Below are 57671 nucleotides of genomic sequence, written 5' to 3'. Positions count from 1 at the left end.
TAGTCACCGGCCTTGGTCTTATCTCACCTGTTGGTAATTCGGTTGATGTAGCTTGGTCAAATTTGCTTGCGGGCAAATCTGGCATTGCTACTATCACCAAGTTTGACCACACTCCGCTTAGCGTTCATTTCGCTGGAGAGGTGAAAGATTTCAATGTCGAAGAATATGTATCTGCCAAAGAGGCGCGCCATATGGATACCTTTATCCATTACGGCATTGCTGCTGGTACGCAAGCCATTCGCGACAGTGGTTTAGAGATTACCGAACAAAACGCTGAACGCGTTGGTGTTATGGTTGGCTCCGGTATCGGTGGCTTGCCAATGATTGAGGAAACGGGCGCTGAGTTATTGGCTCGTGGTCCTCGCCGTATCTCACCTTTCTTTGTTCCAGGCTCCATCATCAATATGATTTCTGGCCACCTCAGTATTTTGTTTGGTCTCAAAGGTCCAAACGTTGCTGCGGTAACAGCCTGTACAACGGGTTTACATAGTATTGGATTGGCTGCCCGATTAATTCAGTACGGTGATGCTGATGTCATGGTTGCTGGCGGTGCTGAATCTACTATCTCAGCATTAGGGGTTGGCGGTTTTGCTTCTGCAAGAGCGCTGTCTACTCGTAATGATGATCCTGCAACTGCATCACGCCCATGGGATAAAGACCGCGATGGTTTTGTTCTGGGCGAAGGCGCGGGTGTAGTTGTGATTGAGGAGTACGAGCACGCTAAAGCCCGTGGCGCAAAAATCTATTGCGAATTGTTAGGCTTCGGTATGAGTGGTGATGCTTATCACATGACTGCGCCAAATATGGATGGCCCACGTCGTTGCATGGTGAACGCAATGCGCGATGCCAAACTCAATCCAGATCAAATTCAGTATTTAAATGCTCACGGAACTTCTACGCCTTTGGGCGATAAGAATGAAACTGAAGCGATTAAGGCAGCTTTAGGCGATCACGCTAAAAAGACTTTAATTAACTCTACCAAGTCGATGACCGGTCACCTTTTGGGTGGTGCTGGTGGCTTGGAGTCTGTTTTCACGATTTTGGCTCTTCATAACCAAAAATCGCCACCTACTATCAATATCTTCAATCAAGATCCTGAGTGTGACTTGGACTACTGCGCCAATACCGCTAGAGATGTGAAGATTGACCATGCAGTCAAAAACAACTTTGGTTTTGGGGGTACTAACGGTACCTTGATTTTTGGCAAACTGACCTAATATTCTTAATATCTTCATTGTTGGTTTTCACCAAGTAGGTCTATAGCATTATGAAAAAGTACTTAATTGCGCTCTTGGCTATCTTTGGTCTAGGGCAGGTCGCGTTTATTCCATCTGCCATCGCGCAAAATCCCCGAGTCACGATTCCTGACTTTGCAGATTTGGTTGAGCGCGCTAGTCCGGCTGTTGTAAATATTCGCACTACTGAAAAAGTAGTGGTGCAGCAAGCACAAGGCGGCATTCCTGGGATGCCTGAAGATCAAGCGGAATTCTTCCGCCGTTTCTTTGGTGTACCTATTCCTGGAATTCCAAATAGTCCCAAGCAAGCACAACCCAATCCAGGTAAGCCACAAGAGGCCGATCGCGGCGTAGGCTCTGGTTTCATTATTGAATCCAATGGATTAATTTTGACCAACGCTCACGTTGTTGAAGGCGCCACAACGATCTATGTCACTCTGACTGATAAGCGTGAGTTCAAAGCAAAGTTACTCGGCATGGATAAGCGTACTGATGTTGCAGTTGTAAAAATTGAAGCGCGTGATTTGCCAAAGCTACCTTTAGGTGATTCATCTAGGGTGCGTGTAGGCGAGTGGGTATTGGCGATTGGCTCCCCATTTGGCCTTGAGAATACGGTGACAGCAGGGATTGTGTCGGCAAAGAGTCGTGATACGGGTGACTACTTACCTTTTATTCAGACTGACGTTGCGGTGAATCCTGGAAATTCTGGTGGCCCACTTTTAAATACTGCTGGTCAAGTGATTGGCATCAACTCACAAATCTTTAGTCGCTCTGGCGGCTATATGGGCATCTCCTTTGCGATTCCAATTGATGAGGCAATGCGTGTTGCGGATCAATTACGCACTAATGGCAAGATGACCCGGGGTCGCATTGGTGTTGCTTTGGGTGAGATGACTAAAGAAGTGGCTGAGAGTTTAGGTTTGGGTAAACCTCGTGGCGCTTATGTTCGTAATGTGGAGCCAGGTGGACCAGCAGCGGCTGGTGGTATTGAAGCAGGCGATGTGATCCTCAGCTTTAATGGTCGCGATATTTCTAAATCAACCGACTTACCAAGAGTAGTAGGTGAAACGAAGCCAGGTACTTCAGCACCCTTGCAAGTTTGGCGTAAGGGTGGAGTCCGTGATTTAACGGTTACCGTAACAGATACTGAATCCGGTCAAGTTGCCAACAAGAGGCCTGATACACCTGCAGCCAGCGGCAATGGTGCGAACACCCTCGGAGTTGTTGTGAGTGAGTTATCGGACGCTAAAAAGAAGGATTTAAATATCAAGGGCGGGGTTGAAGTAACTGGCTTAGGTGATGGTCCTTTGGCAAAAGCGGGAATCCGGCCGGGCGACGTCATTATTCGGGTTGCGGATGCCGATATTACGAGTGTTAAGCAATTTGAGGCTCTAGCCAAGGGTTTGGACGTCAATAAGGCCGTTCCGGTCTTTATACGCCGTGCTGACAGCACTTTAGTGGTACCTGTAAGACCTAAATAACCCCTTTTTTGGGCCAAAAAATGGGGTTTAGCGCCTTTTAGGCGCCACCCATTACAATCACTTTAAGACGACTTTTTGCAGCGCATCATCGTGGTGCGTTCTGACAAGGCGTTTTTTGAATGACCTATTAAGACGCTATGGATTTAATCCGCAATTTTTCTATCATCGCCCATATCGATCACGGCAAATCGACGCTTGCCGATCGCATTATTCAACTCTGCGGCGGTCTCTCCGATCGCGAAATGGAAGCCCAAGTTCTTGACTCAATGGATATTGAGCGTGAGCGCGGCATTACCATTAAGGCGCAAACAGCAGCTTTAAATTACAAAGCAAAAGACGGCAAGATTTACAACATCAACCTGATTGATACCCCGGGACACGTTGACTTCTCTTATGAAGTCAGTCGCTCTTTGTCTGCCTGTGAGGGCGCGTTGTTAGTTGTAGATGCCAGTCAGGGTGTTGAGGCGCAAACGGTTGCCAACTGTTATATGGCGCTGGAGTTGGGTGTTGAGGTGGTACCAGTGCTTAACAAGATTGACTTACCCCAAGCTGATCCTGAGCGCGCTAAAAAAGAAATTGAAGACGTCATTGGTATTGACGCTTCTGAGGCAATCACTTGTTCAGCCAAAACAGGCTTGGGCGTGGCAGATGTCATCGAGGAAATGATTGCTCGGGTACCTCCGCCAAAGGGTAACGCAACAGATCCATTGCAAGCCTTAATTATTGATTCCTGGTTTGATAACTATGTAGGTGTTGTCATGTTGGTGCGCGTTGTAAATGGCACCTTAAAGCCAAAAGAAAAAATCACCTTAATGGCCAATGGTTCAAGCCATTTAGTCGAGCATGTCGGCGTGTTTAGCCCCAAGTCAGTAGATCGTCCAGAGCTATCTGCTGGTCAAGTGGGCTTTGTGATTGCCGGCATTAAGGAATTAAAAGCCGCCAAGGTTGGCGACACAGTTACACATACTCCTGGTCAGCAAGGGCGAGTTCCTGCGGCTGAGCCGCTACCAGGCTTTAAAGAAGTGAAGCCCCAAGTTTTTGCTGGTTTATATCCAGTAGAGGCGAGCGAATACGATCAGTTGCGCGAGTCCCTTGAAAAGCTCAAGTTAAATGACGCCTCACTTTTGTATGAGCCTGAGGTTTCGCAGGCTCTCGGTTTTGGATTCCGCTGCGGTTTCTTAGGTTTGTTGCACATGGAGATTGTGCAAGAGCGTTTAGAACGTCAGTACGGCATGAATCTCATCACCACCGCTCCAACGGTGGTGTATCAAGTGGAGCAATCTGACGGCACGCTCATGATGGTGGATAACCCATCGAAGATGCCTGAGGCTAGCAAAATCAATACCATTCTTGAGCCAATTGTGACAGTCAACCTATACATGCCGCAAGAGTATGTGGGAGCGATGATTACCTTGTGTGTTGGCAAGCGCGGTATTCAGATGGATATGAATTACTTAGGTCGTCAGGTCAAGCTCACTTATGAGTTGCCGATGGCTGAAATTGTTTTGGACTTCTTTGACAAAATGAAATCGATCTCACGTGGTTATGCCTCGATGGATTACGAGTTCAAAGAATATCGCCCAGCAGATGTAGTGAAGGTCGACATTCTCATTAATAGTGAGCGGGTGGATGCTCTCTCTGTGATCGTTCACCGCAGTAATAGTCAACATCGCGGTCGCGAAGTGGTTGCTAAGATGCGTGGCATTATTCCCCGTCAAATGTTCGATGTGGCTATTCAGGCGGCGATTGGTAGCAATATCGTTGCGCGTGAAAACGTGAAAGCTTTACGTAAAAACGTATTGGCTAAGTGCTACGGTGGTGACATCTCGCGTAAGCGTAAGTTATTAGAGAAGCAAAAAGAAGGTAAGAAGCGTATGAAGCAAGTAGGTAACGTGGAAATTCCACAAGAAGCCTTCTTGGCAATTCTGCAGGTGGAGGATTAATGAACTTTGCTCTAGTCCTTTTCATCCTGGTGATTGTTTCTGGAATCGCTTGGGTTGCTGACAAATTACACTTTGCCCCACAAAGACGTTTGGCAGGTATTGACCGTATGCCTTTGTGGCTGGAATACACCGCAGGTTTCTTCCCGGTGATTTGTGCGGTATTTGTTTTGCGCTCCTTTATCGCCGAGCCTTTTAAGATCCCTTCTGGCTCAATGATCCCTACATTACAAATCGGCGACTTCATTTTGGTAAATAAATTTACCTATGGAATTCGTTTGCCGGTGCTCAATCAAAAAGTAGTTGACTTGGGTTCGCCTAAGCGTGGTGATGTGGTGGTATTTCGCTACCCACGTGACGAGTCGGTTGACTACATCAAGCGCGTAGTGGCATTGCCAGGTGATGAAATCACTTATGAAAATAAGCGCCTGATTATTAATGGGCAGCCCTTGCAATATAGTGGCGGTGAGCCTTATCTCGATCCTGAGAATATGCGCTATGCCAAGCGTTTCACAGAAACCTTCCCGGCAGATTTGGGTGGTAATCGTCATGACATCCTTAATGATCCAGATCGTCCGGCTACCGTATTTCCGACTGAGCGTTTTCCAGGTTCTGAATTCTGCCAGTATCAACAGTCTGGTGTGACTTGCAAGGTGCCCCCAGGGCATTACTTTGCGATGGGCGATAACCGTGACAACAGCGCAGACTCACGTTACTGGGGCTTTGTGCCGGATAAAAACATTGTCGGTAAGGCCTTCTTTGTTTGGTTGAACCTAGGTAATCTTGGCCGTATTGGCGGATTCGAGTAAATGGTATGAATGCGCGCGCCGTTATCGAAACTGGACCGCTGCAAGAGCGCCTTGGCTATACCTTCAAGAAGCCAGAGCTACTAAATCAAGCGCTAACTCACCGGAGTCATAGCAAGAAAAATAACGAGCGCTTAGAATTCCTGGGTGACTCTATTTTGAATTGCGTTGTTGCTGAAATGCTCTATGAACGCTATTCAGACTTAGATGAGGGCGATCTCTCTCGCGTACGAGCAAATTTAGTAAAGCAACAGGCTTTATATGAGATTGCCCAAACTTTATCCCTATCTGATTACTTGCGCTTAGGCGAAGGCGAGTTAAAGAGTGGTGGCTTCCGCCGTCCCTCAATCCTTGCTGATACCTTAGAAGCAGTCACTGGCGCTATCTTTATGGATGGCGGTTTTGAAGCAGCTAAGGCAAGCTTACGTAAGCTGTATTCCATTATCTTGGCAAACGTAGATCCTAAAACCTTGGGTAAAGACGATAAGACTTTATTGCAAGAGTGTCTACAAGGTTATCAACTGCCGTTGCCTACCTATAACGTTACCGGCACCACTGGTGCTGCGCATAACCAGCAGTTCGAGGTTGAATGCTTAATCCCTAGTCATAAGGTGGCTGTAAAAGGCGAGGGCGCTTCACGTCGTGCTGCTGAGCAAGCGGCGGCGAAGTTGGCTTTGATTGCAATGTTAAAAGCTTTGCCACAAGAATCTCGTAAACCCAAGAAGACTCGGTCGGCCAAGAAGAAGGCGGCCAAAAAAGAAGTGACCGAAGAGCAATTCAATCTTAAGCTGAAGGGCTAATCGTGTTTAGATGCGGCACCATCGCCATTGTTGGGCGTCCTAATATGGGTAAATCAACCCTTCTGAATGCATTAGTTGGTCAGAAGATCAGTATTACCTCTCGCAAGGCGCAAACTACGCGTCATCGTATTTTGGGTATTCAGAATCGCGAAGAAGCGCAGTTCATTTTTATCGATACACCTGGTTTTCAGACACGTTTAATGAATACATTAAACAAAGCACTCAATCGCACTGTCACTACCGCCTTGCAAGACGTCAACGTCGCTTGTTTTGTAGTGGAGGCTGGTTACTTTGGTGAAGACGATAAGAAGGTATTGAAGTTGCTGCCGGATAACTTACCAGTTGTTCTGGTCTTAAATAAGCTGGACTTGTTTAATAGCCGCTTTCAGACTCCATCAGAGCGTGACCAAGCCTTGCTGAGCTTCATTAAAGACATGGCTCGCCCTTGGTGCGAACTAGGTGGGCATGAAGATCAGAAGTGTGAGTTTGCTGAGATCGTGCCGATGAGCGCCAAGAGTCCAGGTGATATTGAAAGATTATTGGATGTCCTTGAGGGTTATCTGCCTGAGGCCGAAGCTGTTTATGATGGTGACACTATTACCGATCGCAGTGAGCGCTTCTTGGCCGCTGAAATTTTGCGTGAAAAAGTCTTCCGTTTCACCGGTGAAGAGTTGCCTTACACCAGCACAGTGGTGATTGATCAATTCAAGATGGATGGCAAGATGCGTCGCATTGCGGCAACTATTCTGGTTGATCGCGATAGCCATAAAGCCATGATCATTGGTCAAAAGGGTGAGCGTCTCAAGAAGATTTCTACAGATGCCCGCATCGATATGGAAAAGCTCTTTGACGGCAAAGTCTTTCTAGAGACCTGGGTCAAGGTTAAGCGCGGCTGGGCAGATGATCGAGCTGAATTGCGGGCTCAAGGTCTGGAATAAATTTCATGGCCTCGATTCGCATTGCTGACGAGCCTGCTTTTGTATTGCATAGCATTCCTTATAAAGAGACCAGCTTAATACTGGATGTCTTTACCCGGCAATATGGCCGTATGGCTTTGATTGCTAAGGGCGCTAAGCGTCCACACTCAACACTAAGACCGGTATTGCAGCGCTTCCAGCCGCTCCTCGTTTCTTGGAGTGGTAAATCAGAGCTGCGCACCTTAACCAAGTCAGAGTGGGTAGGCGGCATGCCTTCTTTGGTTGGCGATGCCTTGCTCTGCGGCTTTTATCTCAATGAATTGCTTGTCAAATTCTTGGCGCGTGAAGATGATTACGAAAAACTCTACGATCGCTATGCCCAGACCATAAATGCTTTATCGAATCTAGAGTTTGAATCCAAGGGTTTAGAAGAGATTCTGCGACCATTTGAGTTATCGCTCTTGCAGGAGACGGGTTATGCTGCTGCTTTGGATCATTGCGTCGAAACTAATGAGGTACCCCTGGCTCAAGAGCAATACGTCTATCAACCGGAGCGGGGTGTTCGCCCAGTTCAAGTGGATGATCCAGGGCATTGGCCGGTTCTCACTGGTAAATCTCTTTTAGCGATTGCGGCGGGGGATTTCTCTGATCCCGAGACATTGTCTGAGAGTAAGCAATTGATGCGCTTTCTGCTTGGCCTGCATTTACAGGATCAAGTCTTAACGACTCGCCAAATTTTGATTGATTTGAAGAAAATCTAGTAATCTACACAGATGAGTAGCCCCCAAACCCTTGAGCTGGGTATCAATATCGATCACGTTGCCACTTTGCGTAATGCACGTGGCACGGTCTATCCCGACCCATTGAGGGCTGCAGCCTTGGCCGAAGAAGCAGGCGCAGATCTTATTACCCTGCATTTAAGAGAAGATCGGCGACATATTAAAGATGCCGACTTACTGGCGCTACGCCCACTAATTAAAACCCGCATGAATTTAGAGTGTGCAGTGACACCCGAAATGATTGATATCGCATGCAAGGTTAAACCACACGATGTGTGCCTAGTTCCGGAGAAGCGTGAGGAAGTTACGACAGAGGGTGGCTTAGATGTCTTAGGACATTTTGATGTTGTTAAGGCGGCAACAAAGAAATTAATTGATGCTGGCATTCGGGTATCTCTATTTATTGATCCAGAAGAAAAACAAATCCAAGCAGCTAAAGAAGTTGGTGCAACCGTAGTGGAATTGCATACCGGTCGTTACGCTGATCTATCTGGTGCTGATCAAGCAAAAGAATTAGAGCGCATTCGTAAGGCCGCGATATTTGGAAAAAGTCTCGGTTTGAGGGTGAATGCGGGTCATGGCTTACATGAAGGTAATGTCAAACCAGTAGCTGCCATTACTGAATTATCTGAACTCAATATTGGCCATGCGATTGTTGCTGAAGCCTTATTTAAAGGTTGGCAAAAAGCAATCATCGACATGAAAGCCTTGATGAATCAGGGTCGGGAAAACTCTTAAGAGTTAATAAAAAACTATTCACATCAATATGATCATCGGCATCGGCACAGACATTCTGCAGATTGAGCGCTTACAGGCGGCTTACGATCGCACTAATGGCCGTCTAGCTGAAAAAATTCTGGGACCAGATGAGATGTTGGTATTTAAACATCGCCTTGCCAGAAACCATAAGCGCGGTATTGCATTCTTGGCTACGCGTTTTGCGGCAAAAGAAGCTTTCTCAAAAGCGATTGGACTTGGCATGAGAATGCCAATGACTTGGCGTTCACTTCAAACCTTAAATGAGCCTAGCGGCAAACCAATCACTTCTTACTTGGGAGCTTTGGCGCAATTTATGCAGGAAAAAAATTGGGAAGCTCACGTCACTGTAAGTGATGAGCGGGATATGGCAATTGCACATGTCATCGTTACTCAAAAGTAAATAAAAAATAAAGTTGAAATAGAGGAAGAAATGAGCAAGTCAACAATGGCCCCTGGCCCAGTCACTTTAGATGTAGTTGGCCTGGAATTAAATGCGGAAGATCGCCGCCGCATCTTGCATCCACTGACTGGTGGCGTCATTTTATTTGGCAGAAACTTTGCCAATCGTCAGCAACTCACCAAATTGACCGCTGCCATTAAGAAGCTACGTCCCGATGTCCTAATATCAATTGATCATGAGGGTGGTCGAGTGCAGCGCGCTAAGACCGACGGCTTTACCCATCTACCAGCAATGCGCAAATTGGGTGATTTGTGGAGCGCTAAAAATAAATCAACTCACGCCGCAGAATCTGCTGCTATCGCAATGGCTGCAGCAACAGCTTGTGGATATGTGCTTGCTGCTGAGTTACGTGCTTGTGGTGTTGACTTCAGTTTTACCCCTGTACTGGATTTAGATTTTGGTCGCAGCGGTGTGATTGGAGATCGATCTTTTAGTCGCGATCCACAAATAGTCTTTGCTTTATCGAAGAGCTTGAATGAAGGTTTGCGTCTCGCAGGAATGGCCAACTGTGGCAAACACTTTCCAGGACATGGCTGGGCTGAGGCGGATTCGCATGTAGCCATTCCGGTGGATGAACGTTCTTTAAAAGAAATCTTGAATGATGATGCTAAGCCTTATGAGTGGTTGGATTTGAGCTTGGCTTCAGTCATGCCGGCACATGTGATTTATCCAAAGGTGGATAAGAATCCGGCGGGATTTTCGAAGGTTTGGCTCCACTCCATTCTGCGTCAAGAATTGGGCTTTGAAGGGGTGATCTTCAGTGATGACCTATCTATGGAGGGCGCAAGTGTCGCTGGATCGGTGGTGAAGGGTGCGGAAATGGCCCTAGATGCTGGTTGCGATGCAGTATTAATCTGTAATCGACCAGACCTTGCAGACCAGCTTTTAAGTAAGTTAAAGGTATCAAAAGCGAAGCAGGAAGAGTCAAAAGTGCGGTTAAATAAGCTAATGCCGACTGCGCTTGAATTAAGTTGGGAAGAATTACAAAATGAAGCCGAGTACCAGCATGCCAAAGGGTTGCTAGAGCAGTTGAACTTAATTTAAGAATAATTATTTAAGGGGCTCAATATGAAGAAAAATTTATTTGCATTGTCTTTATTAGCAACATCTACCCTTGTGTTTAGTGCTGGAGATGTGCATTGGGGTTACCAAGGAAAAGACGGACCTGATAACTGGGGGAATCTCAATCAAGAGTTCGCCACTTGTAAGTTAGGTCAACAACAAGCGCCAATTGATATTCCTACAAAGTCTGCCGCTAAAGCAACTGCGCCAATTAAGATTAATTACAAAGCTTCCTCTGGCGAGATTATCAATAATGGGCACACGATTCAGGTAGCACTACCTGATGCTGGTGGCGCCAATCTCTCAGGTGTTGATTACCAATTTTTGCAGATGCACTTCCATAGTCCTGGCGAAGAGAAGGTGGATGGTCAATCCTATCCATTTAATGCCCATATAGTTCATAAGAGTGCCGATGGTAAGTTGGCAGTTATTGGCGTCTTCTTTAAAGAGGGCGCTGAGAATGCCGCCCTGAAAGATGTCTTCGCTCAGATGCCTAGTAAAGAGGGCAAGGCAGCCCTGAAAGGTAAGTTGGATCCAGTTGGTCTGCTGCCAAAATCCCTTGCCTACTATAGCTATGCAGGGTCTTTAACAACCCCGCCATGCAGTGAGGGCGTCACCTTTTACATTCTGAAGAGTCCAATGGAAATGTCTAAAGCACAGTTGGAGCAGTTTAAGAAGCTCTATCCAATGAACGCGCGCCCCACATTCCCGCTAAATGGTCGAAAAGTAACTGAAACTAACTAATGTAGGTTGGTTAATTGAGTTGCTCGTAGAGATTTGGCAATAAAAAAGCCCGGCATGCCGGGCTTTTTAACATCTGTAACTTGCTAATTAGTTAGCGCGGCTACGGTATTCGCCGGTGCGAGTATCGATCTCGATCTTGTCGCCAGTGTTGCAGAACAATGGAACTTGTAATTCATAGCCAGTTGCCAGTTTTGCGTTTTTCAATACCTTGCCTGAGCTGGTATCACCTTTAACTGCTGGCTCTGTGTAAATGATTTCACGAACCAATGAGTTAGGCATTGCTACTGAGAGTGCTTTACCTTCGTAGAACACCACTTCGCATGGCATGCTTTCTTCGAGGTAGTTCAATGCATCACCCATGAACTCGGCTTCCACTTCATACTGGTTGTATTCAGTATCCATAAATACATACATTGGATCTGCGAAATAAGAATAAGTACATTCTTTCTTATCGAGAATCACAACATCAAACTTGTCATCCGCTTTGTAAACGCCTTCGTTCGGCGCGCCAGTTAACAAATTCTTAAATTTCATTTTCACAACAGAGGAGTTGCGGCCAGAGCGGCTATATTCGGCCTTTAAAACGACCTGGGCATCAGTACCAATCATGACTACGTTACCAACGCGGAGTTCTTGTGCTGTTTTCATCTTGCTATTCCTGGGAGCAGAGCTAATTTTCTGCGGTTTTTATCAAAAACAAGATTGTAACCGCCCGCAAGCCTTTATTGCTTGGGATCAGGCGACAAAGCGGATTAAACGTGCTGGCAAGCCACCATCCGCTTGTTTTTTAAGTAAATGGGCGCGCCAACGCTTGGCATGCGCATTCCATCTGTTTAAGTCGCCAAACCATGTGCTAGGCATTGCCCAGGTCATGGCGGCTATCGCAGCTAACCTCATCTCTTGGCTAGCCTCTTCCAGGTAGAGGTCCAGAAAAGCCGCTAATTTCACCTCATGGGCACGATCTTCTTGTGGATAGATATGCCAAATGAATGGTTTTCCCGCAAGCTGAGCGCGTACAAAAGAGTCTTCTCCTCGCACAATATTGAAGTCGCATTGCGACAGTACCCAGTCATATTCATCTTGAGATACAAAAGGCATCGAGAGCAACTGGAGATTATTGGGCAGGGAGATCGGTTGCTCCCCATAAAGACTGAGTTGCTCAGCATGGCCATGGGCAAGTAAGACATCAATCTCTTCACCAAGACGACCTAAGTCATCTAACCATTTTTTCAGGGGGGCGCCGGGGTAGCAAAAAACACTGATTCTTTTTGCGCCAGCACGCAACTTGGACCATATAGCCTGCAGATCACCAGGAATATTTTTTGCAACAAGATGACCTTCTGCTGGAATGGGGCCCAGCAATAGTCCGCCTACTTCATCCTGAAAGCCGGGGAAGAAAAAATATTTCGGAATGCCGTGTGATTGAGGTGACGCTTTCCCATGAAAATCGATCACCCAGGGCTCAGCGCTCAAGTATTCCAAGTTAATGATGATGGGTTTAACGGGTGCAATGAAGATGCCTGCTAAGTAGCGTTCTGGCAATTCACAGCCAAAGGACTCAATGACAACATCGGGTATTTGCACTGGATGACGAGCATTAGTATGGCTAGCCTCCCATGGCTGCATATCAATTTTTTGCTTAATGGACGGATCCACTCCTGATGCGAGTAAATTAAGGGTTGGCAGGTCATCGCAAAAAATGCGGACCTCTTGCCCATGAATGCTTGATAAGCTTCGGGCTAGACGCCAGCAAACACCGGCATCACCATAGTTATCGACGATTTGGCAGAAAATATCCCAACGCATGAGTAATTCGCTTTTCGAAACCCTTCAGCAGGATGTTAAACGGCTACCCGGATTGCCGGGGGTATATCGCTTTTTTGATGAAGCGGGACATATTCTGTATGTAGGCAAAGCTCGCAACCTCAAAAAGCGTGTCTCTAGTTATTTTCAGCGCACCCAGTTGTCACCGCGTATTGAACTGATGGTGGGCAAAATTGCCCGCTATGAGACAACGGTAACACGGACTGAAACTGAAGCCCTCATTCTAGAGAACAATCTCATTAAAGAGTTGGCCCCACCATTCAACATTCTCTTCCGTGATGATAAGTCCTATCCCTATGTGATGTTAACGGGGCACCAGTTTCCAAGATTGGCCTCATATCGCGGCAAGGTGGATAAGCGTAATCATTACTTTGGCCCATTTCCTAATAGTTGGGCAGTGCGCAATAGCGTGCAGATTCTTCAAAAAGTATTCCGACTAAGAACTTGTGAAGATTCTGTTTTCAAGAATCGCAGTCGTCCTTGCCTATTGCATCAGATTCATCGCTGTAGCGCTCCTTGTGTTGGGCGCCTCAGCGCCCTGCAGTACGGGCAAGATGTTGCTCAAGCTACCCGATTTTTAAAGGGCGATCACAGTCGAGTGTTATCCGAGCTTGAAAAAGAAATGCACAAGCATAGCGAAGCAATGGAGTTTGAGATGGCTGCGGTATTGCGCGATCGCATTGCAGACTTATCTAGTGTGCTGCAACAGCAAGCAATGGATACCGTTGCCGAAGGTGAGGGTGATGTAGATGTTATTGCAGTAGCGCAAATGGAGGGTATGGTTTGCGTGAACTTAGCAATGATTCGTGGTGGGCGTCACCTAGGCGATAGAGCCTATTTCCCCAAAGGTTTGCGCTCCAACTCCGGTGAGCTGCCATCCCCAGCAGAAATACTGGAAGCCTTTATTACTCAGCATTATTTGGAAGAGCATGCGGATGACACTGCTGCGAATTTAATTCCACCAGTACTCGTTCTAAATCATGCCCTTCAATCGGCAAGTGATGACCTGACTCAATTAAATGAATCTCCCCCAGAAGATTTGCACGAGCTATTGAATGCACAAGCTGGCAGAAAAATTACCTTCTTGCATCAACCTCAAGGTCAGAGACGCCACTGGCTTGGGATGGCAGAAGGTAATGCCAAAATTGCTTTGACCAAGCGTTTGGTTGAGACGGGCGGGCAGTTAGCTAGGGCGCGTGCATTGGCGGATATCTTAAGTCTCGAATTGGAAAGTCTTGAGCAGTTGCGCATTGAATGTTTTGATATTAGCCATACTTCTGGTGAAGCAACCCAAGCATCTTGTGTGGTGTACAGCAAGAATGCCATGCAGTCGAGCGAATATCGACGCTTCAATATCAACGACATCACACCAGGCGATGATTACGCAGCAATGCGCCAGGTCTTGCAGAGACGCTATGCCAACTTTCAAGAATTGCCTGTAGAAAAGATTCCTCAAGTGATTTTGATTGATGGCGGTAAAGGCCAGGTAGAAATGGCGCGTCAGGTACTTTCCGAATTTGGAATGGATATCGGTTTGATTGTGGGTGTTGCTAAGGGTGAAGGTCGTAAGGTTGGACTGGAAACACTTATTTTTGCGGATGGACGTAAGCCTTTGGAGTTGGGTATTGATAGTGCGGCCTTGCTATTAGTAGCCCAGATACGAGATGAGGCGCACCGCTTCGCCATTACCGGCATGCGTGCTAAACGGGCTAAGGCTAGGACAATCTCCCGTCTAGAGGAGATTGAGGGCATTGGTGCCAAGCGTCGTCAAAAGTTATTGGCTCGCTTTGGGGGCTTAAAAGGCGTCGCCAATGCCAGCATTGAAGAGATTGCTAGCGTAGAGGGCGTATCTGTAACGCTCGCTGAGCAGATATATCGTCAGCTTCACTAGGAGCATTGACCGTTCTTGGTTTATGCTTATCGAATGCCTTTTAATTTACCAATCGCCCTAACCTGGTTGCGTGTTGCAGCCATTCCGTTGTTGGTAGCCATTTTTTATCTTCCCAATTCCTGGCTCACTCCGTTTGATAAGAATCTGATTGCAGCAATCATCTTTATCTCTGCTGCCATTACCGATTGGTTAGATGGTTTCTTGGCCCGCCGCTTAAAACAAGAATCTGCATTTGGTCAGTTCTTGGATCCTGTGGCAGACAAGCTGATTGTTGCTGCCGCATTATTGGTTTTGTTGAACATGGATCGCGTCCAAGTTTGGGTTGCACTCATTATTATTGGTCGTGAAATCACAATCTCCGCTCTAAGAGAGTGGATGGCTTTATTGGGAGCCGGGAAAAGTGTGGCAGTTCATATGGTTGGTAAGCTCAAAACGACTGCTCAGCTGGTCGCCATTCCCTTTTTATTGCTTAATGACACCTTATTTGGCTGGTTGAATTGTGCGCAATTAGGTACTTGGTTGATTTGGATTGCCTCTTTTTTAACGCTTTGGTCGATGTTCTATTACATGAAAAAGGCCTTACCTCAGCTCGCTGGAAAAATAGATTAAGCGTTGCAAAGCCCAGCCAGTTAGGCCTTTCTGGGCAAATCTATTCCCTTGCTTCTGAGGTTTTACAAGTAATAATGCTTTCTTCGCGATTGTTTGTTAAACTATCGCCCTGTTATGCGGGAATAGCTCAGCTGGTAGAGCGATACCTTGCCAAGGTATAGGTCGGGAGTTCGAACCTCCTTTCCCGCTCCAAGTTCGATGGGAAGCCCTCAAAAGCTTCCCATTTTTGATTCAAGAGTATGGCGCGTTGGCCGAGTGGTTAGGCAGGAGCCTGCAAAGCTTCGTACGGGGGTTCGATTCCCTCACGCGCCTCCAGTAATTTGTCTTGACGAATTAGGTGCATCACCTAAAATACTTTTAACTATCGTAAGTAAAAAGCGTCAACTACTTTAATCAAATAAAAAACAGATGATTACATTTCAAACTCTCAAAGTCAGCGCCCTCGCATTATTTTTGGCAGCGCTCTTAGGTGCATGCGCTAGTTCAGGAGATTCCCCTACCGGCACAGCGGAAGAGATTCAGGAAGTGCAATCACAACTTTTGGGTGATATGCCTTTGCCGCAAGGTGCGCGTCTGTCTGGTGGCGATTCCATCATCATTGGCCGTGGCAATGAGTGGGTTGGTAGAGCGGTTGTGAATGCGCTGCAAGGCGCAACGGATGTCTATGCATTTTTCCAGTCAGAATATCCAAAGGGCGGCTGGACTACTGTTACTGCTGTAAAAGCAAAGACGAGTATTTTAGTTTTCACTAAAGGCGACAGAACTGCTACCGTTGAAATCGTTGATGGATCTCTCGGCGGTCCTAAGTCAGTCATCATCGTGACGTCTTCACCAAAGAATGCAAACGTAGTTGCTCCAACTCGTAAGTAACTTGACCGAGTAAAGTAGTAAATAAAAAAGGCCTCTTGTAAGAGGCCTTTTGCTTGAGTGGCTCTAGTCTAGAGCCCTTCAGCCCTAATCAAGCCAACCGCTTGACCTTCAATGGCAAAGTTGGGTTGACGATCATCCACCAAAATGTTTTTGAAGTCTGGGTTCTCTGCTTGCAGTTCGATGACCATGCCGCTCGCAGTTTTCTTTTGCTGCCAACGCTTCACTGTCACTTCATCATCAAGACGAGCTACAACGATGTCACCATTGCGAACTTCAGTCGTCTTTCTGACGGCTAAATAATCACCATCTAGAATGCCGGCATCGCGCATGCTCATGCCTTTTACTTTTAATAAGTAATCAGCACCTTTACTAAATAAATTTGGATCAACTGGAACATGCTTTTCAATATGTTCCACAGCCATGATTGGGGATCCAGCGGCAACACGACCAATTAATGGCAATGTGAGTTGTTGTAATGCGCCTGACGGTAAAGAAAGCTGGCGATATTTATTGCTATTGTGTGATTGATTAAATCGTTGCGGAATCCGAATGCCGCGTGAAGTGCCAGGCGTTAATTCGATATAACCTTTTTTGGCAAGTGCGCGCAAATGTTCTTCGGCAGCGTTGGCAGAAGCAAATCCAAGTTGAGTAGCTATCTCTGCACGAGTTGGCGGTAGACCGCTCTCGTCGATGGCTTTAGTAATCAACTCCAAAATCTCATTCTGGCGTGGAGTGAGCTTGGGGAGGGCAGTCAGCTCCTCCGGAAAATCGACTGTGTTTATGTCCATACTGGGATTGTATACAGCAGTATTTGATAGATCAAGCTATTTAAAGGAGATAATGGGGTATGAGCTCTCAACAAAATACTCCTGAAACTTCACCCCATATTTTGGTGTTGGGTATGGGTGGCACGATTGCTGGTTTGGCGCCGAGCCCGGCTGATAAGCCCATGCAATATGAAGCTGGCCAGGTCGAAGTTGCCTCTTTGCTTTCCCATATTCAGTCCGCTATTCCTGAAGGCGTTAGCTTGGTTTCAAGGCAGGTTGCCAATATCAATAGCCGTAATCTGACAGAGCCCTTGTTAACAACATTGGGTGAAACCGTGAGGGAGGCCCTTGCTAATACCTTGGTTAAAGGCGTAGTGGTCACTCACGGAACTGACACGATTGAAGAAACGGGCGTCTTTTTACAGTTGACTTGTGGAAAATATGCTCAAAATTTAGGCAAAAGAGTCATTTTGACGGGGGCCATGTTGCCAGCAAATGCCCCTAAGGCGGATGGCCCATCCAATTTACTGGACGCTATTCGTTGGGCTTCTACCCCAATAGATAACTGCCCAGGCGGTGTTTATGCCGTCATGGATGGTAGGGGCTGTTTGGCGATGGATCTGGCAAAACGCCACGGTAGCGCCCTTAATGCACCCATCCAGGCCTCTCCCAGTAGCTCGGTTGGGCTAATTAACCCATCCTGGCTGTCAGGCGTGAAGGCGGTTCAGGCCCTTTGGAATGAAGATTTGCCAATTCCTAAAGAGGGTGAGTGGCCTTGGGTAGAGATATTAACTAGTCATGCAGGTGCTCGCTCAGAAACGATTACCCATTGGCTGAACTCCAAAGTAAAAGGCTTGGTCCTTGCGGGTTCTGGCATGGGGGGCTTTCATGATGCTTGGAGGGAGTCCCTTGGTGCCGCGGTAAAGCATGGAATTGCTCTGGTGAGAACTACCAGAACCGGCGCGGGTGAAACCTTGCCCGATTTGCCTGAAAAGGACATTGGTGGGTGTTTGGCATCGGGCAGTCTTACTGCTCCTAGGGCAAGAATTGCACTCCAGCTAGCGCTGAATGCCGAAAAACAGGCCCAAGTAGCCGGTAAATCCCTGACTTGGCAGGATTTTTTTGCTAGAATAGCGGTCTTGCCTGTAATCCGGTAAGTGCTGAAAAGCAGCTGTAAAAGTGTTGTAAGCAGTACCTACAATTTGTTACTACCTTGTCACACTGGCGCTGAGTTCACAACCATCAGAACTTAGCAAGACGCCCAGGTGACTCAATCCTTAAGGAGTGTTAGATGCGTCATTATGAAATCGTCTTTATCGTCCATCCGGACCAAAGCGAGCAAGTGCCAGCGATGATCGATCGTTACAAAGCTACATTAGCAGCTGCGGGCGGCAAAATTCATCGCATGGAAGACTGGGGTCGTCGTCAGATGGCTTACATGATCGACAAGCTTGCTAAAGCCCATTACGTTTGCATGAATATTGAGTGCGACCAGAAAACTCTGGAAGAGCTCGAGCATGCGTTCAAATTTAACGATGCTGTTTTGCGTCACCTCATCATCAAGACTAAGAAAGCTGAAACAGAGCCTTCCATCATGATGAAAGAAGTGCAACGTGAAGAAGCGCGTAAATCTGCTCAAGCCGACGCTCCTGTAGCGACAGCCTAAGTTAGAAATTTGAAGAGGAATACACAGACTAGAAAACGTATCAGAGTGACGGAGCGGCGTTGAATCATTTCACCCTCACTGCAATCTTGGTATCTAAAGACGCGATTCGATTTACACCAGCAGGAATACCGGTGATGCATTGCCAGCTAGAACATAGTGGCCAAGCAAACGAGGTAGGAGTGGCAAGGAAAATTCAGATGAACGTTGAAGCCATCACAATCGGTCCCATACAAAAGGACTTAGAGCGAATGGATTTAGGAGCTGAGGCAGTGTTTGAGGGATTCTTAGCACCCAAGACTCTACGTAATCAAAGACTTGTTTTCCACATTACCAATATTCAATTGAAAAATTAAAGAGGAAATCATCATGGCGTTTGGAAAGAAACCCGATTTCAAAAAGAAACCAGCTCAGAACCCATTGTTCAAGCGTAAGCGTTATTGCCGTTTCACTGTTGCTGGCGTAGAACAGATTGATTACAAAGATGTAGATACATTGAAGGACTTCATTGGCGAGAACGCCAAGATCACTCCTGCTCGTTTGACAGGCACAAAAGCAAAGTATCAGCGTCAGTTAGACACTGCTATCAAGCGTGCTCGTTACTTGGCTTTATTGCCATTCTCCGATCAACATAAGAAATAATTGGGAGCCCTCAATGCAAATCATTCTTTTAGAAAAAGTAACAAACCTGGGCAACCTCGGCGACGTAGTTCGCGTTAAAGACGGTTTCGCTCGTAACTTTTTAATCCCACAACGTAAAGCTCGTCGTGCAACTGAAGCAGCGATTGCTGACTTTGCAGTTCGCCGTGCTGAGTTGGAAAAATTAGCTGCTGAGAAATTAGCTGCCGCTGAAGTGGTTGGCGCAAAGCTTAAGGACCTGGTTCTCGAAATCGGTCAAAAAGCGGGTGTTGACGGTCGTTTGTTTGGTTCTGTAACCAATCATGACATCGCTGATGCTTTGAAAGCTAAAGGCTTCACAATTGAGAAGTCTTCAGTTCGCATGCCTACTGGTCCATTGAAAATGGTTGGTGATCACCCTGTAGCGGTTGCTGTTCATACCGACGTAGTTACAGATATCACTATTCGTGTAGTTGGCGAGCAAGCCTAAGTTTTAGAACTGTAAATAAGCCACATGGCTGAATCCCGTTCACGTTCCGTTACGCTGAATCCCGGCATGATGGGTTTTGGGGATGCAGTCGTGCAGGCTTTAAAAGTCCCGCCGCATTCTGTAGAAGCCGAGCAATCTTTGCTCGGCGGTCTACTGATCGATAACTCCTCTTGGGATAACCTGGGTGGAGTATTAAACGATAAAGATTTCTATCGCCCCGAACATGCTTTGATCTACAAAGCAATTGCCCGTTTGGTTGGCGACAATCATCCCGCTGACGTCATTACTGTTCATGATGCAATTAAATCTGAGCAGGGTGGTGATTTGGTTGGTATTGATTACTTAAATTCATTAGCGCAAAACACTCCCAGTGCAGCGAACATTAAGGGCTATGCCGATATTGTTCGTGACCGCAGTATTTTGCGTCGCTTGATTGAAGTTTCAGACAGCATTGTCAATTCTGCATTCGTTCCTGAAGGCCGTACTGTCAGAACCTTGTTGGATGAGGCTGAGTCACGCATTCTTCAGATTGGTGAAGAAGGCAGTCGCAAAGCTGATTACCTTGAGATTGAACCTTTGCTGAAGGCTGTTGTTGCCCGCATTGATGAGCTCTATAACCGCCAAGGCGGTAGCGACATTACCGGTATTGCCACAGGCTTTATTGATTTAGATAAGCAAACTAGTGGTCTGCAAAAAGGTGACTTGGTCATTGTTGCCGGAAGACCCTCAATGGGAAAGACCGCATTCGCATTAAATATTGCCGAGAACGTTGCGTTGGCTGAAGGTTTGCCTGTTGTGGTGTTCTCGATGGAGATGTCAGGCGAACAATTGGCTGCCCGTTTGCTGGGGTCAGTAGGGCGCGTAGACCAAGGTCGTATGCGTACCGGTAAGTTACAAGATGATGAGTGGCCACGTGTCACTGATGCAATTGCTCGCTTAAGCAATACCCAAATTTTGATTGACGAGACTGGTTCTTTATCAAGCTTAGAGTTACGCGCACGCGCGCGTCGTATCGCCAGAAACTTTGGCGGTACCCTTGGCTTAGTAGTAATTGATTACTTGCAGTTGATGAGTGGCTCTGGTTCTGAAAACCGTGCAACCGAGATTTCTGAAATCTCACGCTCACTCAAATCACTTGCAAAAGAATTGCAGTGCCCTGTAGTGGCGCTCTCTCAGTTAAACCGTGGTCTTGAGCAACGCCCTAATAAGCGTCCGATCATGTCAGATCTTCGTGAATCTGGTGCTATTGAACAAGATGCTGACTTAATCATGTTCATCTATCGTGATGAGGTATATCACCCAGACACCACTACTGATAAAGGCATGGCAGAGATCATCATTGGTAAGCAGCGTAATGGTCCGATTGGAACTGTACGTCTAAGCTGGCAAGGCCCGTATACCAAGTTTGATAACTTGGCGGTGGGATCTATTGGTTACTCTTCTGGTGGATATGAGCCGTTCTAAGCTAAGAAGAATAAAAAATAAAATAAACTGAAAACATAAGCAGATAAAGAAAAAGCCTCACACTGTGAGGCTTTTTTAATGCGGAAAATTTATCGGATAAAAACAGATTAAATAACTAATCTTATTTGCCACCTTCACATTTCTTGATAGAGGCTGCTTTAGCTGCACCATACAGTGGCTTACCATCTTTGCTAATTGCTTTAGCTTCACAATCGTTCGGCTTGGCATCACCCATGCACTTCTTAATGGAAGCATCTTTAGCTGCGCCATACAGCGGCTTTCCTTCTTTGCTCACTGCCTTGGCTTCACAGGCTGCTTGATCAGCAAAAGCGTAAGTAGGAAGCGCAAAGCTCAGGGCAATACTTAAAGCGATGATGATTTTTTTCATGCTCATTCTCCAGGTGGGTGATTAGGTTCAAGCTTACTTTAATCCTGTAAACCATTATTGATGATTATGTAAGTTGGAAGTATTAGCCCTAAGGTTAATAGATATTAACTACTTGGGTAATTATCATTAACCCTATTAATATCAGTGGCTTAGCCACTTCTTTTATATCTAAATCCGCTAGAGCAAGCCCAATGAAAAGCATGATTCCGTTTCGCAGCCTACTAAGTTTTGGAGTTGCTTACATGCTCCTAGGTTTCTCATCATTCTCGATCGCGGCAGGTAGCTGTGATAACTACACTCCGGATATAAACGGAACTGTAGTGACGTGTACTGGAGTCGGCAGCACATCAGCAGGCGTTATTTCGACTCAGTCAAATACAACAGTGGGCAATAGCGTTACTGTAAACATTAACTCTGGTACTTCATTAATCATCAATGGCTCTACAGTGGGCATTGGTAGTGCAGCCACAGTAGTTAATGATGGAAATTTAAATACCAGTGCATTTTATTTTGGCTATGGTATTTCATCAGGAGTTAACGGAAGATCTCAGGCAGGTGGCAGCAGCATTACTAACAACGGCAATGTTTACACGGGTGGTACGAGCGCATCAGGCATTTACATCAGTGCAACTAATGCTGGTTCTGCGGCCAATACGATCATCAATACTGGCTCCATCACAACAGCGGGCTCTGGTGCAAATGGTATTCAGGTTGTTAATGGTGGAGCAATCACTGCCATTAATAATTCGGGAGTGATTTCTGCTCAAGGGGCCAATTCAAATGGAATTCAAGTAACGGGTGCAGCAAATATCACTAACTCAGGAACCATCTGTCCATCAACGGTGGTTGGTAGTAATTGCGTTGCAAGCGGTGCGGGTAGTGGCAACGGTATTCAAATTGATAACAATGCCAATGCCAATCGCACTACTATCACCAACACTTCATCTGGATTAATCGGCGCACCTACAACTGCTAATTATGCAATTTATAGCGCCCAACAGCCCGGAGTGGATGTATACAACTACGGAAAAATTACCGCTGCAAGTGCTACCGCTACTGCGATTAATTTTGCCGGTTCGACCACAGGTGGCTCCAACAACACAGTTACTATATATAGCGGTTCAACACTATTGGGTGGCATTAGTTTTAATAAAGGCAATACTCAGGAAACCTTGAGCTTTAACGGGCTTTCAAATACAAACTTTAATAATGCCGTAACTGGTCTGAATGTTATCAATGCCACTAACGGTTCTAATGTGGTGATGAACAGCACTTCAGGTTATGAATTAGCAGCTGGAAAGATTGCGGTTGACGGCACTTCTAGTTTGGCTATCTCCGGGGTGATTCAGGATCAAACTAGCCCAAGCACTGCTGCTTCGAGTATTGAGAAAAGTGGAGCTGGAACTTTAGTGTTATCTGGCGCCAATGCTTACACGGGTGGCACAGCGTTGAATGCGGGAACTATTGCAGTTACTAACAATGCAGCCCTAGGCGCTGGTGCTTTAACAATGGCAGACGGCACAAGCTTGCAGGCAAACTCTTCAGTAAGTCTTGCTAATAGCGTTGCTTTATCTGGTGCGAGCACTATCAACACCAATGGAAACAATATGGGTCTGTCTGGGAGTATGACTGGATCTGGTGGATTTACTAAAACAGGTACCGGCACATTAACCCTCTCCGGTACTAATGCCTATAGCGGCGGAACAACCGTCTCAGCAGGTACGTTGGCTGGTAATACCTCGAGCATTCAAGGTAATGTAATTAATAACGCAATAGTGAATTTCAGTCAGTCCACTAATGGCACATATGCTGGCGTGATGAGCGGATCAGGTAGCCTAGTTAAAGATGGTTCTGGCACCGTAACCATTTCTAAGGTCAATACTTATACCGGTGATACAAACATTAATGCAGGTGGTCTGATACTAACTGGTTCGACCACATCAAATACTTCTATTGCTGCTGGCGCTAACTTGCAAGGCAGTGGCGTCATAAATGGCAATGTATCTAACTCGGGAACAATTGCCCCATCATTTACTGGCACCGCAACCAATCTCACAGTCAATGGAAACTACGTTGGCAATAATGGCGCCTTCGTTGGTGGTGTGTATGCTCCAGTTGCTTCGCCTGTTGCCGATACGCTGACTGTCGCTGGCAACGCCACCGGCTCTACTGGGCTCGCTATTACCGATAAGGGCGGCCTTGGTAATCGCACGACTGGCAATGGCATTCCTGTGGTGATTGTGAATGGAACTTCTGCATCCAATGCATTTGCATTAACTCAGCGTGTTGCAGCTGGTGCTTATGAATACCAGTTATATAAAGGCGGTGCGTCTGGGGCGGGTAATTCTTGGTACCTTTCTACTCAAGCGCCAACTCCAGCATCCACGCCTGGCTCCGGTGGCTCAACGCCATCCCCTGTTACTCCAGTCGTTCCTGTCGCCCCAGTCATCACTCCAGCAGCTGGTGAGCGTATAGAAGTTGCTGTTTATCCCGCCATACCCTCATTAGTGCAGTTGTATGCGCAGACAGCGGTTGATACATTGGATCAACGCCGTGGAGATCTTAATTTGGTTGATCCGCAGGGTGGCACCAAGAAGAGCTCTAACGATTGGGCTCGTATTATTGGTAAGACAGGTATATCAACTCCATCTTCAGCGAATGATGGCCCGAAGATGAGCTTTAATGCTTATGCTTTGCAGTTGGGTGTAGATGTGTATCAGAATGAAGAGCAGAGTGGATCAAGATCTTATGTTGGCCCTTATGTAACGATTGGTAGCGCTAATGCCAATACTTCTAGTCAGACTGGTGGGATCTCTACCGGTAGCATTAATGGCATGCAGGCTTACTCTCTAGGCTTATACGGAACTCACTTTGCTGCTAATGGCCTGTATGTTGATGCTCTTGCACAAGGCACTCGCTACCTCAATGCGGGAGCCAGTTCTGTACAAGGTGCGCAGCTCAGAACACAAGGATCTGGCTTTACTGGATCCCTTGAGGGTGGCGGTCGCTGGAACTTCGATAAGTTCTTAATTTCTCCGCAAGCGCAAATCGTATATGACGCCATTGGCTTAAATAATGCAACCGATGCTTATGGTCAAGTAAACTTTAACAAGAGTGAAATGACTCGTGGCCGCTTAGGTTTATTGGCAGGTCACAAGGATGTTGTTGGTAGCACCCCCATCTTTGCGTATTTGCGCGCTAGCTATTGGAGCATCTTTAATGCAGGCACAAGCACTACTATGGCTTCACTATATGGCGTTAACCCAATCACTTTTCAGTCTCAAGCCAACTCACGCTGGATGACTGTAGATGCCGAGTTAAATGCTCGCATCACAAAGGATACCAATTTGTTCTTGAACTTAGCGGTGGATAATTCTTTAATGGGAACTTACCAGGCTTACTCTGGCAGGATTGGTCTGCAGACTCGTTTCTAAAGCAAGTTTGATTTAAGTTTTGTGTGTTTACTGGGGCACCATACGACGTGCTTCAGTAAACTTCGCCGCCCAATAGGGTGCTGTAATGTAATCTAGGCGCACGGTTCCTCCGGCACTGGGGGCATGTACAAATCTCCCTTGCCCAACATAGATTCCAGCGTGTGAATACTTTTCACCGGTAGTGTTGAAGAACACTAAATCACCTGGGGCTGGAGGCTGACCTTCAATGCTTCTGCCTTTGGTGCTCATGAGCTCAATAGTGCGCGGCAACTTAACTCCAGCCGCTTTGTTGTAGACGTACACAATCAGTCCACTGCAATCAAAGCCACCCTTTGGGGTATTCCCACCATAGCGATAAGGCACATCTACTAGGCCTACTGCTGCAATGGAAATATCTTCAGTGCCGACACTAGTATCTTGTTTGAATTGAGAAACTTTTGCAGAGTTTGATTTACCGCTGAATGTGCTGCATCCGCTTAGGATGAGTAAGCTACAAATAAAAATGCCGCACCCCAAGAGAGTGCGGCATGAGGAGGGTTGCTTAGAGTGCGTCAGCAGCATGATCCGCAAGACGTGAACGCTCACCGCGAGCCAATGTCACGTGACCACCGTGACGCCAGCCTTTGAAGCGATCGACCACATAAGTCAATCCAGAAGAACCTTCTGTTAAGTAAGGTGTATCAATCTGGGCGATATTACCTAAGCAAATAATTTTGGTTCCAGGACCTGCACGGGTCACCAAAGTTTTCATTTGTTTAGGGGTGAGGTTTTGCGCCTCATCGATGATCACAAATTTGCTCACAAAAGTTCTGCCGCGCATAAAGTTCATGCTCTTGACTTTAATGCGTGAGCGAATCAACTCTTGAGTGGCGGCTCGACCCCATTCACCAGCGCCACCATCTTCATTGCGCTGTAGCACTTCAAGGTTATCGTCAAATGCACCCATCCAAGGCTGCATTTTTTCTTCTTCGGTGCCTGGCAGGAAGCCAATGTCTTCGCCAACTGGTACCGTGGCGCGAGTAATGATGATTTCGTTATACCGCTTACTGTCTAGAACCTGTTCAAGACCGGCGGCCAATGCCAGCAAAGTTTTGCCGGTACCAGCTTGTCCCAATAGGGTCACAAAATCAACATCTGGGTTCATGAGCAGATTCATAGCAAAGTTCTGCTCGCGGTTACGCGCAGTCACACTCCAAACATTGTTCTTTTGATGAGAGAAGTCTCTGAGTGTTTGTAAGAGAGCAGTTTTGCCATTAATTTCTCTAACCTGTGCGTAGAAGGGTGTAGAGCCATCTGGATTTTCTTGATAGACAAACTGATTGACCAACATGCTTTGCACGGATGGTCCGGTCACTCGATAGAACATCGTACCGGATTTAGAATCAGCCCAGCTTTCCATATCCTTGCCATGCTTGGGCCAAAAATCTGCTGGCAATGACATCACGCCGGCGTACATCAGATCACGATCTTCTAAAACCTGGTCGTTGAAATAATCTTCCGCCGGTAAGCCAAGTGCACGCGCCTTGATCCGCATATTGATATCTTTCGATACCAACACCACTTCTTGACCCTTACGAGTTTTTTGTAGCTCACTGACTACCGCCAAAATCATGTTGTCACCCTTACCTTCGGGTAAGCCTTCAGGCAATGCTTGAGTGGAGAATTTGGTTTGGAAGAAAAGGCGGCCAGTCACATCTTGGTTGCCTAGCTTATTTAGGGGAATGCCTTCGTCAAGAGTGCCGCTAGTACCAGCAATGAGCTGGTCCAGGGATCTGCTGACAGTGCGAGCGTTGCGAGCTACCTCGGTCATGCCTTTTTTGTGATTGTCCAGCTCTTCAAGAGTGGTCATCGGCAGGTATAGATCGTGTTCGGAGAAGCGGAACAAAGAGCTTGGATCATGCATTAATACGTTGGTATCGAGCACAAACAAACTAGGGGGTCCAGTGCGAATAATCCGTTTTGGTTTTGCTGGCGCGGCTGCCTTGTTCTCATTGCGTTCATTGTGCTGATTATGAACAGGGCGATGATCCGCTTTAATTTTTTCGAGAGCTACTTCTGCTGCAGATAAATCTTCTTCCGCATCATTAGTCCAATCAACAGCTTCCACTACCACTGGTTTTGCTTGAGCAGGACGTTTCTTTAAGTCGGGGGTATCTTTGCGACTGAGTTTCACTTGATCAGCAATTTGAGTGGGGATTGGGGGCAGTGGCATGGACTCTCCTAAAAGAAAAAACCGCCAAGCGGAGTGCGTTGACGGTTTATTACGAAACTAGTTGCAGCAGTACTTGAAAAACGAAGGGGGTTACTCCCCGCGCCTGATCTGAGATATTCAGGTTTCTGATTCAAACGGATTGTCAGACTTTCCCGTCGTTTACGGTGCATATGAATCACTTTACCCCAAATTTTGGGGTTTGCAAGCACCTTAGATCAAATTATTGTAAAAATTATTTAGTGGCTTGAGCAGCTTGTAATACCTCTGTCACATGACCCGGAACTTTCAGGCCACGCCATTCTTTTGCCAGATTGCCGGAGGAGTCAAACAAGAAGGTGCTACGCTCGACACCACGTACTTGCTTGCCATACATGTTCTTCATCTTCATGACGCCAAAGATCTGACAAAGGGTTTCCTCTGTGTCAGCAACCAGTTCAAAAGGCAGCTCTAGTTTGCTCCGGAAATTGTCATGTGACTTGAGGCTATCTCGGGATACACCTACCACCAGAGTATTGGCTTTAGTGAATGCTTCAATGTTATCTCTGAACTCGCCTGACTCAGCCGTGCATCCCGGAGTCATATCTTTTGGGTAAAAATAAAGAACCAATTTTTTCCCTTTTGCAGACGCAGGTGAAAATGTCAATCCAGAGGTTGCTGGAATTGCGAACTGTGGCATAGGTTGACCGATGGCTACTGTCATGATGATCCTTCGTTGGTTGTTATCTCTGAGACCTAGTTATTTTGAATGATTAAGTCGCCACTTCTATTGGGTATTTCGCCCCAGGTCAGTGGTAATACGGCTATTTTATCGAGTTGCTTGGTGGCTTCCCAGGATTTGTGAAGCTCTCCCATGGTAACTAGGTCATGGCCTTGATTGAGCCATCCCACTAGTAGTTGCTCAAACGCGGGCAATAGCTTTTGACCTTCCAATTCAGCGTGCAGCGTGAAGACTTGGTCGTTTGGATTGCTTTGGGTGATCTCTAGTAACTTTTTGACTGCACCAAATTCATCTGCCCCATCAATACCAATAAGTTCATCAAAAGTGGGAAGTGTAGTTGGGTACTGAACATGCTTGGCTTTGCCTGATGGTAGTGCAAGACGATAGGGCATGAGATTGGGCTCAGCTCTGCCATCAGAAGAATAAGCAATCCCCCATTGATCGAGTTGCTCAAAGGCTGCTTCGTTCATTTGCCAACCAGCGGCGCCATAAGTTGCTGGCGCATGACCAAAGATTTCTAAAAATCGATCCCAACTTTTTTGCATCATGGCTTTAGTCCATGAGGCATCTTGATTGCGCACTGCATCTTGCCAGGCAACGTGATCCCAAGTATGAATGCCTGTCTCATGACCTGCTTTATCAATGGCGCGCATTTCTGCGGCAGCTTTTTTACCAATATCCGGTCCAGGAATAAGAACGCCATATAGCAAGGTCTTAATTCCATAGTGCTCTACAACAGAGGTGCGGCTAACTTTTTTCAGAAAGCCAGGACGGAAGACACGCTTTAAGGCCCAGCCGGTATGGTCAGGACCAAGGCTAAATAAGAAAGTGGCTTTAAGGCCAAAACGCTCCAAAGTGCGAGCTAGATTGGGTACGCCTTCTTTAGTCCCGCGTAAGGTATCAACATCAACCTTGAGAGCAATCTTAGCCATGTACCTTTGAATTTACCTTCGCTTATTCTTTGTCAACGAGGTGACGTGCTTTTTCTACGTCTTCACGATATGCTTCAAAAATATTCTTGAGCGCATCGGACATCGTAGTGGTTGGCTTCCAACCCAATTCGCTCATCGTGTTATCAATTGCAGGAACGCGATTTTGAACGTCTTGATAGCCTTCACCATAGTAAGCGCCAGAAGTGGTTTCGACAATCTTCACTTCATTAGCATTCTTTGCATACTCAGAAATACTGCGAGCGATTTCCAACATCTGATTGGCAAGTTCGCGAATAGAGTGATTATTCTTTGGGTTACCGATGTTGTAGATCTTGCCGTTGGCAACACCATCTTTGTTATCGATGATGCGCATTAAAGCATCGATGCCATCGTCAATATAAGTAAAGGCGCGTTTCTGGGCGCCACCGTCAACAACGTTGATAGATTCGCCGCGAACGATATGACCTAAGAACTGAGTCACAACGCGGGATGAGCCTTCTTTTGGTGTGTAGATGCTATCTAGACCAGGACCAATCCAGTTAAATGGGCGGAAGAGTGTAAAGCGCAAGCCTTCCATGCCGTAGCCCCAAATGACGCGGTCCATCAACTGTTTGGAGCAAGCGTAGATCCAGCGTGGCTTATTGATTGGTCCATAAACCATATTGGATTTAGCAGGATCGAATTCACCATCCTCACACATTCCATACACTTCAGAAGTCGATGGGAATACCAAATGCTTTTTGTATTTGACGGCAGAGCGCACGATTGGAAGATTGGCTTCGAAATCGAGCTCAAAAACTTTGAGTGGCTGCTGAACATAGGTTGCCGGCGTTGCAATGGCCACTAAAGGCAAGATAACATCGCATTTGCGAATGTGATATTCGACCCACTCTTTATTGATCGTGATGTCACCTTCAAAGAAGTGCATGCGCGGATGATTAACTAAGTCACCAAGACGATCGTTTTGCATATCCATGCCGTAGACATCCCAATCGGTTGTCTCGAGAATGCGCTTGGAAAGGTGGTGACCAATAAAGCCGTTAACACCAAGAATGAGTACTTTTTTCATCTCTACTGCCTCGTTTTAATCTAATTTATTTGCTTGCTGGAAACCATTCCAATACTTCAACTACTTGATGGTCGCCACAAATGCCGAATACCCGATTATCAACCACTTGGATGCCGCAAACCCCAAGATTGAGCTTGCTCGGAAATGGCCCTTTAAGGCTGGTGCGAGCCAGAATCATAGTCTTGCCCTCATAGGCAGTAAAAGCGCCTGGATAAGGGGGTGCAACAGCCCTAACTAGGTCGTGGACCTGTTTGGCAGTCTGATTCCAGTGAATTTGACCATCCGCAGGCTTTCTGCCGCCAAAATAACTACCTTTTTGGAGCTCATTCGCCCTCCGGGGAACAATTCCTTTTAAAAGACTTGGTAAGGCCTGATCAATTACGCTCACCGCAGCCTGACTTACCTTGCTAAATACATCGGTAGCAGTCTCATCTGGGTCGATGCTGACGGCTACTTGCCCAACAATATCCCCGGCATCTGGTTTTGCTTCCATGACGTGCAAAGTTGCACCAGTCTCTGTTTCACCATGCAGAATGGCCCAATTCACTGGAGCACGTCCACGGTACTTTGGAAGTAGTGAGCCATGCATATTGAGTGCGGCAATTTTGGCGCACGCCAAAATCTGCTCTGGAATCATGTGGCGATAGTAGAAAGAAAAAATGTAATCTGGGGCTATCGCTTGGAACTTTGGAAGCAATGCGTCTAACTCATTAGCGCTGGGCGTGATGTAAGAAATTTTCTTTTCTTGGCAGAGCTTTTCAACGCTCCCAAACCAGACATTTTCATTGGGGTCGTCTTGATGAGTTACTACTAGATCAACTTGTATGCCCGCATTGAGAAGTGCACTGAGGCAGTTGACGCCAACATCGTGATAAGCAAAGACGACTGCGTGCAATTATTTTTTCTCTAAAACAGTTTGCACTACATAGCGTGGGCGCTTGCGAATCTGTTGATAGATGCGGCCAATGTATTCACCCAAAAGTCCGAGCCCAAAGAGCATCACGCCAATCAGGAAGAAGGTCAGGGCAAAGAGGGTGAATACCCCCTCAACCTCAGCGCCTAGAACAAAGCGGCGAACCAGTAGGTAGACAAACAAGCTGCCAGCAGCAAGGGATAGCAGCATGCCAAGTATTGAAAAAATCTGCAACGGCATGACTGAGAATCCGGTAACCAAGTCAAAGTTTAGGCGAATGAGTTGGTACAAACTGTATTTGGATTCACCGGCAAAACGCTCTTCGTGTTTGACGGTAATTTCTACTGGGTTTGCGGAAAAGGTATATGCCAGTGCTGGGATAAAAGTATTGCTTTCATCGCATTGACGCACTAGATCAACAATGCGGCGACTATAGCCACGCAACATACAACCTTGATCGGTCATCGTGATGCGCGTTATGTTTTCACGCAAACGATTCATAGCGCGCGAGGCAAATTTTCTGAAGAAGCTATCTCGACGATCAGCGCGAATAGTGCCAACGTAGTCATGACCTTTTAATAGCTGCTCAGTTAAAGCATCAATTTCTTCGGGAGGATTTTGTAGGTCTGCATCCAAAGTAATGATGTGTTCGCCTTTGGCGTATTCAAAGCCAGCCATGATGGCCATATGCTGACCAAAGTTGCTATGAAATAAAACTGCACGGGTCACATCAGGGCGCAATTCCACTTGCTTGGAAAGGATGCCGGCGGAACGATCTTTACTGCCGTCGTTAACGAATACGATCTCGTAGGCGATCTTTCGTTTAGCAGCCAGGGCATCCAATGCCGGATAAAGGCGATCAAATAGGGCCTTTAATCCGTCCTCCTCGTTGTAAACGGGAATAACAATGCTGAGTGTTGGGTTGGCAACTAAATTTGCAGTCATGCTGCAATTTTGCCTGATTCTTTGGGTTTAACCCAGGAACGCTAGTTTTTGCGGTATTTCAGCAAAATTCCGACCAATCCACTGGCTATACGGCCAACATCTTCATCCGCCATTGCAGGAAATAAGGGAAGAGTCAGAATGGATCGACCAATACGTTCAGCAATCGGAGTATCTGAAGTTTTGTAGCCCTGGTTTTTATAGAGCGTGAACCCAGTAATTGCAGGGTAATGAACACCAGTGCCAATACCAAGATCTTTTAATTCCGTCATCACTTGGGCGCGATCCGTATTGAGCTGCTCAAGTGGCAGAACAACTTGAAACATATGCCAATTACTATCGGTAAAGTTCTCTACCGGAAGTTCTAATTGCAAACTTTCTAATCCGGCCGATTTCAATTCGGCGCGAAGGGCATCAAAGTATTGGCGCGCAAGTGCAGCACGACGTGTTTGATAAAAAGGAAGTTGCTTCAGCTGCTCAAGACCGATGGCTGCATTGACATCTGTCAAATTATCTTTGCCACCCAAGACATCAACATCCATACCATCCATCCCTTGGCGGGTCAGTCCCTGGAGGCGGAATTTCTCAGCAAGTTTTGCTTCGTCTAGATTATTGAGAACAAGGCAGCCACCCTCAACCGTGGTGAGGTTCTTATTAGCCTGAAAGCTATAGCTGACCAGGTCACCAAAGCTACCAATCTTCTTACCCTGCCACTGTGAGCCAAAGGCTTGTGCAGCGTCCTCAATCACGCGAAGCTGATGTTGTTTGGCTAGCGTGTAGAGCTGATCCATATCCACTGGAAGACCAGCTAAATAAACTGGCATGAGCGCGCGTGTTTTGGGTGTGATTGCAGCAGCTACTTTATTTAGATCAATGTTGCGTGTAACGGGATCAATATCCACAAATATTGGTTTTGCACCAACACTCAAAATCACATTAGACGTTGCTACCCAAGAAATTGGCGTGGTAATCACTTCATCACCATCACCAATTCCTGCAACTTGTAGAGCAATCTTCATGGTTGCTGTGCCATTAGCAAAGCAGCGCACAGGACGACCGCCAAAATAGTTGCTTAAGGTAGCTTCAAACTCTGCCAACTTGGGGCCTGATGTCACCCAACCTGAACGCAATACCTCTGAAACAGCGTCAATAGTTTCTTGATTGAAGCTCGGGCGCGTAAAAGGGATGAATGCGGAATTAGACTCTGACATAGGCTTCTATATTACTGCGTCACGTTCAATGCATCGGGATGTTTCACAATGACTCTACGTGAGTCTCGATCCACTTCCTGCATTGGAAAGTGTTGGGCCCTGAGTGCATCAAATTGCTCCGGAACCATGAGAGCATAAGCTGTTTGATCTTCTTGCCAGCGGGTAATAAAAGCCTCCAGGGTCGGCATCCACAGATCTGGCTCTTGATTGACGCCAAACTCGAGCTCATCAGGCGATTCCACCATGATCATTGTCCTACCTAGGTAGAAGGGTACGGTGTGATCTAAAAGACGAACTGAATAGAAGTTCACTTTTTCCGGGATAGAGGTTTTGACTCGTTCTACTAGATCGATGCCAGAGACTGCGCGACCTAGAGTTTCGTGACCTGTTCCTGCGATGATGGCGCACAGAAAAAATCCAAAGGCAAAACTAACAATACTTTGAAGGCCATTACGTTTGCTTTGCCATGTTGCATAGGCGCTAAAACCAACAAGTGCTACCAATGCAGCAATTACCCAATAGGTGTACTGCGCATAAGCTTCAATCTCATCCGGTCTTGCTTGTTTACCAATAGCATTTAAAAAGAAGAATCCAACACATCCCAGAAGTGCAAAACCAAGTGCCTGTAATTTCCATGGCAATGCCATAGTGTTGGTGTGCCCCAGTAAGCGATCTAAACGGTTGCCAATAATTAATGCAAGTGCTGGGAAAACGGGAATGATGTAACCCGGTAGTTTGGAATGTGACACGCTAAAGAATGCAAAGATCACAGCAAACCAACAGGCCAATAACCAGCTTGCAGAAAATTCCCGACGGCGCTCGCTCCATGCCTGCGCAATAGCACCAGGGACCTGAAGAAACCAGGGGAGCAAGCCGATAAGAAGTAGCGGCACAAAGTAGTAAATGGGGCCGGTTCTGCTGTGATCATCTTGTGTGAAGCGCTGTAGATGCTCGTGAATAAAGAAGAACTCTAGAAACTCAGGATTGCGTTGTGCCACCAATACAAACCAAGGCGCAGTGATAGCTAGGAACAAAATAGTTCCACTAAATAAACGCAAGCGACTCCAAATTTTCCAGTCCCATGTACTGATCGAGTAGGCAATGAAAACCATTGCAGGAATGGCGGCACCAATAACTCCTTTGGATAGTGTTGCTAGCGCCATAAAAATCCAGCAAGCCCACATCCAGTTGCGACAACTATTTTTATTATGAGAAGTTTGCGCGATTAATAAGCTACACAAGGCTGCAACTAAAAATGAGGACAAGCCCATGTCGAGCGAGTTGAAGTGCCCACTGATAATCCACATCGGGCTGGAGGCAAGAACAACAGCAGCTAACCATCCTGCTCTCGCGTTAAAAATTCGGGCACCAGTAAATCCGACTAAAAGTATCGTCAAGAAACCTGTTAGTGCCGTCCAAAGACGCGCTTGCCAATCGCCAATACCAAACACTTGAAATGCTGCTGCAGTTGCCCAAGCTTGAAGGGGTGGTTTTTCAAAGTACTTATAGCCGTTGTAGCGCGGGGTAATCCAGTCACCTGTGACCAGCATCTCTCGGGCTATTTCTGCATAGCGGCCTTCGTCGGATGGAATAAGGTGGCGGTAATTGAGGGTACCAAACCACAGCAAGGCATAAATTATGACCAACAACAAAATCTTGCCCGGATGAAGGGCGGATGACTGCCGGATTTGGCCAAATTGCATTAAATCGGCTCCACAATCAAGGCCAGGACCACTTGACGTCCTTCGCCAACAAGGATGTTGTATGTCCTGCAGGCAGCTTGGGAGTCCATTATTTCAAAGCCAATTTTGGCCTCAATCAAGGATTTGAGGAGTTCTGGCTTGGGAAAGCGCTGGCGACTACCAGTCCCGATGAGGATTAATTCTGGTTTTAAATCAACCATTTGCGCGAAATGACTGGCTTCTAGGCTATCAAATGTTTGCGCAGACCAGTTGGAGATGGCGCCGTCCGAGCTGAGCAAGACCGCATGGGCGTAAGGGATCTTATTGATCTCTACGTAGCCATCGCCATAGCCAGTGATCGTATTCGCTCCTGAATGGGGGTCAGATTGAAGCTTCAAGTGGACTCTCTGTCATAATTATGTGGATTATAGCTAGCTGTTTTTTCTCATATTTCAAGAACTTACCCTTACATTTATTGTGAAACCGATCCTAAAGTCCCAAAAGCTCGATAACGTTTGTTATGACATACGTGGGCCGGTGCTTGAGCTTGCTCAGCGCATGGAGGAAGAGGGCCACAAAATCATCAAATTAAACATCGGAAACGTAGGGGTTTTCGGTTTTGATCCACCTGAAGAGATTCAGTTGGACATGATTCGCAATTTAAGCAATGCGTCAGCTTATTCTGATTCCAAAGGAATCTTTGCCGCTCGCAAAGCCATCATGCAGTACTGCCAAGAAAAGGGCATTCAAGGCGTGACATTGGATGATGTTTATACCGGTAACGGTGTATCTGAGCTCATCGTGCTGTCGATGAATGCGTTATTGAATGACGGTGATGAGGTTTTGGTTCCAACACCGGATTACCCGCTTTGGACTGCTGCGGTCAGTTTGTCGAGTGGTACACCGGTGCACTATCTTTGCGATGAATCCAAAGAGTGGGCACCAGACTTAAACGACCTACGTAAAAAAATTACCCCTCGCACTAAAGCGATTGTGGTGATTAATCCAAATAATCCTACTGGTGCGATTTACTCTAAAGAAGTGTTGCTTGAGTTGACGCAGATTGCTCGCGAGCATGGTTTGATTTTGTTCGCGGATGAGATTTACGACAAGATGCTGTACGACGGCGAGAAGCATCTTTCATTAGCTTCTTTATCTACAGATGTAGTCATCATTACATTTAATGGTCTTTCTAAGAATTACCGCTCCTGCGGCTACCGCGCCGGCTGGATGGTGGTTTCAGGCGATAAAGAGATGGTTCGAGACTATATCGAAGGCCTCAATATGTTGGCCTCGATGCGCTTGTGTGCCAACGTTCCAGGTCAGTATGCGATTCAAACTGCATTGGGTGGTTACCAAAGTATTAATGACTTAGTGGGTGAAGGCGGTCGCCTCGCAAAGCAACGTGATCTTGCATGGAAATTGATAACTGATATTCCGGGCGTTACTTGCGTCAAACCAAAATCCGCTTTGTATTTATTCCCAAAGCTAGACCCTGAGGTTTATCCAATTGAAGATGATCAGCAATTTGTTGCTGATCTGTTAAAAGAAGAAAAAGTATTGTTAGTGCAGGGCTCTGGTTTCAACTGGGGAAAACCTGATCACTTCCGCGTAGTGTTCTTGCCTCACGAAGATGTGCTCAAGGAAGCTATTAGCCGCCTTGCACGTTTTCTGGAGCGTTATCGTAATAAGCACAGCCGTAAGGCTTCTTCAACTGCAGCAAAGGCATCATGAAACCGATTCAAGTAGGTCTGTTAGGTATTGGCACTGTTGGTGGTGGCGTATTCACTGTTCTCGAGCGCAACCAAGATGAAATTACTCGTCGTGCTGGGCGCGGCATTCGCATAAATACGGTCGCTGATTTAAATGTAGATCGTGCCAAAGAATTGGTTAAGGACCGCGCACAAGTAGTGAGTGATGCCCGTGCTGTGATTAATAACCCAGAGATCGATATCGTTGTTGAGCTCATTGGCGGTTACGGTATTGCTAAAGACTTGGTTCTTGAAGCCATCGCCGCTGGCAAGCATGTTGTTACAGCTAATAAAGCATTGATCGCTGTTCACGGTAACGAGATCTTTAAGGCGGCACACGCTAAAGGCGTAATGGTTGCCTTTGAAGCTGCCGTTGCAGGCGGTATCCCCATTATTAAAGCCTTGCGTGAAGGCTTAACGGCCAACCGTATCGAATGGATTGCCGGCATCATTAACGGCACAACAAATTTCATTTTGTCAGAGATGCGCGACAAGGGCTTGGATTTCGCAACTGTGCTTAAAGAGGCGCAGCGTTTAGGTTACGCAGAAGCGGATCCTACTTTTGATATTGAAGGTATTGATGCTGCGCATAAAGCGACCATCATGAGCGCAATTGCATTTGGTATTCCAATGCAGTTTGAAAAAGCGCATATCGAAGGTATTACTAAACTAGATGCAATAGATATTAAATACGCAGAGCAATTGGGCTATCGCATTAAGTTACTTGGTATTGCCAAGAAGACTTCAACAGGTGTTGAGTTGCGCGTGCATCCAACATTGATTCCTTCCAAGCGTTTGATTGCAAACGTTGAAGGCGCCATGAATGCCGTGCAAGTATTTGGCGATGCCGTAGGAACAACTTTGTATTACGGCAAAGGTGCAGGCTCTGAGCCAACTGCTTCCGCAGTGATCGCCGACTTGGTGGATATCACCCGTTTGATTAGTGCTGACGCTGAACATCGTGTTCCTTATTTAGCCTTCCAGCCAGATGCTGTGCATGACACGCCAGTACTCCCTATTGGCGAGATCACTACTAGTTACTATCTGCGCTTGCGTGTAGCTGATCAGGCTGGTGTATTGGCTGATATCACTAAAATTTTGGCATCGCATGGCGTTTCTATTGATGCGCTCTTGCAAAAAGAAGCCGATGAAGGCGAGAGTCAAACTGATTTAGTGGCCTTAACTCACGAGACCAAAGAAAAGAACATGCTTGCCGCGATTAAAGAGATTCAGAATCTCAAGACGGTTGCTGGCGAAGTAGTGAAGATCCGTTTAGAAAATCTGTCTTAAGTAAAACTCAGCAAAACACATGCGTTACCAATCTACTCGTGGCAATAGTCCACAACAATCCTTCTTAGAAATTTTATTAGGGGGATTGGCGCCTGATGGCGGCTTGTATTTACCTACTCAATACCCACAAGTCACTGCAGCGCAACTAGATTCATGGCGCAGTTTGTCATACGCTGATCTTGCTTATGAAGTCTTGAGTCTGTACTCCGACGATATTCCCGAAGCAGATTTACGTGCACTCTTGCGCAAAACCTATACAGAGCAGGTGTATTGCAATGGTCGCCCTCAAGACAATGCTAAAGACATTACCCCGATACATTGGCTGGGTGAAGAGCATGGCACTCGCATTGGTCTATTGAGTCTTTCAAATGGCCCAACGTTGGCTTTTAAAGATATGGCCATGCAATTGCTGGGCAATCTTTTTGAGTACGCCTTAAAGAAAAAAGGTCAGCAGCTCAATATTTTGGGCGCCACCTCTGGTGATACAGGTAGCGCAGCTGAGTACGCAATGCGCGGCAAAGAGGGTGTGAAGGTGTTTATGCTCTCACCACGCGGGAAGATGAGCGCCTTTCAGTCTGCGCAAATGTATTCCTTGCAAGACCCTAATATTTTTAACTTAGCAGTAGCTGGCGTTTTTGATGATTGCCAAGATATCGTTAAGGCGGTGAGTAATGATCATGCCTTCAAAGCGAAGAACAAAATCGGCACCGTGAACTCCATTAACTGGGGTCGTGTGGTAGCTCAAGTGGTGTATTACTTCCAAGGTTATCTCCTAGCTACCAAGTCCAGCTCCGAGAAGGTGTCATTCACAGTGCCGTCTGGCAACTTTGGCAATATCTGCGCAGGTCATATTGCTCGCATGATGGGTTTGCCTATTGAGCATTTGATAGCCGCAACAAACGAGAATGATGTGCTGGATGAGTTCTTCCGCACCGGCGTATATCGTGCACGCAAGTCTGCTGAGACGCTTCATACATCGAGCCCATCCATGGATATCTCCAAAGCGAGTAACTTTGAGCGATTTGTATTTGATTTCATGGGTCAAGACGGTAAAGCCACTGCAGCCATGTTTAAGCAAGTAGATGAAGCTGGTGGATTTGACATCTCAAAAGACACGGTCTTTAAAGAGCTGGTTAAGTATGGTTTCCAATCTGGTCGTAGCACGCACGAGAATCGCCTAGAAACCATTCGTGATATTGATCAACGCTATGGCGTCATGATTGATACACATACTGCTGATGGTGTGAAGGTTGCTCGTGAGCACTTGCAAACTGGCATTCCGATGATTGTTCTCGAGACAGCCTTGCCAATTAAGTTTGAAGAAACTATTGAAATTGCTTTAGGTCGCCCTGCTGAATGCCCACCAGCATTTAAAGATATCAAATCAAAGCCGCAGCGCGTTGAAAATATCGATGCGGATGTTAACCAAGTTAAAGACTTCATCACAACACATCTGGGTTAATTTTTAACCGAGAAAATTGCAGCAATAAAGAGCCATCCTATGACTAAGCCACCGATGTTGACTGCGCAGCAGGCATTAGATCATTTGCTTTCTCATGCCCAAACTGTTGGTGAGAGTGAGAAGATAGCCATGCAGGCTGCTTTAGGTCGTGTACTTGCTGAAAACGTCAATAGTCTAGTGGATGTACCTCCACTAGATAACACCTCGATGGATGGTTATGCAGTTAGCGCGGCTGATACCAAAAATCCTGGAAGCACCCTGAAAATTGCGCAACGTATTCCGGCTGGCTCGATGGGGACTCAGTTAGAGGCTGGCACAGCTGCTCGAATCTTCACGGGCGCCCCTGTACCTCCTGGTGCAGATGCGGTGGTGATGCAGGAGGATTGCTCGATAGAAGCTCAAGTTGATCAAGTAACCATCAACATGGCTCCGACATTAGGCCAGTGGATTCGTCGCAGAGGCGAGGATTTAACTGCTGGTAAAACTTGTTTGACCGCCGGAACATTCTTGCGCCCACAGGAGTTAGGTGTAGCTGCTTCAGCTGGCTTGACTCATTTAAATGTGAAGCGTCGCGTTAAGGTGGCTGCATTTTTCACGGGCGATGAGTTGGCTCTTCCGGGTGAGCCCCTAAAGCCGGGCGGCATTTACAACTCGAATCGAGATACCTTATTAGCCTGCCTCAAGTCTTTAGGTTGTGATGCAACTGATTTGGGGATCGTCCCAGACCGTTTAGATGCAACACGTGCAGCATTGCGTAAAGCCAGCAAAGATCATGATTTGATTATTACCTCCGGTGGTGTTTCTGTCGGAGAAGAAGATCACATCAAGCCTGCGGTTACTGCTGAAGGAAGATTAGACTTATGGCAGATCGCTATTAAGCCCGGTAAGCCGCTGGCTTTTGGTGCGGTACGTAAATCAGATGATCCTAAAGATGGCAAAGCCTGGTTCATTGGTCTACCCGGCAACCCTGTATCCAGCTTTGTTACCTTCTTATTATTCGTGCGTCCTTTTATTCTGAAATTACAGGGCCGCGAAGCTAAGCAGCCCCAGTCTTATTTCATGCGTGCAGATTTTGATTGGTTAAAAGCAGATCGCCGCAATGAATTTTTGCGCGTCAAAACGAATGAGCAAGGAGGTCTAGATTTATTTCCCAATCAAAGCTCTGGCGTACTCACTAGTGCCTCTTGGGGTGATGGTTTGGTAGATTGCCCGCCAAACCAGCCTATTAAGGCTGGAGATTTGGTGAAGTACATCCCCTTTGATGCGCTCCTCAAATAATCGGTTTACGATTACTTCATGAAACTCGAATTACGATTCTTTGCCTCATTGCGTGAAGCACTTGGTGTCTCGCAAGAGACCGTCACTATTCCGGATAACGTAAAAACGATTGCCGATCTCAGGGCGCACCTCATTGAACGTGGTAATCCATGGGCTGAAGTCTTGGCGGCTGGCAAACTATTACGCTGCGCCTTAAATCAACATATGGTTAATGCGAATACTTCATTGCAAGATGGTGCTGAAGTGGCTTTCTTCCCGCCGGTTACTGGGGGCTAATGTGCCGATCAAGATCCAGGAAAATGATTTTGATCTAAGCGCGGAGATAGCAATGCTGCGCAAAGGCGACCCACGTGTGGGTGCTGTAGTGACGTTTTTGGGTACTGTGCGTGATATGAATGACGGCAGCCAAGTAAAAGGCATGACACTTGAGCATTACCCTGGCATGACTGAAAAAGCACTCCAAGAAATTCTGGATCAAGCCAAAGCACGATGGGATATATATCAGACATTGGTGATTCATCGTGTTGGGCCTTTATTGCCTGAAGATCAAATCGTATTAGTGGCGGTCACCAGTGCGCATCGCGGTGAGGCCTTCTCTGCTTGCGAATTCATCATGGACTACCTTAAAACTGCGGCGCCATTTTGGAAAAAAGAAGATACCCCAGAAGGGGCTCGCTGGGTTGATGCCCGCGTGGTTGATGAGGAAGCGCTATCTAAATGGACAAAGTTATGAAAAATACCGTGACCAGAAAACTCTTATTTTGCATGTCGATTCTTTCTGCGTTAGGTTTGTCTGGTTGCGGTGTGGGCGATAGCGTACAAGCGCAATCAACCCCAGCTACTTTGGCAACAAAAGATCTTTCTGCTTTTGTGGATACGTATTGGTATGTGCCAACTGATTATTTATTGGCCTATGCATATAACTCTTCTGGAAATCCAAAAACAACTGCTGTAAATGATCAAACAGTTTGGCACTTTACCTCTGTAAATCAAGGGTTTTTATTGGGCTGCTCTTTTGCTAGCACTAACAATGGCGCTACTTGGTCTGCATCAACGATTGTGGGGTCCGTAACGGCTAATAATTCAGTGTCTATTGGTTTCTATGGATCATCCCTAACTGTCGGCTCTGGGCAGTTGACTACATCTAGCGGTCAACCTGCATTTTTGATGCAGATGTCAACTGGTAACGGAACGGCTGGTCTTACGCATTGGGCTTATATGCTACCCATAACCTCATCCAATCAAGCTTGGTCTAGTTTGCCGGGTACAGCTGGAGTTAGTGTTTCAACGGCAACAGCTTCTGGTTGTTAGATCAGAATCAGCCTAATCTATATAAACAATTTCCTATTTAAATAGATCAACTACCCCCAGGGGCGGTTTTTGTTTTTATTGGTGCATCAAGTAGTATCAAAATAAGCGCTGATGCACCATCTTAGGGAATTCCTTAGTAATTACCCGCCAATTTAGATCAAAATGCATGTACAAAAGTATTTAGAAATTTTGATTAAACAATAAACCGGAGATTCGCATGACTTCAGCTGTAATGGGCGCGGAAAGCGCTAGTAAGAATCCTCTAAAGTCGAAGTGGGTTCAATTGGCTTTAGGCGTAATTTGTATGATGTCTATATCCAGTCCTCAATATGTTTGGGCTTTATTTACCAAGCCAATCATGGGGCAACTTGGCGTTACTTTGACAGAGCTACAGATAACATTTTCGATCTTGATTGTGTTGCAGACTTTCTTCTCACCGTTTCAGGGTTACTTAGTCGATAAATTTGGCCCTCGCCTTTTGTTATCCATTGGTACCATTCTGACGGGTGCAAGCTGGGTTCTTTCAGCTAACCTGACTACCGTATCTAATCTTTACCTCACCTACGGTGTTTTAGGCGGATTAGGCACCGGTATTGTTTACATCGGCGTTGTTGGCTTGATGGTTCGTTGGTTCCCAAACAATCGTGGATTTGCAGTAGGTATGGTTGCTGCTGGTTACGGTATCGGCGCATTGCTGACTACTTTCCCAATTTCCACTAGCTTGACTGAGACCGGTATTCAGGGCACGCTGACATTCTTTGGTTACATCATCGGCGCTGTTGGTTTATTGGCTGCACAAGGTATTCGTGTTCCTCATGCTGATCGCGCGCAAACAGCCGATCAAATAGAAGCTGCTTCATCAGGGGTCGCACCAAAGACAATGTTAAAGACACCAGTATTTTGGTTAATGTTTTTGATGATGTCCATGATGTCTACATCGGGATTGATGGTGATCTCTCAAATGGGCGCATTCGCAAAAGACTTTGGCATTACATCTGCCATGGTTTTTGGGATGGCCGCCTTGCCTTTAGCTTTAACAATTGATCGCGTAACTAATGGTTTAACTCGACCAATATTTGGTTGGGTATCCGATCGCATTGGACGTGAATATACGATGACCATTGCCTTCGGTTTAGAAGCGGTTGCTATGTTTGCTTGGGTAATGACACGTTCAGATCCTGTCATGTTCGTACTACTCTCAGGTATTGTGTTCTTCGGTTGGGGTGAGATTTTCTCTTTATTCCCATCTACTTTGACCGATACTTTTGGTCAAAAGCATGCAACTACAAACTATGGTTTCTTGTATATGGCTCAAGGCGTTGGCTCCATTATCGGCGCTCCAGTTGCAGCCTATATTCATGGTGTAACTGAAAGCTGGATTCCTGTATTTGCCATCATGATCGTCTTGGATGCTACTGCGGCTATCCTAGCGTTCTTCGTACTGCGCCCAATGCGTGCTAAGTACATGAAGACACTTGCTGCATAAGTTGTAAAAAATTGCATACAAAAAAGGCTACCAATTTGAACTGACCCACAAAAGTTGGACACCCAATCCAACTCCAAAGGGTCAGTTTTATGTCCAAATACAGCAAAGCATTCAAGCTAGCAGTTATTAAGCATTATCTCGCTGGCAACGGTGGTTTTAAGGCCGTCGCAGACCAGTATGGCGTTAAATACGCCTATGTGCGCAAATGGGTTCATGCTTATCAAGTCCATGGCCAAAACAGCCTAACGAAGACCTACACTTATCACCCCAGCGCCTTTAAGCTGTCCGTGCTTAAAGCGATGGAGCAAGATCAACTCTCAATCAATCAAGCGTCAGCCCGCTTTAATATTCCAGCCCCAAGCTCGATTAGCCATTGGCAACGCCTCTACAATGAGGGTGGTATTACAGCCCTAGAACCTAAGCCCAAGGGACGGCCACCCATGTCAAAACCTAGCGATATTAAGGCCTTGCTTACCAAGCCCCTAACCTCACTTACGCATGAAGAGTTACTGCGCAAAGCACAGTATTTGGAGGTGGAGAACGCTTATCTAAAAAAGCTCGAAGCCTTAGCCCAGCAAAAGCACCTGGTAAGCAAGAACAAGTCCAAGTAATCACTGAGTTAAGGCAGTACTATCCATTGCAAGTCATTTTGCTGGCAGCCCAAATGCCCAAAAGCGTGTATTACTACTGGCAAAAAGCCAGCAGCAATACTGATCCCCATGCCAATGCCAAGGTCCAGATTAGCGCCATCTTTAATGCCCATCAGGGGCGTTATGGTTATCGACGAGTCCATTTAGAGCTGAGCAATCAGCAGCATTACCTTAACCCCAAAACCGTGCAAAAACTGATGGGGCAACTCGGGCTCAAATCTACGGTAAGACCTAAGCGCTATCAGTCTTACAAGGGATCCGTAGGCAGGGTGGCGCCTAATTTGCTCGAGCGTGACTTTGTCGCAAAAGTACCCAATCAAAAGTGGGTAACGGATGTCACTGAGTTCAATATCAAAGGTCAGAAGGTATATCTATCCCCCATCTTGGATCTTTACAACAGCGAGATCATCTCCTACGAGATTGCTGATCGGCCGCAGATTAGCTCGGTCATGCAAATGCTCCAAGAGGCCTTTAAGCAACTCAAACCCAAAGACAGGCCCATACTCCACTCCGACCAAGGCTGGCAATATCAAATGGGGCTGTATCAACAAGCCTTGGAAGAACAAGGCATTACTCAGAGTATGTCTAGAAAAGGAAACTGCCTAGATAACGCGGTAATGGAAAACTGGTTTGGAATTATGAAAACAGAGTTCTTCTACCAAAAGAAGTTTGAGGATGTTCAATCATTTAAAAACGAGCTAAAGGAATATATCCACTATTACAACCATGATCGGATCAAACAAAAACTAAAGGGATTAAGCCCGGTGCAATACCGAACTCAATCCCTCGTGCTAACCTAATTAAACTGTCCAACTAATGGGGGTCAGTTCAATTCGGTAGCCTTTTTTAATGTCACAAGATAATTGTTCAATACTAGAACGAGCTAACCGCGCCATCGCTTCTAGGGTCCCATCCTCCTTGCAATATTCCAGATGGGTCGCGAATAATGCAACCTGCATGACCAACGGTTTCATCAAAGGCGTCTAGCATTTCAATTTCATGGCCTAAGGCATGAAGTTTTTTTACCACTTCTGGACCAAAGCGTGATTCTAGTTTTAAGCTATCACTCGTTTGCCCCCAGGTGCGACCAAGTAACCAGCGTGGGCGACTAATAGCATCTTGTGGATCAAGGCCATAAGTAGCTGTACGAGTAAATACTGCACACTGAGTTTGTGGTTGACCATCTCCACCCATCGTTCCATAAACCATTGAGCGACCATCCTTAAATAAAGCCATCGCTGGGTTAAGGGTGTGAAAAGGTTTGCGATACGGCTCAAGGTGATTGAGTGTATTTGGATCTAGAGAAAAACTGCAACCGCGGTTTTGCCAGTTGACACCTGAGCTAGGAAGCACAATGCCTGCCCCAAACTCATGATAGATACTTTGAATAAAGGAAACGCAATTACCATCGCCGTCAATGACACCCATCCAAATAGTATCTGCAGGACCTTTACCTTGGCCCCATGGAAGCGCCTTATTGAGATCGATATTTTTGGCTAGCTTTTTCAGGAATGCAGGATCCAAGAATGATTGCGCATTCTTTGTCATATACGCAGGGTCTGTTACAAACTGATCGCGAATCTTAAATGCTTGCTTAGTTGCCTCAACGCAGTGATGAACGTATTCCGGACTGTCCACTTTGAAGCGTTTTAAGTTCAGTTGATCCAAGATGCCAATAATCATTAATGAGACCACGCCTTGTGTGGGCGGCGTCATGTTGTAGACATTGCCCGTGCTATGTTTTAGCTCAAGAGGGTCTATGAGCTTGGCTTTGTGACGGTGCAGGTCGTCTAATCTCAGCGGACTTCCTAACTCAGCAAGCTCTTTTGCCAGTGATTCAGCTAGTTCGCCACGGTAATAGTCATCCGTGCCTTTTTTAGCAATCTGACGCAAGGTTTTTGCAAGGCGCTCTTGCTTAAAGATGCTGCCAACGGCGGGTGCTTTGCCGTCTACTAAAAAAGTCTCTGCGAAGCCTGGGATTGGACTCAGCTCTTGGCGCTTCTTTTCTGTAAGACTGGATTGACTGAAGGTAACTGGTGTTCCGGCTTCTGCATAGTGAATCGCATCAGCCAGTAAACGGGACAGTGGTAGCTTGCCACCCAACCCTTGCTTAGAGAGCTGGTGAGCTGCGCCCCAACCAGAGATGGTCCCAGCAACTGTATTGGCCGCTACTGCACCACGAAATGGGATTGCTTTGGTGATGCCGCGTTCTGCGTACCATTGCTTTGTCGCTAAACCAGCAGCTGCGCCGCAGGCATCAATTCCACCCATGGCCTTGCCTGGTGAATGAATCACCCAGAAGGAGTCGCCGCCTATGGAGTTCATGTGAGGGTAGACCACTGCAATAGTTGCGGCAGCAGCAACCATTGCTTCCAAGGCATTGCCGCCTTCTCGTAAAACAGCTAAAGCAGATTCTGATGCTAGAGAATGTGGCGCTACCGCCATTCCTCTGGTTCCCCATTTTGGTTGCATGATTGTTGTCCGGTTAAATGATTGGTTTTGTTATGGCTATATTGTATTGCTGGCCTAAATATTGTTCTGACTATCTATGCCCAATTTTGGTTGATATGGTGCCTATTACTTTGTGGTGATCTCAAAAAATGCTAGCTTTTCAGATCTCGGTAGACGTTTTAAGCGGAGCTCGGCTTTAGAGGCCTCGGAACGGTCAGGGTGTTCTTGTGTTGCCAAGAGGGCAACTGGTCTGCGCGATCTAGTATATCGAGCACCTTGCCCCGAGTTATGGGCCTCTAAGCGATGCTCTAAACGGTTGGTAATGCCGGCATAGTAGGTGCCGTCAGCACACTCGAGTAGGTAAACAAGCCAGGTCAAAATAGGTCAAATTTGGGTTAAAAGTGCGTTGGATGCTTGAAATTATTATTAATGCCCTTATATTCTATAGATAGATATATGGAGTGAAAAAATGAGAATAGATAAATTAACAACCAAATTCCAAGAGGCCTTAAGTGAGGCCCAAAGTATCGCTTTAGCCAAAGATAACCAATATATTGAGCCTGCCCACGTGTTGCTGGCTATGTTGCGTGATTCTGATGGCGGAGCCAAGAGTTTATTGACCCGAGCAGGAGTTAATGTCTCTGGGCTGGAAAAAGGCGTAGAGAAGATCATTGGCAATCTCCCTGAAGTGCAAGGCACCGGCGGGGAAGTACAGGTCGGCCGTGATTTAAGTAATTGGCTCAACCTATGTGAAAAAGAAGCCAATAAGCGCAGTGATCAATTTATTGCAGGTGAATTGTTCTTGCTAATAGTGGCTGATGACAAAGGCGAGCTCGGTAAAGTGGCCCGTGAAAATGGATTAAATCGTAAATCGTTAGAAGCGGCTATTGATTTAGTGCGCGGAGGAGAATCAGTGAATAGTGCAGATGCTGAAGGACAACGTGAAGCCTTAAAGAAATACACGGTGGATTTAACGGAGCGTGCTCGTATGGGTAAGCTTGATCCAGTTATTGGTCGTGATGATGAGATTCGTCGCACCATCCAAATTTTGCAACGTCGCGGTAAGAACAATCCCGTGCTCATAGGTGAGCCTGGTGTGGGTAAGACCGCTATTGTTGAAGGCTTAGCGCAACGCATCGTTAATGGCGAAGTGCCTGAGACTTTGAAAAATAAGCGTGTCTTGGTCTTGGATATGGCTTTGTTATTAGCTGGTGCCAAGTATCGCGGTGAATTCGAAGAGCGTCTCAAGGCTGTTCTGAGCGATGTCGCCAAAGATGAAGGTCAAACCATTATCTTTATTGACGAGATTCATACGATGGTTGGCGCAGGCAAGGGAGAGGGCGCAATGGATGCTGGCAATATGCTCAAGCCTGCATTGGCTCGAGGTGAACTGCATTGCATCGGTGCAACTACCTTGGATGAATACCGGAAGTACATCGAAAAAGATCCTGCCCTCGAACGCCGTTTCCAAAAAGTGATGGTGGAAGAGCCTACCGTTGAAGCAACCATTGCGATCTTGCGCGGCCTTAAAGAGCGCTATGAACTGCATCACGGTATCGAAATTACTGATCCAGCAATTGTTGCAGCTGCCGAGTTATCACATCGCTACATTACGGATCGTTTCTTGCCAGATAAGGCGATTGACCTGATTGATGAAGCGGGTTCGCGGATTCGAATGGAGATCGACTCTAAGCCTGAAGTGATGGATAGGCTGGAGCGTCGCTTGATTCAATTGAAGATTGAACGCGAAGCGGTTAAGAAGGAGAAGGATGAGGCTTCACAAAAACGCCTAGGCCTCATTGAGGATGAGATTAAACGTCTGGGCGCTGAGTACGCTGATTTAGAAGAGGTTTGGAAAGCGGAGAAGGGCGCTGTATTAGGCGCAGCTCATCTGAAAGAGGAAATTGAAAAAGTAAGGGTAGATATTGCAAAGTTACAACGCGATGGCAAGTTAGAAAAGGTTGCGGAGTTGCAATATGGGAAGTTGCCTGAGCTTGAGGCTAAGTTGAAGTCTGCTGCTGCAGCAGAAGCTAAGGGTGGCAAAGATGGCGTAGTGAAGAATAAGTTACTTCGCACCCAAGTTGGCGCCGAAGAAATTGCGGAAGTGGTTTCTCGTGCGACAGGTATTCCGGTATCGAAGATGATGCAGGGCGAACGCGATAAATTGCTCAAGATGGAGGAGTTGTTGCATAAGCGTGTGGTTGGTCAAGAAGAGGCCATTCGCGCGGTATCGGATGCTATTCGCCGTTCCCGCGCTGGTTTGGCTGAAGAGAATCGTCCTTATGGATCCTTCTTATTCCTTGGGCCTACAGGGGTCGGTAAAACCGAGCTCTGTAAAGCGCTGGCCGGCTTCTTATTTGATAGCGAAGATCACCTCATTCGTATTGATATGAGTGAGTTTATGGAGAAGCATAGCGTGGCACGTTTAATCGGCGCGCCTCCTGGTTACGTTGGCTACGAAGAGGGTGGTTATTTAACCGAGCAAGTTCGTCGTCATCCATATAGCGTGATCTTGTTTGATGAAATCGAAAAAGCGCATCCAGACGTATTCAATGTGCTCTTACAGGTGCTTGATGATGGTCGCTTGACAGATGGTCAAGGTCGCACCGTGGACTTCAAGAATACCGTCATTGTCATGACCAGTAATATTGGTTCACACTTGATTCAGTCAATGGTGGATAAGAAGCAAGCAGAAATTAAAGAAGCGGTATTTGAAGAGCTAAAGAATCATTTCCGCCCTGAGTTCTTAAACCGTATTGATGAAATCGTTGTGTTCCATGGCCTAGACAAGGGCAATATTGCGAGTATTGCGAAGATCTTGCTGAAGAACTTGTCAGATCGTTTGGCAAAAGTGGATATGCAGCTTGAGGTCAGTGATGCAGCCTTGAATAAGATTGCCGAGGTGGGTTTTGATCCAGTCTTTGGAGCAAGGCCACTTAAGCGGGCGATTCAGCAGCATATTGAAAACCCAGTATCTAAGATGATTTTGGAAGGTAAGTTTGGACCCATGGATGTAGTGCCTGTCGATGTTGATAAAGCCGGTGACTTTAGCTTTAGCCGTCAGGTCCATTAAGTAGTCAAAATATAGTTCAGCAGGAATATTCCTGCGCCAGTAAACTCGGTACATGACTGTTGCGCTTAGTAGGCGTGCCAGTGATGTCCGGGTTATTGGTCTCATTAGCCTAGCTCACGGCAGCTCCCATTTCTTTCATTTAGTGCTTCCTCCCATGTTCCCATGGTTGAAGGATGCTTTTGCATTGAGTTATGCCGAACTCGGTTTACTCATGTCGGTCTTCTTTGTTGTGTCTTGTGTAGCTCAGGCTACATCTGGTTTTTTAGTAGACCGTATTGGAGCTCGGCCAGTTTTATTTGGCGGCATAAGCTTGCTTGTCATTGCAGCGCTGGTGTATTCCCAAAGTAATGGTTATGCCATGCTCTTATTGGGGGCGGTCATTGCTGGATGCGGTAACGGTATTTTTCATCCCGTTGACTACACACTCATCAATCACAAGGTGTCACCACCCAATCTTCCATATGCCTATTCAATGCATGGTGTCACAGGGTACTTGGGGTGGGCAGCTGCGCCAGCCTTCATGGTGGCGATTGCTCAATTGGCCGATTGGCGCATTGCATTCTTATCTGCAGCACTACTGGAGGTTTGTGTCTTAGCGATTCTTTGGGTCAATAAAAATTATCTTTTAGACAATGTTAAAGAGCGTCATGAGAATACGCATGCAAGTACTCAGGCTGCTAATCCTGGCATTGCTCAGGAGAGTCCATTCGCATTCTTGAGGTTGCCAGCAGTTTGGTTATGTTGGGTCTTCTTTTTCTTCAGTATGGCCTCCACCTCGAGCTTACAATCTTTTGCGCCAAGTGCACTCTTTAGTATTTATGAAGTTCCTTTAAATGTAGGTAGTTACTACATTACGCTTTTGGCATTGGGGAGTGCTGGAGGAGTTTTATTTGGGGGCTACTTGGCGGCGAAGTTGCAGGCACCAGAAAGAATTGTCTCCATCTGCCTCTCTATCACGGTAGTAATGTGCTTGCTGTTATCCACAGGATTCATTTCAATTGATCTCATTCCTATCATCTTCTTTGCGCTGGGGTTCGGATATGGAGTGGTGGCACCTTCGCGAGATCTATTGGTGAAAAAGGCAACACCTCAAGGCGTAGCTGGACGTGTATATGGAATCGTTTATTCAGGAATTGATTTGGGTGCCGCAGTTGGCCCATTTATTTTTGGCTTCTTTATGGATGCTGGATTGCCAAAGGCGCTATTTCTTGGGATTGTCGTGTTCCAGCTCATGATTATTCCAACTGTCTTTAAGGTAACCTCAAAGAGTCGGCAAGCAGCTTAAGCTAGAGCCGCTTTAATCCTTTTTGCAAATTCAACCGCATGCGGATTATCGCCATGAATGCATAAGGTGTCAGCCTGAATTTTGATTTCACTGCCATCAATCGCGATGACCTTACCATTCTTTGACATGCTAATAACTTGATTAAGCGCTTCTGTTTCATCTTCAATTACTGCACCCGTTTGAGAGCGCGGGACCAGAAAGCCTTCTTTGGTATATTTGCGATCCGCAAATACCTCTTGCCATGCCGGAATATTTAGCTCTTTGGCGGCATCGATCAGGCAGCTTCCCGCAAGGCCATACAAAATAACTTCGGACCCTAAATCTTTTACAGCCTGTGCAATACCTCGTGCGAGTTTGATGTCTTTAGCTGCCTGGTTATATAGAGCGCCATGCGGTTTGACATGATGTAGCTTATTTCCAATTGCATTCACAAAAGCTTTTAATGCGCCAGCTTGGTACAGAACATAGTTATAGGCATCCTGATCGGATATGGCCATCTCACGTCGTCCAAACCCCTCTAGATCTGGAAGGCCTGGATGTGCGCCAATATGAACCCCTTTTTTGCTTGCCATTTCAACTAACTTTTTCATCCGTGCTGGATCGCCAGCGTGCCACCCACAAGCAATATTGGTCGATGTAATGTAGTCAAGCAATAATGCATCGTTGCCCATTTCCCATGCGCCAAAACCTTCGCCCATATCGCTATTAATATCCATTACGAATTTCCACTGGTTTGAATAATTGTTTGAATTGAGTTAATTGTTGATTCTTGTAACTTTAACGCTTCCGCATTGAAGCGGTCTGCCTCTTCGATATCTATCGGAATTAATCGTATTTTTGAGCCTGGTTTGACTTGTGCCAATTTGATGAGATCGGAATGAATTACTTCGGCTAACCGTGGGTATCCGCCAGTAGTTTGGTGCTCTGCAAGCATCACAATAGGTTCGTGTGAGGGCGGAAATTGTACAGTTCCAAACGTAATTGCTTGTGATGGAATATTGGGCAAATCCTTTTTGACCTTGAACTCACCTTGTAGGCGTAGACCCATGCGATTACTTTGGTTGCTCACAGTCCAAATGGTTGACCAAAATAACTCTCGCTCTTTAATAGATAAAAAGGATAGGTGAGGGCCTGCCAAACAATAGATTGGTGTGATTGTTTCCAGGGGCGCGAAAGGTGACTTGATATGCCATTTTGCGAAAGATGGCAATGCATCTTCTTTAAAGAGTGATTTTAAGAAAGGGGATTGCAAAGGTGATTGAGGATTGATGAGTAATAAGATCTGCCCCTTTTCAAGGCGTTTTGGTCCAATATCAGCGCTGATGTGTGAGCCTGAGCGGCCCAAGATTTTAGGTAATTGCAGTCCGCCTCCAATTGCTAATAGCGCTCGAAACCCAGGATTCAGTGGCGAGAATTTGAGCACACTACCTTTAGCCAGCCATACGGGTCGATTGCCTGGAATGCGTAGACCATCAACAATGCCGTCACAGTGTGCGCCAACCCAGGCTACACAAGTCGCTTGATGAAAGAGAAGGCTTGGACCGCTGGAGGTCATCTCTATGGCAGCCATCTCTAAGGGGTTGCTTACTAAAGCATTTGCTAGATGAAGTGATGATAAGTCGCAGGCTCCGCCGGGGCCAACCGCCCAATGAGAAAGGCCTGATCTTGGCTCATCTTGAATAGTGCTAAAGGTTCCAGACTGCAATACTTCAATAGATGCTTTGTTTTTGGTTTTATCTAATGCGTGAATAATTTCTTGGTGAGCGTTCTTTTGATCCTGTTTGTAAAACTCATCCAAAGTAATTTCTTCAATCTGCATTTGATCTCCGGCCATAAATAATCCTGGCGGTTGATTTTGGATGTCAAACATTTGATTGGGCGAGCGACCAATAAGATTCCATCCACCTGGCGTGGTTCGAGGGTAGATTGCAGTTTGTAATTCTGCAATCGCAACACTACCTTTAGGCACTGCTGGCCGAGGAGAGGGTAGGCGAGGTAGGCGCAATTTAGGGTTAAGGCCACTGAAGTATGCAAACCCAGGCATAAAGCCCAGAATATCTGCTGTATAAAGATTTTTCTTGTGAAGATGAATCGTCTCTTCAATAGATAATTGGCAGGCCTTAGCAATGGCGTGCAGATCTAATGCGACATCTGGGTGATAACAAACTTGAATGCGGTGAATCTTAGCCGGATAAGTTGAGCGCTTCTTTTGTTTTGCCAGCTGCCGCTGAATATTCTCTAGGTCTGCAAAAGCTTGTTGACGCGTTAGGTTTGGACTGTCATGCGTATATTGCAGTTGAATGACCAGTGAATCTAGGCCGGGAACGATTTCAGCCGCCCATAAGGGTTTGTTGGTCAACAGTAGCTTGCTTAGCTCATGAATATCTTGTAAGACATCTGATGATTTGGAGAAATCAATCAATATGCTGTGGTCGCCAATTAGTGTGCAATGCATCATGATGGAGTGTTAGGGGTTTTCTCTAGTTTGTGCTTTAGTAGGAATAATTGGGTTATAAAGATATTACTCATTCATTAATTTAAAGCCTAAAAAATAAAGGAGACAAAGTGAGTCAACAACCAGATACCAGTCTGACTGGTTTTTATAAGGTCATGAACCCCAAAGAAAAGAAAACTTTTTGGGGTTGCTTCTTGGGCTGGGCATTAGACGGCATGGACTTCATGATTTACCCCTTGGTGATCGGAACCATTATTGCAGTATGGCAGGTCGATCGGGGTATGGCTGGTCTCGCAGTTACAGGTACTTTATTGGCTTCTGCATTTGGTGGGTGGTTTGCAGGTTATTTGGCCGATCGTATCGGTCGCGTACGCACTCTTCAGTTCACGATTCTTTGGTTTTCTAGCTTCAGTTTGATTTGTGCATTCACACAAGACTTTAATCAGCTCATGATTGCTCGAGCACTCTTGGGCTTTGGTTTCGGTGGTGAGTGGGCTGCTGGTGCGGTATTGATGGGTGAGACGATTCGCGCTGAATATCGTGGTCGCGCTGTAGGTAGTGTGCAATCCGCGTGGGCGGTAGGTTGGGGCGCTGCTGTGCTCCTGCAGGCCATTATGTTTAGCTTGCTTCCTGCTGATATGGCATGGCGCGCAATGTTTGTTGTGGGCTTTTTCCCAGCATTACTCCTGCTCTATATCCGTCGTAATGTAGAGGAGCCTGAGATTGCGAAGATTGCTCGTGAAAAAGTTGCGGCAGCTGGTGACTCACCATCAATCTTTGAAATTTTCAAACCGGGTATCCTGAAGACTACTATCTTGGCTTCTTTGTTGACTATGGGTGCACAAGGTGGTTATTACGCAATTACTACTTGGGTACCTACCTTCCTAAAGGCTGAGCGTAAATTAACAGTCGTTGGCTCTACCGGTTACTTGGCATTCCTGATTGTTGGAAGCTTTGTTGGTTATCTAGTTGGCGCTTGGATGGCTGACCGCTTTGGCCGTCGCAAACTCTTTATGACTTTCTCGCTGGGCGCAATAGTTTTAGTCTTGGCATACACTCAGTTAGAAATTACGAACGAGATGATGATGTGGCTTGGCTTCCCTCTAGGATTTTTTGCCAGCGGTTATTTCTCCGGTATGGGCGCATTCTTGACTGAGCTCTTCCCAACTCGCTTGCGTGGATCCGGTCAGGGCTTTTGTTATAACTTTGGCCGCGGTATTGGTGCTTTGTTCCCTGCTTTGGTCGGCTACTTCTCGGCTCAGTATGGACTAGCCATGGCGATTGCGATCTTTGCGGTGATTGCTTATGGTGTTTTCTTTATAGCTGCTGTGATTCTTCCTGAAACCAAAGGACGAGAATTGCAGGCTAACTAACGGTTTTTTGTGACAAAAAAAGATATTCCGTTTTGCCCAGGACCGCCCGACCATCAGGGCGGTCCTTTTCCTTTTAAGATACCTAATGGCGCCGTAGATACGCACGCACACGTCATTAGTGCTGCCAGTTTTGTGCCTGATCGTTCTTACACTTCTCCTGAGGCAACAGAGGAGCAATACATTCGAATGCTTGATGAGGTTGGGATGACCTATGGCGTCCTAATTCAAGTCAGTGTGAATGGCCAAGACAATGATCCAATGCTAAAGGTGTTAAGACATCATCCGCAGCGCTTACGTGGGGTTGCCGTGCCATTGCTTGGTCAAGTAGATTCTTATTATCAAAAGATGAAGGATGCTGGTGTAGTTGGCATTCGCATGAACCTTATGTTCTCTGGAGGCGGCTTAGATATTTCGAGGCTTGAGGAGTGTGATGCCCTAGCAAGAGATTGGGGTTGGCATATTCAATTTTTATTAGACGCAAATGATCTTCCAGTATTAATGCCGCGCATGCAGAACTTAAAGTCCACCCTTGTGGTTGATCACATGGGCTACTTAAAAACTTCTGTTGGTCTGGATTCGCCTGGTTTTAAAGCGCTTGTTGATTTGGTGCGAGAGAGGGCATGGGTCAAAGTGTCGGGCGCATACCGATTAACGGATCAAGGCCCCCCTTACCAAGATGTGGTCCCCTACGCAAAGGCATTAATTGATGCTGCGCCAGATCGTTGCGTCTGGGGTTCTGATTGGCCGCATGTGGCCAATTGGGGTGTCATGCCAACAGTGGCGCAGATGCTTGAAAGTCTCACTTTATATGCGCCAGACGAGTCGATGCGCAATCGTATCCTGTGTGCCAATCCACAGAAGCTTTACTTTTCATAATATGAAATCTCATTACGCTGCGTAAAATGCGGTGCAACAAGCAGCCATTCGTTTCATCCCAACTAGTGAATGATCATTCCACATAGTAAAAATATAAATATAAGTTGTTGAATTTAAATAACTAAATATTTTTAAAAATATCATAAATTTCCCTTGATTGCTTTTTTGAACTGTCTAAACTCTTATATAAGACATAAGACTTGAATGGGTCTTAAAGGTCCTCAAATTTTGAAGTACTTGTTTAACTTAGGGAGAAAAACATGGCAGATCGCAAAGCAGAAATCGCAGCACTACAAAAAGACTGGGATACTAATCCACGCTGGAAAGGTATTACTCGTGGCTACACAGCCGAGGACGTAGTACGTCTTCGCGGCTCATTGAAAATTGAGCACACTTTAGCTAAGCATGGCGCTGAGCGTCTTTGGGAATTAGTAAACAATGAAGCTTACGTTAATTGTTTAGGTGCTTTGACTGGTGGTCAAGCAATGCAGCAGGTTAAAGCTGGTGTACAAGCAATTTACTTGTCAGGCTGGCAAGTTGCTGCTGACGGTAACTCTTATGCAGCCATGTATCCAGATCAATCTTTGTATCCAGTAGATTCAGTTCCTAAAATGGTTGAGCGTATTAATAACTCATTCCAACGTGCTGATGAAATTCAAACAGCTAAAGGCATCAACAAAGGTGATGCTGGATATATTGAATATTTTGCTCCAATCGTTGCTGATGCTGAAGCTGGTTTCGGCGGTGTATTGAATGCATTTGAATTAAGCAAAGCGTTGATCAAGCAGGGCGCTGCTGGCGTTCACTTTGAAGATCAATTATCTTCCGTTAAGAAGTGTGGTCACTTAGGCGGTAAGGTATTGTTACCTACTGCTGAGTCAGTTCAGAAGTTGATCTCTGCACGTTTGGCTGCTGATGTGATGGGTGTTTCAACTATCATCTTGGCCCGTACTGATGCTGAAGCTGCTGACTTGTTGACTTCTGATTATGACGCGAATGACAAGCCATTCTTGACGGGCGAACGCACGCCAGAAGGTTTCTACAAAACACGTAAAGGCTTGGATCAAGCGATCTCACGTGGTTTAGCATATGCTGCTTACGCCGACATGGTTTGGTGTGAAACTGGTACCCCTGATCTTGATTTTGCTCGTCAATTTGCTGAAGCAATTCGTGCGAAGTTCCCAGGTAAGATGTTGGCCTACAACTGCTCACCTTCTTTCAACTGGAAGAAGAACTTAGATGATGCAACTATTGCTAAATTCCAAAGTGAATTAGGTGCAATGGGTTACAAGTATCAGTTCATCACATTGGCCGGTATCCACTCTATGTGGTACAACATGTTCGATTTGGCGCAAGACTACATGCAGCGCGGTATGACTGCATACATCGAAAAGGTACAAGAGCCAGAATTTGCTGCTCGTGACCGTGGTTACACATTCGTCTCACATCAACAAGAAGTTGGTACTGGTTACTTCGATGACGTAACTACCGTTATCCAAGGTGGCAAGTCTTCTGTAACAGCATTGACTGGTTCCACTGAAGAAGAGCAGTTCCATTAAGAATCCCTAAGTAGTACGTTGTAAGCAGTAGCACCATACTGCCGCGGCACCTAAATGACCCCACAAGGGTGACTTAGGTGCCGTTTTCGTTTACATTCTTTCTATGACTAATTGCGTACTCTGTAAAGACGAACTCAAGCCCGAAGAGGGGCAGCTCATTTGGCGCGGCGATGACTGCCGGGTCATTCTGGTGAACGATCCTGATCTGCCTGGATTCTGTCGGGTCATTTGGAATCGTCATGTGGCTGAGATGTCTGACTTGACTCATGGAGAGCGAGATCACTTAATGACTTTGGTATTCGCTGTTGAAGAAGCCATACGCCACGTCATGCACCCAGATAAGGTAAATGTTGCCGCCTTAGGTAATATGGTTCCGCATATTCATTGGCATGTGATCCCTAGATTTACAGATGATGCTTTCTTTCCGGGATCAGCCTGGTCCAATAGGACTCAAGAAACCAAAGAAGCCGTATTAGAAGCTAGAAGAAAAAAAGCTCAAGAATTGACGGCTGCTATCAAGGCTTCGATTGCGTCACTTGCTTAGGTGTGGCTGTCCGCTTTCGGCCTTGATTTCAACCCGTCGATGCAACACACTACAAACTGCGTAAGCGCAAGGAGTGTTGCTCATGAAACAACGACCTCGAATCTATTACACAGCTACCCAGAAGGCTTTAATGTGGGAGCGCTGGAA

The 57671-nt window shown here is 46.3% G+C and carries 53 protein-coding genes, 2 tRNA genes and 1 pseudogene (1 of these 56 running past the window's edge); 38 read left to right on the top strand and 18 right to left on the bottom strand.

Annotation, left to right across the window (positions count from 1 at the left end; translation table 11 throughout):
• From fabF to ICN39_RS08675, 11 genes are all read left to right on the top strand, one after another.
• On the top strand, window positions 1-1217 hold the 3' portion of the coding sequence (fabF, locus tag ICN39_RS08725; protein ID WP_216233657.1) for a beta-ketoacyl-ACP synthase II. 31 nt of this gene lie to the left of the window's left edge; only the last 1217 of its 1248 coding nucleotides appear in the window; its start codon lies beyond the left edge, outside the window; it ends in the stop codon at window positions 1215-1217.
• 50 nt (window positions 1218-1267) lie between these two features.
• Window positions 1268-2716, top strand: a complete 1449-nt coding sequence (locus tag ICN39_RS08720; RefSeq protein ID WP_216233656.1) for a DegQ family serine endoprotease — start codon at window positions 1268-1270, stop codon at window positions 2714-2716.
• Between the two features lie 137 nt (window positions 2717-2853).
• Window positions 2854-4659 carry a translation elongation factor 4 gene (gene lepA, locus ICN39_RS08715; RefSeq protein WP_216233655.1) on the top strand — a complete coding sequence of 602 codons (1806 nt, stop codon included), beginning with the start codon at window positions 2854-2856 and terminating at the stop codon, window positions 4657-4659.
• Window positions 4659-5465, top strand: a complete 807-nt coding sequence (gene lepB / locus ICN39_RS08710) for a signal peptidase I (RefSeq protein WP_216233654.1) — start codon at window positions 4659-4661, stop codon at window positions 5463-5465. Before lepA ends, lepB begins: the two co-directional genes overlap by 1 nt.
• Window positions 5466-5470: 5 nt before the next feature.
• The gene (gene rnc / locus ICN39_RS08705; RefSeq protein WP_072583134.1) at window positions 5471-6262 is read left to right on the top strand and encodes a ribonuclease III; all 792 of its coding nucleotides are present in this window, start codon (window positions 5471-5473) and stop codon (window positions 6260-6262) included.
• A 44-nt stretch (window positions 6263-6306) separates the two neighbouring features.
• On the top strand, window positions 6307-7200 hold the full coding sequence (gene era, locus ICN39_RS08700; protein ID WP_216861027.1) for a GTPase Era: 894 nt from the start codon (window positions 6307-6309) through the stop codon (window positions 7198-7200).
• Between the two features lie 5 nt (window positions 7201-7205).
• Entirely contained in the window at window positions 7206-7940 is a 735-nt protein-coding gene (recO, locus tag ICN39_RS08695) for a DNA repair protein RecO (RefSeq protein WP_216233652.1), read from the top strand.
• 12 nt (window positions 7941-7952) lie between these two features.
• The gene (gene pdxJ / locus ICN39_RS08690; protein ID WP_216233651.1) at window positions 7953-8696 is read left to right on the top strand and encodes a pyridoxine 5'-phosphate synthase; all 744 of its coding nucleotides are present in this window, start codon (window positions 7953-7955) and stop codon (window positions 8694-8696) included.
• A gap of 28 nt (window positions 8697-8724) precedes the next feature.
• Window positions 8725-9117, top strand: a complete 393-nt coding sequence (gene acpS / locus ICN39_RS08685; RefSeq protein WP_216233650.1) for a holo-ACP synthase — start codon at window positions 8725-8727, stop codon at window positions 9115-9117.
• A 30-nt stretch (window positions 9118-9147) separates the two neighbouring features.
• Window positions 9148-10221 (top strand): beta-N-acetylhexosaminidase, encoded by a 1074-nt coding sequence (nagZ, locus tag ICN39_RS08680; protein ID WP_216233649.1) that lies wholly within the window; start codon window positions 9148-9150, stop codon window positions 10219-10221.
• A 24-nt stretch (window positions 10222-10245) separates the two neighbouring features.
• On the top strand, window positions 10246-10983 hold the full coding sequence (locus ICN39_RS08675; protein WP_216233648.1) for a carbonic anhydrase: 738 nt from the start codon (window positions 10246-10248) through the stop codon (window positions 10981-10983).
• An 87-nt stretch (window positions 10984-11070) separates the two neighbouring features.
• Here the strand turns inward: ICN39_RS08675 and efp are convergent, their stop codons facing one another.
• Window positions 11071-11631 (bottom strand): elongation factor P, encoded by a 561-nt coding sequence (gene efp / locus ICN39_RS08670; protein ID WP_072583128.1) that lies wholly within the window; start codon window positions 11629-11631, stop codon window positions 11071-11073.
• An 87-nt stretch (window positions 11632-11718) separates the two neighbouring features.
• The gene (earP, locus tag ICN39_RS08665) at window positions 11719-12789 is read right to left on the bottom strand and encodes an elongation factor P maturation arginine rhamnosyltransferase EarP (protein ID WP_216233647.1); all 1071 of its coding nucleotides are present in this window, start codon (window positions 12787-12789) and stop codon (window positions 11719-11721) included.
• Here earP and uvrC point away from each other — a divergent pair.
• The 5 genes from uvrC (at window position 12788) to ICN39_RS08640 (ending at window position 16177) form a co-directional block, all read left to right on the top strand.
• Complete coding sequence (gene uvrC, locus ICN39_RS08660; RefSeq protein ID WP_216233646.1) at window positions 12788-14698, top strand: excinuclease ABC subunit UvrC; 1911 nt, start codon at window positions 12788-12790, stop codon at window positions 14696-14698. The genes earP and uvrC overlap by 2 nt on opposite strands.
• A gap of 33 nt (window positions 14699-14731) precedes the next feature.
• A complete protein-coding gene (gene pgsA, locus ICN39_RS08655; RefSeq protein WP_216233645.1) occupies window positions 14732-15307 on the top strand; it encodes a CDP-diacylglycerol--glycerol-3-phosphate 3-phosphatidyltransferase in 576 nt (191 codons plus the stop codon).
• Window positions 15308-15423: 116 nt separating this feature from the next.
• Window positions 15424-15499 (top strand) — tRNA-Gly (locus ICN39_RS08650).
• Between the two features lie 49 nt (window positions 15500-15548).
• Window positions 15549-15622: transfer RNA gene (locus ICN39_RS08645), tRNA-Cys, on the top strand.
• 93 nt (window positions 15623-15715) lie between these two features.
• Window positions 15716-16177, top strand: coding sequence for a hypothetical protein (locus ICN39_RS08640; protein ID WP_216233644.1), 462 nt, complete (start codon window positions 15716-15718; stop codon window positions 16175-16177).
• A gap of 68 nt (window positions 16178-16245) precedes the next feature.
• Here the strand turns inward: ICN39_RS08640 and lexA are convergent, their stop codons facing one another.
• Entirely contained in the window at window positions 16246-16965 is a 720-nt protein-coding gene (gene lexA, locus ICN39_RS08635) for a transcriptional repressor LexA (protein WP_216233643.1), read from the bottom strand.
• A gap of 59 nt (window positions 16966-17024) precedes the next feature.
• On the opposite strand from lexA, the gene ICN39_RS08630 reads away from it, so the two are divergent.
• The 6 genes from ICN39_RS08630 (at window position 17025) to dnaB (ending at window position 21179) form a co-directional block, all read left to right on the top strand.
• Entirely contained in the window at window positions 17025-18101 is a 1077-nt protein-coding gene (locus ICN39_RS08630; protein ID WP_216233642.1) for an asparaginase, read from the top strand.
• Between the two features lie 134 nt (window positions 18102-18235).
• Window positions 18236-18610 (top strand): 30S ribosomal protein S6, encoded by a 375-nt coding sequence (gene rpsF / locus ICN39_RS08625; RefSeq protein WP_072583121.1) that lies wholly within the window; start codon window positions 18236-18238, stop codon window positions 18608-18610.
• A 59-nt stretch (window positions 18611-18669) separates the two neighbouring features.
• Window positions 18670-18963 carry a primosomal replication protein N gene (gene priB, locus ICN39_RS08620; RefSeq protein WP_216233641.1) on the top strand — a complete coding sequence of 98 codons (294 nt, stop codon included), beginning with the start codon at window positions 18670-18672 and terminating at the stop codon, window positions 18961-18963.
• Window positions 18964-18976: 13 nt separating this feature from the next.
• Complete coding sequence (rpsR, locus tag ICN39_RS08615) at window positions 18977-19249, top strand: 30S ribosomal protein S18 (RefSeq protein ID WP_011902267.1); 273 nt, start codon at window positions 18977-18979, stop codon at window positions 19247-19249.
• 13 nt (window positions 19250-19262) lie between these two features.
• The gene (gene rplI, locus ICN39_RS08610; RefSeq protein ID WP_216233640.1) at window positions 19263-19715 is read left to right on the top strand and encodes a 50S ribosomal protein L9; all 453 of its coding nucleotides are present in this window, start codon (window positions 19263-19265) and stop codon (window positions 19713-19715) included.
• A gap of 24 nt (window positions 19716-19739) precedes the next feature.
• Complete coding sequence (dnaB, locus tag ICN39_RS08605) at window positions 19740-21179, top strand: replicative DNA helicase (RefSeq protein ID WP_370623717.1); 1440 nt, start codon at window positions 19740-19742, stop codon at window positions 21177-21179.
• Window positions 21180-21300: 121 nt separating this feature from the next.
• Here the strand turns inward: dnaB and ICN39_RS08600 are convergent, their stop codons facing one another.
• Window positions 21301-21567 carry a hypothetical protein gene (locus ICN39_RS08600; protein ID WP_215360307.1) on the bottom strand — a complete coding sequence of 89 codons (267 nt, stop codon included), beginning with the start codon at window positions 21565-21567 and terminating at the stop codon, window positions 21301-21303.
• A 191-nt stretch (window positions 21568-21758) separates the two neighbouring features.
• On the opposite strand from ICN39_RS08600, the gene ICN39_RS08595 reads away from it, so the two are divergent.
• Window positions 21759-25001 carry an autotransporter outer membrane beta-barrel domain-containing protein gene (locus ICN39_RS08595; RefSeq protein ID WP_216233639.1) on the top strand — a complete coding sequence of 1081 codons (3243 nt, stop codon included), beginning with the start codon at window positions 21759-21761 and terminating at the stop codon, window positions 24999-25001.
• A 39-nt stretch (window positions 25002-25040) separates the two neighbouring features.
• Here ICN39_RS08595 and ICN39_RS08590 read toward each other — a convergent pair.
• From ICN39_RS08590 to ICN39_RS08545, 10 genes and pseudogenes are all read right to left on the bottom strand, one after another.
• A pseudogene (locus tag ICN39_RS08590) lies at window positions 25041-25418 on the bottom strand (C40 family peptidase); the annotation flags it as partial.
• Window positions 25419-25542: 124 nt separating this feature from the next.
• On the bottom strand, window positions 25543-27213 hold the full coding sequence (locus tag ICN39_RS08585) for a PhoH family protein (protein ID WP_216233638.1): 1671 nt from the start codon (window positions 27211-27213) through the stop codon (window positions 25543-25545).
• Window positions 27214-27445: 232 nt separating this feature from the next.
• Window positions 27446-27913, bottom strand: coding sequence for a peroxiredoxin (locus ICN39_RS08580; protein WP_216233637.1), 468 nt, complete (start codon window positions 27911-27913; stop codon window positions 27446-27448).
• Window positions 27914-27945: 32 nt separating this feature from the next.
• Window positions 27946-28863, bottom strand: coding sequence for a polysaccharide deacetylase family protein (locus ICN39_RS08575; protein ID WP_216233636.1), 918 nt, complete (start codon window positions 28861-28863; stop codon window positions 27946-27948).
• A 22-nt stretch (window positions 28864-28885) separates the two neighbouring features.
• A complete protein-coding gene (locus ICN39_RS08570; protein ID WP_216233635.1) occupies window positions 28886-29932 on the bottom strand; it encodes a bifunctional UDP-4-keto-pentose/UDP-xylose synthase in 1047 nt (348 codons plus the stop codon).
• 25 nt (window positions 29933-29957) lie between these two features.
• A complete protein-coding gene (locus ICN39_RS08565) occupies window positions 29958-30827 on the bottom strand; it encodes a formyltransferase (protein ID WP_216233634.1) in 870 nt (289 codons plus the stop codon).
• The gene (locus ICN39_RS08560) at window positions 30828-31790 is read right to left on the bottom strand and encodes a glycosyltransferase (RefSeq protein WP_216233633.1); all 963 of its coding nucleotides are present in this window, start codon (window positions 31788-31790) and stop codon (window positions 30828-30830) included. It lies immediately after the preceding gene.
• 41 nt (window positions 31791-31831) lie between these two features.
• Entirely contained in the window at window positions 31832-32998 is a 1167-nt protein-coding gene (locus tag ICN39_RS08555; RefSeq protein WP_216233632.1) for a DegT/DnrJ/EryC1/StrS aminotransferase family protein, read from the bottom strand.
• Window positions 32999-33009: 11 nt separating this feature from the next.
• Window positions 33010-34701 carry a glycosyltransferase family 39 protein gene (locus tag ICN39_RS08550; RefSeq protein ID WP_216233631.1) on the bottom strand — a complete coding sequence of 564 codons (1692 nt, stop codon included), beginning with the start codon at window positions 34699-34701 and terminating at the stop codon, window positions 33010-33012.
• A complete protein-coding gene (locus ICN39_RS08545) occupies window positions 34701-35078 on the bottom strand; it encodes an Mth938-like domain-containing protein (RefSeq protein ID WP_216233630.1) in 378 nt (125 codons plus the stop codon). Before ICN39_RS08545 ends, ICN39_RS08550 begins: the two co-directional genes overlap by 1 nt.
• Window positions 35079-35157: 79 nt before the next feature.
• Here ICN39_RS08545 and ICN39_RS08540 point away from each other — a divergent pair, with 79 nt between their 5' ends.
• The 9 genes from ICN39_RS08540 to ICN39_RS08500 all read left to right on the top strand — a co-directional run bounded on the left by ICN39_RS08540 (window position 35158) and on the right by ICN39_RS08500 (window position 44708).
• Window positions 35158-36414, top strand: a complete 1257-nt coding sequence (locus ICN39_RS08540; RefSeq protein ID WP_216233629.1) for an aminotransferase class I/II-fold pyridoxal phosphate-dependent enzyme — start codon at window positions 35158-35160, stop codon at window positions 36412-36414.
• Complete coding sequence (locus ICN39_RS08535; RefSeq protein ID WP_216233628.1) at window positions 36411-37721, top strand: homoserine dehydrogenase; 1311 nt, start codon at window positions 36411-36413, stop codon at window positions 37719-37721. Before ICN39_RS08540 ends, ICN39_RS08535 begins: the two co-directional genes overlap by 4 nt.
• Window positions 37722-37740: 19 nt before the next feature.
• A complete protein-coding gene (gene thrC, locus ICN39_RS08530) occupies window positions 37741-39183 on the top strand; it encodes a threonine synthase (protein WP_216233627.1) in 1443 nt (480 codons plus the stop codon).
• A gap of 54 nt (window positions 39184-39237) precedes the next feature.
• Window positions 39238-40461, top strand: a complete 1224-nt coding sequence (gene glp / locus ICN39_RS08525; RefSeq protein ID WP_216233678.1) for a gephyrin-like molybdotransferase Glp — start codon at window positions 39238-39240, stop codon at window positions 40459-40461.
• Between the two features lie 18 nt (window positions 40462-40479).
• Window positions 40480-40737, top strand: coding sequence for a molybdopterin converting factor subunit 1 (gene moaD, locus ICN39_RS08520; protein WP_216233626.1), 258 nt, complete (start codon window positions 40480-40482; stop codon window positions 40735-40737).
• 52 nt (window positions 40738-40789) lie between these two features.
• On the top strand, window positions 40790-41194 hold the full coding sequence (gene moaE / locus ICN39_RS08515) for a molybdopterin synthase catalytic subunit MoaE (RefSeq protein ID WP_255532406.1): 405 nt from the start codon (window positions 40790-40792) through the stop codon (window positions 41192-41194).
• Complete coding sequence (locus tag ICN39_RS08510; RefSeq protein ID WP_216233624.1) at window positions 41191-41772, top strand: hypothetical protein; 582 nt, start codon at window positions 41191-41193, stop codon at window positions 41770-41772. The genes moaE and ICN39_RS08510 overlap by 4 nt, the downstream gene beginning before the upstream one ends.
• Window positions 41773-41989: 217 nt before the next feature.
• Window positions 41990-43258, top strand: a complete 1269-nt coding sequence (gene oxlT, locus ICN39_RS08505; protein ID WP_216233623.1) for an oxalate/formate MFS antiporter — start codon at window positions 41990-41992, stop codon at window positions 43256-43258.
• Between the two features lie 89 nt (window positions 43259-43347).
• Window positions 43348-44708 (top strand): IS3 family transposase gene (locus ICN39_RS08500; RefSeq protein ID WP_216233622.1). Its coding sequence is split into 2 segments (ribosomal slippage): window positions 43348-43807 and window positions 43807-44708, totalling 1362 coding nucleotides; the frame shifts between segments, so codons are not numbered across the junction.
• Between the two features lie 73 nt (window positions 44709-44781).
• On the opposite strand, the gene ggt is transcribed toward ICN39_RS08500, so the two are convergent.
• The gene (ggt, locus tag ICN39_RS08495; protein ID WP_216233621.1) at window positions 44782-46380 is read right to left on the bottom strand and encodes a gamma-glutamyltransferase; all 1599 of its coding nucleotides are present in this window, start codon (window positions 46378-46380) and stop codon (window positions 44782-44784) included.
• Between the two features lie 105 nt (window positions 46381-46485).
• Window positions 46486-46737 carry a GIY-YIG nuclease family protein gene (locus ICN39_RS08490; RefSeq protein WP_216233620.1) on the bottom strand — a complete coding sequence of 84 codons (252 nt, stop codon included), beginning with the start codon at window positions 46735-46737 and terminating at the stop codon, window positions 46486-46488.
• Window positions 46738-46828: 91 nt separating this feature from the next.
• Here ICN39_RS08490 and clpB point away from each other — a divergent pair, with 91 nt between their 5' ends.
• Both clpB and ICN39_RS08480 read left to right on the top strand, forming a co-directional pair.
• The gene (gene clpB, locus ICN39_RS08485) at window positions 46829-49432 is read left to right on the top strand and encodes an ATP-dependent chaperone ClpB (protein WP_216233619.1); all 2604 of its coding nucleotides are present in this window, start codon (window positions 46829-46831) and stop codon (window positions 49430-49432) included.
• A 52-nt stretch (window positions 49433-49484) separates the two neighbouring features.
• Window positions 49485-50717, top strand: a complete 1233-nt coding sequence (locus tag ICN39_RS08480; RefSeq protein WP_216233618.1) for an MFS transporter — start codon at window positions 49485-49487, stop codon at window positions 50715-50717.
• Here the strand turns inward: ICN39_RS08480 and ICN39_RS08475 are convergent.
• Window positions 50714-51433 (bottom strand): 5-oxoprolinase subunit PxpA, encoded by a 720-nt coding sequence (locus tag ICN39_RS08475; RefSeq protein WP_216233617.1) that lies wholly within the window; start codon window positions 51431-51433, stop codon window positions 50714-50716. The genes ICN39_RS08480 and ICN39_RS08475 overlap by 4 nt on opposite strands.
• Window positions 51433-53175, bottom strand: coding sequence for an urea amidolyase family protein (locus ICN39_RS08470; protein WP_216233616.1), 1743 nt, complete (start codon window positions 53173-53175; stop codon window positions 51433-51435). Before ICN39_RS08470 ends, ICN39_RS08475 begins: the two co-directional genes overlap by 1 nt.
• A 152-nt stretch (window positions 53176-53327) precedes the next feature.
• Between ICN39_RS08470 and ICN39_RS08465 the strand changes: the two genes are divergently transcribed.
• From ICN39_RS08465 to ICN39_RS08450, 4 genes are all read left to right on the top strand, one after another.
• Window positions 53328-54545, top strand: coding sequence for an MFS transporter (locus ICN39_RS08465; RefSeq protein ID WP_216233677.1), 1218 nt, complete (start codon window positions 53328-53330; stop codon window positions 54543-54545).
• Between the two features lie 9 nt (window positions 54546-54554).
• Window positions 54555-55421, top strand: coding sequence for an amidohydrolase (locus ICN39_RS08460; protein WP_370623716.1), 867 nt, complete (start codon window positions 54555-54557; stop codon window positions 55419-55421).
• Between the two features lie 260 nt (window positions 55422-55681).
• Entirely contained in the window at window positions 55682-56980 is a 1299-nt protein-coding gene (aceA, locus tag ICN39_RS08455; RefSeq protein WP_216233615.1) for an isocitrate lyase, read from the top strand.
• A gap of 103 nt (window positions 56981-57083) precedes the next feature.
• Window positions 57084-57524, top strand: a complete 441-nt coding sequence (locus tag ICN39_RS08450) for an HIT family protein (protein ID WP_216233614.1) — start codon at window positions 57084-57086, stop codon at window positions 57522-57524.
• Window positions 57525-57671: the final 147 nt, after the last annotated feature.

Origin of the sequence: Polynucleobacter sp. AP-Reno-20A-A9, assembly GCF_018882085.1 — a bacterium.
GTDB lineage: Bacteria > Pseudomonadota > Gammaproteobacteria > Burkholderiales > Burkholderiaceae > Polynucleobacter.
This window is presented reverse-complemented; position numbering and strand designations above follow the sequence as displayed.

Excerpts from the sequence above, each read along its gene's own strand:
- ICN39_RS08560 (WP_216233633.1), bottom strand. The coding sequence starts at position 31,790 with ATGACTGCAAATTTAGTTGCCAACCCAACACTCAGCATTGTTATTCCC.
- ICN39_RS08510 (WP_216233624.1), top strand. The coding sequence starts at position 41,191 with ATGAAAAATACCGTGACCAGAAAACTCTTATTTTGCATGTCGATTCTT.
- ICN39_RS08640 (WP_216233644.1), top strand. The coding sequence starts at position 15,716 with ATGATTACATTTCAAACTCTCAAAGTCAGCGCCCTCGCATTATTTTTG.
- lepB (WP_216233654.1), top strand. The coding sequence starts at position 4,659 with ATGAACTTTGCTCTAGTCCTTTTCATCCTGGTGATTGTTTCTGGAATC.
- ICN39_RS08720 (WP_216233656.1), top strand. The coding sequence starts at position 1,268 with ATGAAAAAGTACTTAATTGCGCTCTTGGCTATCTTTGGTCTAGGGCAG.
- ICN39_RS08555 (WP_216233632.1), bottom strand. The coding sequence starts at position 32,998 with ATGTCAGAGTCTAATTCCGCATTCATCCCTTTTACGCGCCCGAGCTTC.
- ICN39_RS08535 (WP_216233628.1), top strand. The coding sequence starts at position 36,411 with ATGAAACCGATTCAAGTAGGTCTGTTAGGTATTGGCACTGTTGGTGGT.
- ggt (WP_216233621.1), bottom strand. The coding sequence starts at position 46,380 with ATGCAACCAAAATGGGGAACCAGAGGAATGGCGGTAGCGCCACATTCT.
- ICN39_RS08470 (WP_216233616.1), bottom strand. The coding sequence starts at position 53,175 with ATGATGCATTGCACACTAATTGGCGACCACAGCATATTGATTGATTTC.
- moaE (WP_255532406.1), top strand. The coding sequence starts at position 40,790 with ATGCTGCGCAAAGGCGACCCACGTGTGGGTGCTGTAGTGACGTTTTTG.
- ICN39_RS08480 (WP_216233618.1), top strand. The coding sequence starts at position 49,485 with ATGACTGTTGCGCTTAGTAGGCGTGCCAGTGATGTCCGGGTTATTGGT.
- earP (WP_216233647.1), bottom strand. The coding sequence starts at position 12,789 with ATGCGTTGGGATATTTTCTGCCAAATCGTCGATAACTATGGTGATGCC.
- uvrC (WP_216233646.1), top strand. The coding sequence starts at position 12,788 with ATGAGTAATTCGCTTTTCGAAACCCTTCAGCAGGATGTTAAACGGCTA.
- ICN39_RS08570 (WP_216233635.1), bottom strand. The coding sequence starts at position 29,932 with ATGAAAAAAGTACTCATTCTTGGTGTTAACGGCTTTATTGGTCACCAC.
- lexA (WP_216233643.1), bottom strand. The coding sequence starts at position 16,965 with ATGGACATAAACACAGTCGATTTTCCGGAGGAGCTGACTGCCCTCCCC.
- ICN39_RS08595 (WP_216233639.1), top strand. The coding sequence starts at position 21,759 with ATGAAAAGCATGATTCCGTTTCGCAGCCTACTAAGTTTTGGAGTTGCT.
- ICN39_RS08600 (WP_215360307.1), bottom strand. The coding sequence starts at position 21,567 with ATGAAAAAAATCATCATCGCTTTAAGTATTGCCCTGAGCTTTGCGCTT.
- rpsF (WP_072583121.1), top strand. The coding sequence starts at position 18,236 with ATGCGTCATTATGAAATCGTCTTTATCGTCCATCCGGACCAAAGCGAG.
- ICN39_RS08465 (WP_216233677.1), top strand. The coding sequence starts at position 53,328 with ATGAACCCCAAAGAAAAGAAAACTTTTTGGGGTTGCTTCTTGGGCTGG.
- dnaB (WP_370623717.1), top strand. The coding sequence starts at position 19,740 with ATGGCTGAATCCCGTTCACGTTCCGTTACGCTGAATCCCGGCATGATG.
- clpB (WP_216233619.1), top strand. The coding sequence starts at position 46,829 with ATGAGAATAGATAAATTAACAACCAAATTCCAAGAGGCCTTAAGTGAG.
- moaD (WP_216233626.1), top strand. The coding sequence starts at position 40,480 with ATGAAACTCGAATTACGATTCTTTGCCTCATTGCGTGAAGCACTTGGT.
- acpS (WP_216233650.1), top strand. The coding sequence starts at position 8,725 with ATGATCATCGGCATCGGCACAGACATTCTGCAGATTGAGCGCTTACAG.
- ICN39_RS08575 (WP_216233636.1), bottom strand. The coding sequence starts at position 28,863 with ATGGCTAAGATTGCTCTCAAGGTTGATGTTGATACCTTACGCGGGACT.
- ICN39_RS08550 (WP_216233631.1), bottom strand. The coding sequence starts at position 34,701 with ATGCAATTTGGCCAAATCCGGCAGTCATCCGCCCTTCATCCGGGCAAG.
- oxlT (WP_216233623.1), top strand. The coding sequence starts at position 41,990 with ATGACTTCAGCTGTAATGGGCGCGGAAAGCGCTAGTAAGAATCCTCTA.
- recO (WP_216233652.1), top strand. The coding sequence starts at position 7,206 with ATGGCCTCGATTCGCATTGCTGACGAGCCTGCTTTTGTATTGCATAGC.
- ICN39_RS08475 (WP_216233617.1), bottom strand. The coding sequence starts at position 51,433 with ATGGATATTAATAGCGATATGGGCGAAGGTTTTGGCGCATGGGAAATG.
- ICN39_RS08630 (WP_216233642.1), top strand. The coding sequence starts at position 17,025 with ATGAGCTCTCAACAAAATACTCCTGAAACTTCACCCCATATTTTGGTG.
- ICN39_RS08585 (WP_216233638.1), bottom strand. The coding sequence starts at position 27,213 with ATGCCACTGCCCCCAATCCCCACTCAAATTGCTGATCAAGTGAAACTC.
- aceA (WP_216233615.1), top strand. The coding sequence starts at position 55,682 with ATGGCAGATCGCAAAGCAGAAATCGCAGCACTACAAAAAGACTGGGAT.
- ICN39_RS08450 (WP_216233614.1), top strand. The coding sequence starts at position 57,084 with ATGACTAATTGCGTACTCTGTAAAGACGAACTCAAGCCCGAAGAGGGG.
- ICN39_RS08580 (WP_216233637.1), bottom strand. The coding sequence starts at position 27,913 with ATGACAGTAGCCATCGGTCAACCTATGCCACAGTTCGCAATTCCAGCA.
- pdxJ (WP_216233651.1), top strand. The coding sequence starts at position 7,953 with ATGAGTAGCCCCCAAACCCTTGAGCTGGGTATCAATATCGATCACGTT.
- glp (WP_216233678.1), top strand. The coding sequence starts at position 39,238 with ATGTTGACTGCGCAGCAGGCATTAGATCATTTGCTTTCTCATGCCCAA.
- rplI (WP_216233640.1), top strand. The coding sequence starts at position 19,263 with ATGCAAATCATTCTTTTAGAAAAAGTAACAAACCTGGGCAACCTCGGC.
- nagZ (WP_216233649.1), top strand. The coding sequence starts at position 9,148 with ATGAGCAAGTCAACAATGGCCCCTGGCCCAGTCACTTTAGATGTAGTT.
- lepA (WP_216233655.1), top strand. The coding sequence starts at position 2,854 with ATGGATTTAATCCGCAATTTTTCTATCATCGCCCATATCGATCACGGC.
- ICN39_RS08675 (WP_216233648.1), top strand. The coding sequence starts at position 10,246 with ATGAAGAAAAATTTATTTGCATTGTCTTTATTAGCAACATCTACCCTT.
- era (WP_216861027.1), top strand. The coding sequence starts at position 6,307 with ATGGGTAAATCAACCCTTCTGAATGCATTAGTTGGTCAGAAGATCAGT.
- rpsR (WP_011902267.1), top strand. The coding sequence starts at position 18,977 with ATGGCGTTTGGAAAGAAACCCGATTTCAAAAAGAAACCAGCTCAGAAC.
- efp (WP_072583128.1), bottom strand. The coding sequence starts at position 11,631 with ATGAAAACAGCACAAGAACTCCGCGTTGGTAACGTAGTCATGATTGGT.
- pgsA (WP_216233645.1), top strand. The coding sequence starts at position 14,732 with ATGCCTTTTAATTTACCAATCGCCCTAACCTGGTTGCGTGTTGCAGCC.
- thrC (WP_216233627.1), top strand. The coding sequence starts at position 37,741 with ATGCGTTACCAATCTACTCGTGGCAATAGTCCACAACAATCCTTCTTA.
- rnc (WP_072583134.1), top strand. The coding sequence starts at position 5,471 with ATGAATGCGCGCGCCGTTATCGAAACTGGACCGCTGCAAGAGCGCCTT.